Origin of the sequence: Corynebacterium sp. (genome assembly GCF_030530965.1) — a bacterium.
Lineage (GTDB): Bacteria > Actinomycetota > Actinomycetes > Mycobacteriales > Mycobacteriaceae > Corynebacterium.
The window spans coordinates 1-50,368 of sequence record NZ_JAUMTY010000010.1; the positions used below are offsets into that span (position 1 = coordinate 1).

The 50,368-nt window shown below is 55.2% G+C and carries 46 protein-coding genes; 41 read left to right on the forward strand and 5 right to left on the reverse strand.

All coding sequences use genetic code 11. The features are described from left to right. The 18 genes from thrS to Q3981_RS03390 all read left to right on the forward strand — a co-directional run. A partial coding sequence (thrS, locus tag Q3981_RS03305) for a threonine--tRNA ligase (RefSeq protein ID WP_303123880.1) occupies nt 1-1,775 on the forward strand: 1,775 nt, incomplete at its 5' end. Then, nucleotides 1,762-2,349 (forward strand): HIT domain-containing protein, encoded by a 588-nt coding sequence (locus Q3981_RS03310; protein WP_204088545.1) that lies wholly within the window; start codon nt 1,762-1,764, stop codon nt 2,347-2,349. The genes thrS and Q3981_RS03310, both read left to right, overlap by 14 nt. A 9-nt stretch (nt 2,350-2,358) precedes the next feature. Next, on the forward strand, nt 2,359-3,012 hold the full coding sequence (pgsA, locus tag Q3981_RS03315) for a phosphatidylinositol phosphate synthase (RefSeq protein WP_221926678.1): 654 nt from the start codon (nt 2,359-2,361) through the stop codon (nt 3,010-3,012). A 9-nt stretch (nt 3,013-3,021) separates the two neighbouring features. Further along, nucleotides 3,022-3,918, forward strand: coding sequence for a phosphatidylinositol mannoside acyltransferase (locus Q3981_RS03320; RefSeq protein WP_303123883.1), 897 nt, complete (start codon nt 3,022-3,024; stop codon nt 3,916-3,918). A 15-nt stretch (nt 3,919-3,933) separates the two neighbouring features. Next, nucleotides 3,934-5,079, forward strand: coding sequence for a glycosyltransferase family 4 protein (locus Q3981_RS03325; RefSeq protein ID WP_303123885.1), 1,146 nt, complete (start codon nt 3,934-3,936; stop codon nt 5,077-5,079). After that, the gene (locus tag Q3981_RS03330) at nt 5,076-5,576 is read left to right on the forward strand and encodes a hypothetical protein (protein WP_052722261.1); all 501 of its coding nucleotides are present in this window, start codon (nt 5,076-5,078) and stop codon (nt 5,574-5,576) included. The genes Q3981_RS03325 and Q3981_RS03330 overlap by 4 nt, the downstream gene beginning before the upstream one ends. 121 nt (nt 5,577-5,697) lie before the next feature. Further along, nucleotides 5,698-6,657, forward strand: coding sequence for a pyridoxal 5'-phosphate synthase lyase subunit PdxS (gene pdxS / locus Q3981_RS03335; RefSeq protein ID WP_303123888.1), 960 nt, complete (start codon nt 5,698-5,700; stop codon nt 6,655-6,657). Nucleotides 6,658-6,662: 5 nt separating this feature from the next. Further along, the gene (gene pdxT / locus Q3981_RS03340; protein WP_303123890.1) at nt 6,663-7,298 is read left to right on the forward strand and encodes a pyridoxal 5'-phosphate synthase glutaminase subunit PdxT; all 636 of its coding nucleotides are present in this window, start codon (nt 6,663-6,665) and stop codon (nt 7,296-7,298) included. A gap of 125 nt (nt 7,299-7,423) precedes the next feature. Further along, entirely contained in the window at nt 7,424-8,176 is a 753-nt protein-coding gene (locus tag Q3981_RS03345) for a YebC/PmpR family DNA-binding transcriptional regulator (RefSeq protein WP_221923764.1), read from the forward strand. A 121-nt stretch (nt 8,177-8,297) separates the two neighbouring features. After that, nucleotides 8,298-8,816, forward strand: a complete 519-nt coding sequence (gene ruvC / locus Q3981_RS03350; protein ID WP_296136626.1) for a crossover junction endodeoxyribonuclease RuvC — start codon at nt 8,298-8,300, stop codon at nt 8,814-8,816. 59 nt (nt 8,817-8,875) lie between these two features. After that, entirely contained in the window at nt 8,876-9,499 is a 624-nt protein-coding gene (ruvA, locus tag Q3981_RS03355; RefSeq protein ID WP_303123892.1) for a Holliday junction branch migration protein RuvA, read from the forward strand. Between the two features lie 3 nt (nt 9,500-9,502). Continuing rightward, the gene (ruvB, locus tag Q3981_RS03360; RefSeq protein ID WP_303123895.1) at nt 9,503-10,627 is read left to right on the forward strand and encodes a Holliday junction branch migration DNA helicase RuvB; all 1,125 of its coding nucleotides are present in this window, start codon (nt 9,503-9,505) and stop codon (nt 10,625-10,627) included. A gap of 118 nt (nt 10,628-10,745) precedes the next feature. Next, complete coding sequence (yajC, locus tag Q3981_RS03365) at nt 10,746-11,162, forward strand: preprotein translocase subunit YajC (protein WP_303123897.1); 417 nt, start codon at nt 10,746-10,748, stop codon at nt 11,160-11,162. A gap of 217 nt (nt 11,163-11,379) precedes the next feature. After that, nucleotides 11,380-13,344, forward strand: a complete 1,965-nt coding sequence (gene secD, locus Q3981_RS03370) for a protein translocase subunit SecD (RefSeq protein ID WP_303123970.1) — start codon at nt 11,380-11,382, stop codon at nt 13,342-13,344. Next, on the forward strand, nt 13,344-14,582 hold the full coding sequence (gene secF, locus Q3981_RS03375; protein ID WP_303123899.1) for a protein translocase subunit SecF: 1,239 nt from the start codon (nt 13,344-13,346) through the stop codon (nt 14,580-14,582). Before secD ends, secF begins: the two co-directional genes overlap by 1 nt. A gap of 245 nt (nt 14,583-14,827) precedes the next feature. Then, nucleotides 14,828-16,765, forward strand: coding sequence for an ABC transporter substrate-binding protein (locus tag Q3981_RS03380; RefSeq protein WP_303123901.1), 1,938 nt, complete (start codon nt 14,828-14,830; stop codon nt 16,763-16,765). Beyond that, entirely contained in the window at nt 16,766-17,317 is a 552-nt protein-coding gene (locus tag Q3981_RS03385) for an adenine phosphoribosyltransferase (RefSeq protein WP_012731664.1), read from the forward strand. It begins immediately after the preceding gene. Next, complete coding sequence (locus Q3981_RS03390) at nt 17,310-19,580, forward strand: bifunctional (p)ppGpp synthetase/guanosine-3',5'-bis(diphosphate) 3'-pyrophosphohydrolase (RefSeq protein WP_303123905.1); 2,271 nt, start codon at nt 17,310-17,312, stop codon at nt 19,578-19,580. The genes Q3981_RS03385 and Q3981_RS03390 overlap by 8 nt, the downstream gene beginning before the upstream one ends. 5 nt (nt 19,581-19,585) lie before the next feature. Here the strand turns inward: Q3981_RS03390 and Q3981_RS03395 are convergent, their stop codons facing one another. Then, on the reverse strand, nt 19,586-20,395 hold the full coding sequence (locus Q3981_RS03395) for an Fpg/Nei family DNA glycosylase (protein ID WP_303123910.1): 810 nt from the start codon (nt 20,393-20,395) through the stop codon (nt 19,586-19,588). Nucleotides 20,396-20,616: 221 nt separating this feature from the next. On the opposite strand from Q3981_RS03395, the gene Q3981_RS03400 reads away from it, so the two are divergent. Beyond that, nucleotides 20,617-21,753: an S-(hydroxymethyl)mycothiol dehydrogenase gene (locus Q3981_RS03400; RefSeq protein ID WP_303123912.1), complete on the forward strand. Its 1,137-nt coding sequence runs from the start codon at nt 20,617-20,619 to the stop codon at nt 21,751-21,753. Between the two features lie 2 nt (nt 21,754-21,755). Then, on the forward strand, nt 21,756-22,421 hold the full coding sequence (locus Q3981_RS03405) for an MBL fold metallo-hydrolase (protein ID WP_303123914.1): 666 nt from the start codon (nt 21,756-21,758) through the stop codon (nt 22,419-22,421). A 149-nt stretch (nt 22,422-22,570) separates the two neighbouring features. Here the strand turns inward: Q3981_RS03405 and Q3981_RS03410 are convergent, their stop codons facing one another. Beyond that, complete coding sequence (locus Q3981_RS03410; RefSeq protein WP_221926667.1) at nt 22,571-23,428, reverse strand: peptidylprolyl isomerase; 858 nt, start codon at nt 23,426-23,428, stop codon at nt 22,571-22,573. 134 nt (nt 23,429-23,562) lie between these two features. On the opposite strand from Q3981_RS03410, the gene Q3981_RS03415 reads away from it, so the two are divergent. Next, nucleotides 23,563-24,276: an MBL fold metallo-hydrolase gene (locus Q3981_RS03415; protein WP_303123919.1), complete on the forward strand. Its 714-nt coding sequence runs from the start codon at nt 23,563-23,565 to the stop codon at nt 24,274-24,276. 90 nt (nt 24,277-24,366) lie between these two features. Beyond that, nucleotides 24,367-25,647, forward strand: coding sequence for a histidine--tRNA ligase (gene hisS / locus Q3981_RS03420; RefSeq protein ID WP_303123921.1), 1,281 nt, complete (start codon nt 24,367-24,369; stop codon nt 25,645-25,647). Here hisS and Q3981_RS03425 read toward each other — a convergent pair. Beyond that, a complete protein-coding gene (locus tag Q3981_RS03425) occupies nt 25,636-27,096 on the reverse strand; it encodes an FAD-binding oxidoreductase (RefSeq protein ID WP_303123923.1) in 1,461 nt (486 codons plus the stop codon). The two genes, hisS and Q3981_RS03425, sit on opposite strands and share 12 nt — an antisense overlap. A gap of 67 nt (nt 27,097-27,163) precedes the next feature. Beyond that, nucleotides 27,164-28,009 (reverse strand): neutral zinc metallopeptidase, encoded by an 846-nt coding sequence (locus Q3981_RS03430; protein ID WP_012731655.1) that lies wholly within the window; start codon nt 28,007-28,009, stop codon nt 27,164-27,166. Between the two features lie 162 nt (nt 28,010-28,171). On the opposite strand from Q3981_RS03430, the gene aspS reads away from it, so the two are divergent. The 19 genes from aspS to nusB all read left to right on the forward strand — a co-directional run bounded on the left by aspS (nt 28,172) and on the right by nusB (nt 49,087). Continuing rightward, nucleotides 28,172-29,965: an aspartate--tRNA ligase gene (gene aspS, locus Q3981_RS03435; RefSeq protein ID WP_303123926.1), complete on the forward strand. Its 1,794-nt coding sequence runs from the start codon at nt 28,172-28,174 to the stop codon at nt 29,963-29,965. A gap of 86 nt (nt 29,966-30,051) precedes the next feature. Continuing rightward, nucleotides 30,052-31,329 (forward strand): phosphotransferase family protein, encoded by a 1,278-nt coding sequence (locus Q3981_RS03440; protein ID WP_303123928.1) that lies wholly within the window; start codon nt 30,052-30,054, stop codon nt 31,327-31,329. Nucleotides 31,330-31,348: 19 nt separating this feature from the next. Next, the gene (locus Q3981_RS03445) at nt 31,349-32,728 is read left to right on the forward strand and encodes a replication-associated recombination protein A (RefSeq protein ID WP_303123930.1); all 1,380 of its coding nucleotides are present in this window, start codon (nt 31,349-31,351) and stop codon (nt 32,726-32,728) included. Nucleotides 32,729-32,878: 150 nt separating this feature from the next. Further along, the gene (locus Q3981_RS03450) at nt 32,879-33,520 is read left to right on the forward strand and encodes an ABC transporter permease (protein ID WP_012731651.1); all 642 of its coding nucleotides are present in this window, start codon (nt 32,879-32,881) and stop codon (nt 33,518-33,520) included. 2 nt (nt 33,521-33,522) lie between these two features. Further along, complete coding sequence (locus Q3981_RS03455) at nt 33,523-34,785, forward strand: ABC transporter ATP-binding protein (RefSeq protein ID WP_303123933.1); 1,263 nt, start codon at nt 33,523-33,525, stop codon at nt 34,783-34,785. Next, on the forward strand, nt 34,778-35,629 hold the full coding sequence (locus Q3981_RS03460) for an ABC transporter permease (protein ID WP_303123935.1): 852 nt from the start codon (nt 34,778-34,780) through the stop codon (nt 35,627-35,629). Before Q3981_RS03455 ends, Q3981_RS03460 begins: the two co-directional genes overlap by 8 nt. Beyond that, complete coding sequence (locus tag Q3981_RS03465; protein WP_303123937.1) at nt 35,626-36,705, forward strand: glycine betaine ABC transporter substrate-binding protein; 1,080 nt, start codon at nt 35,626-35,628, stop codon at nt 36,703-36,705. Before Q3981_RS03460 ends, Q3981_RS03465 begins: the two co-directional genes overlap by 4 nt. 312 nt (nt 36,706-37,017) lie before the next feature. Continuing rightward, nucleotides 37,018-39,678, forward strand: coding sequence for an alanine--tRNA ligase (alaS, locus tag Q3981_RS03470; RefSeq protein ID WP_303123939.1), 2,661 nt, complete (start codon nt 37,018-37,020; stop codon nt 39,676-39,678). Then, nucleotides 39,656-40,180 (forward strand): Holliday junction resolvase RuvX, encoded by a 525-nt coding sequence (gene ruvX / locus Q3981_RS03475; protein ID WP_303123941.1) that lies wholly within the window; start codon nt 39,656-39,658, stop codon nt 40,178-40,180. The genes alaS and ruvX overlap by 23 nt, the downstream gene beginning before the upstream one ends. Before the next feature lie 159 nt (nt 40,181-40,339). Next, nucleotides 40,340-41,506: an endolytic transglycosylase MltG gene (gene mltG, locus Q3981_RS03480; protein ID WP_204088520.1), complete on the forward strand. Its 1,167-nt coding sequence runs from the start codon at nt 40,340-40,342 to the stop codon at nt 41,504-41,506. Then, a complete protein-coding gene (locus Q3981_RS03485) occupies nt 41,496-42,476 on the forward strand; it encodes a shikimate dehydrogenase (RefSeq protein ID WP_303123944.1) in 981 nt (326 codons plus the stop codon). The genes mltG and Q3981_RS03485 overlap by 11 nt, the downstream gene beginning before the upstream one ends. 119 nt (nt 42,477-42,595) lie before the next feature. Continuing rightward, complete coding sequence (locus Q3981_RS03490; RefSeq protein ID WP_303123946.1) at nt 42,596-43,102, forward strand: prepilin peptidase; 507 nt, start codon at nt 42,596-42,598, stop codon at nt 43,100-43,102. A gap of 138 nt (nt 43,103-43,240) precedes the next feature. Next, nucleotides 43,241-44,461 (forward strand): chorismate synthase, encoded by a 1,221-nt coding sequence (gene aroC, locus Q3981_RS03495; protein ID WP_303123975.1) that lies wholly within the window; start codon nt 43,241-43,243, stop codon nt 44,459-44,461. After that, entirely contained in the window at nt 44,462-45,037 is a 576-nt protein-coding gene (locus Q3981_RS03500; RefSeq protein WP_303123948.1) for a shikimate kinase, read from the forward strand. Beyond that, entirely contained in the window at nt 45,034-46,224 is a 1,191-nt protein-coding gene (gene aroB, locus Q3981_RS03505) for a 3-dehydroquinate synthase (RefSeq protein WP_303123951.1), read from the forward strand. The genes Q3981_RS03500 and aroB overlap by 4 nt, the downstream gene beginning before the upstream one ends. Nucleotides 46,225-46,247: 23 nt before the next feature. Then, nucleotides 46,248-46,685: a type II 3-dehydroquinate dehydratase gene (gene aroQ / locus Q3981_RS03510; RefSeq protein ID WP_303123977.1), complete on the forward strand. Its 438-nt coding sequence runs from the start codon at nt 46,248-46,250 to the stop codon at nt 46,683-46,685. A gap of 39 nt (nt 46,686-46,724) precedes the next feature. Next, the gene (locus Q3981_RS03515; protein WP_303123953.1) at nt 46,725-47,786 is read left to right on the forward strand and encodes a Xaa-Pro peptidase family protein; all 1,062 of its coding nucleotides are present in this window, start codon (nt 46,725-46,727) and stop codon (nt 47,784-47,786) included. Between the two features lie 147 nt (nt 47,787-47,933). Continuing rightward, nucleotides 47,934-48,497 (forward strand): elongation factor P, encoded by a 564-nt coding sequence (gene efp / locus Q3981_RS03520; protein WP_012731637.1) that lies wholly within the window; start codon nt 47,934-47,936, stop codon nt 48,495-48,497. Nucleotides 48,498-48,553: 56 nt separating this feature from the next. Next, nucleotides 48,554-49,087, forward strand: coding sequence for a transcription antitermination factor NusB (nusB, locus tag Q3981_RS03525; RefSeq protein ID WP_303123979.1), 534 nt, complete (start codon nt 48,554-48,556; stop codon nt 49,085-49,087). Nucleotides 49,088-49,820: 733 nt separating this feature from the next. Here the strand turns inward: nusB and Q3981_RS03530 are convergent. Beyond that, nucleotides 49,821-50,368, reverse strand: a 548-nt coding sequence (locus Q3981_RS03530) for a phosphatase PAP2 family protein (protein ID WP_303123956.1), incomplete at its 5' end; no start/stop codon positions are given.

Sequence of the window (50,368 nt, forward strand, 5' to 3'; positions counted from 1 at the left end):
GAATCGGCCCCGCTATAGCGGACGGTTTCTACTACGACTTTGGCACCGACCACGCCTTTACTCCCGACGATCTCAAACGCATCGAAAAGCGTATGAAGAAGATCATTAAGTCGGGACAGCGATTCGAGCGTGTTGTATGGGAGTCTCTTGATGACGCCCGCGAAGCGTTGAAAGATGAACCATACAAGTTGGAGCTCATCGACGATAAGTCGAAAGGCACCGTTCTTGATGAGGACGCAGATCTTGATACCGCTGGCGAGTTAACCGCGTATAACAACGTCAATCCTCGTACCGGCGAGGTCGAATGGTTCGACCTATGCCGTGGTCCTCACGTGCCGACGACGAAATACATCGCCGCTTTCGCCCTTCAGCGGAGTTCTGCTGCCTACTGGCGTGGCGATCAAAACAACGACGGTATGCAAAGGATCTATGGGACGGCTTTCGAGTCGAAAGAAGCGCTGCAAGAGTATCAGCAGCGGATGGAAGAAGCGGAACGTCGCGACCACCGTCGTCTCGGCGCTGAACTGAATCTTTTCAGCTTCCCGGATGAAATCGGCTCAGGTTTCCCTGTCTTTCATCCTGACGGCGGTATCGTCCGCAATGAAATGGAGCAGCACTCGCGGCGGCGCCACATTGAAGCTGGATATTCCTTCGTCTACACTCCGCATCTGACCAAGGGAGATTTGTTCCAAAAGTCCGGCCACCTTGATTTTTACAAGGATGGCATGTTCCCTCCCATGAAGTTGGATGAGGAACGGGATGCCGAGGGGAACATCACGAGGCCGGCTCAGGATTACTATGCCAAGCCGATGAACTGCCCGATGCACAACCTGATCTTCGCATCTAAGGGCCGGTCGTATCGCGAGTTGCCTCTGCGCTTGTTCGAATTCGGCACAGTCTATCGGTATGAAAAATCAGGCGTTATTCACGGTCTCACCCGTGCCCGTGGATTCACGCAGGACGATGCCCATATCTACTGCACCGCGGATCAGCTTGAAAATGAACTCAGCACGGTTCTTGATTTCATCATCTCGCTGCTGAAGGATTACGGGCTCGATGATTTCTATCTTGAGCTGTCGACGAAAGACCCGAACAAGTTCGTCGGTTCTGATGAGATCTGGGAGCGTTCAACGGAGATTCTCCGGCGTGTAGCAGATAAATCCGGCCTCGACCTCGTTCCGGATCCAGGCGGAGCTGCTTTCTATGGTCCGAAGATTTCGGTTCAGGCTCGTGACGCGATCGGGCGTACGTGGCAGATGTCGACCGTTCAGTTGGACTTTAACCTGCCTGAGCGCTTCGAATTGGAGTACACGGCGCCCGACGGTTCTAAGCAGCGCCCCATTATGATCCACCGCGCCCTCTTCGGTTCGATTGAGCGCTTCTTCGGGGTGCTCCTGGAGCACTACGCGGGAGCCTTCCCAGCATGGCTGGCTCCACATCAGGTCGTCGGAATTCCGGTCGCCGATGAATTTTCGCCGTACTTGGGCGAGGTCGTGGATAAGCTGCGTGCTCGGGGTGTCCGCGCCGAGGTCGATACCTCGGATGATCGGATGCAGAAGAAGATTCGCAACCATACGACTCATAAAGCCCCGTTCATGCTTCTCGCTGGTGGTCGCGATGCGGAAGCAGGTGCAGTGAGTTTCCGGTTCCTCGATGGTTCCCAAGTGAACGGCGTTCCCGTCGAGAAGGCTGTTGATGTGATCTCAACCTGGATTGAAGAGCATAACAACGAGCAGCCGACAAAGGAGTTGATTGAGGCTCGTGTCCGCGGATAACGATACTTTTGTTGACTCAGGTGCTGGTGACGCTGACCGATTGACCCGGCTGTGGGCACCCTACCGGATGTCGTATATTGCCGACGATAATCGGAACAGCAGTGACCCGTTCGAAGACATTCCGCAAGGCTCGGACGAAGAAGGGCTGATCATCGCGCGCGGTGAGACCGTGTACTGCTTGCTCAACCTGTTCCCCTATAACTCGGGGCACATGATGGTCGTCCCTTATCGTCGGGTGAAGAACCTTGAGGACCTGAACCCCGAGGAGACGGCCGAACTGATGGCTTTCACGAAAAAAGCTATCCGTTCGTTAAAAGCTGTGTCGCATCCCCATGCCGTTAATGTGGGAATGAATCTGGGTAAAGCATCGGGTGGCTCTATCGAGGAGCATCTTCATGTTCACATAGTTCCGCGATGGGCTGGCGATGCTAACTTCATGACCGTCATTGGTGGCGTGAAGGTCCTGCCACAGCTTCTCCGTGAGACACGGTCGTTGCTTGCGGAAGCCTGGGCATCATTGGACACTTCCGATGATCAACCGTCTGCTGAGCAGTCGGCTTCCGAGTCGGAATAAGGGAGAATAATGCTTGGCGTTCATGGCCGAAAACCGGCTGCAGTTGTCATCGAACCGATTGCCCGATCACTGGTTAAGGCGGGAATTTCCCCCAACACAGTGACCGTCGTCGGCACTCTCGGTGCGTGCGTAGCAGCGTTAATCCTGATCCCTACCGGTCATCTCTTTGCCGCCGCAATAATTATCGGGCTTTTAACAGCTGTAGATATGGTCGACGGCACCATGGCTCGTATACGTGGCGGGGGAACGACGTTCGGAGCGACCCTAGATGCCAGCTGCGACCGCATTACCGACGGGGCCGTTTTCGCCGCTATCGTCTGGTGGATCGTCTCCGCTCAGCAGGGAGAACGTCACCAACTGATTGCTGCGTTGATTGTGTTGGTCACCAGCCAGGTCATTTCTTATGTCAAAGCTCGGGCAGAGGCGGGCGGTCTCGACATCGTTGGGGGATTGGTGGAGCGCCCTGAACGGCTGATCATCGGTTTGGTCGGCTTAGGCCTTGAGGGCTTGGGGGTGCCGCATGTGTTAAGTATTGCGCTCTGGATTCTTGCAATAGGCTCGATTTTTACGGTGATCCAACGCATGGTCATGGCCAGCAAATCTCCGCACGCGAATGATAAAATCGCCGCACCCCATGGGGCTAAAGAATTTCCCACGAAGTAAGGACGACACGTGACACGACCCTTCGGCTTATCCAAAGAGGATCTTATCGCTGAGTCGTACGTGTGGGCCTGGAAAGGAATCACCCGAATTCCCGCCCCCGTCGCGCGGAAATTATTCACGCTCGGTGCCGATATCGCTTCTCACAGGGGGAAACAACCGGCGAGGTTACGGTCGAACCTTGCCAAGGTGACCGGTCTCACGGATGACCGAGAGCTTGATGTCGTGGTGCGGAACGCGATGAGATCATATGCCCGATATTGGATGGAAGCTTTCCGCTTACCGTCCATCATTCACTCATCGTCCCTGGACTCATTGGTGAACACAATTGAGTCGGGTATCCAGGGGGTGGACTTGTTTGATAAGTCATATCGCCAGGGGCGGGGAGTGATTCTTGCTCTCCCGCACAGTGGGAATTGGGATATGGCTGGGCTGTGGCTTGCCCAGCGCTACGGTACGTTTTCTACAGTGGCAGAACGGCTCAAGCCGGAGAAACTGTTCGATGCATTCGTGGACTATCGCGAGGAACTCGGTTTTACCGTGTTCCCGCTCACCGGTGGTTCACAAAAGCCGATGGACGGGCTCCGTGAAACTTTAGAGTCAGGCGGAGTCGTGGCCTTGTTGGGCGAACGTGATCTTTCGCACCACGGTGTCAGCGTTGACTTTTTCGGTTCTAGAACAACCATGCCGGTGGGGGCGGTACGGCTCGCTCAAGAAACGGGGGCAGCCTTACACGGCGTTCACTGCTGGTTTACCCCGAATGGCTGGGGCCATAGCGTCGGTGAGCCACTGAATACCGATAAGCCAATACCTGAGGTCGTTCAAGACCTAGCAAACGTTTTTGAGAAAAATATTTCGGAGCATCCTGAAGATTGGCATATGCTCCAACGCATCTGGAATGAAGACTGAGAGTGTGGAGGCCGAGTGCGAATCGGGATGGTGTGTCCGTATTCCATGGACGACCCTGGCGGTGTTCAAGCTCACGCAATTGAGCTGTCAGAACAGTTAATCCGGCGCGGTCACACCGTAAGCCTGCTGGCCCCAGCGTCCCTGAAGACGCATGTCCCGGACTTCGTTGTTCGGGCCGGGCGCTCAATTCCTATCCCGTATAACGGATCGGTTGCCCGCCTGAGTTTCACAGCGTCGGCATTTCATGCTGTCCGTCGGTGGTTGAATAATCACGAATTCGACCTCGTCCACATACATGAGCCGAACGCCCCAAGCGTGTCCATGATCGCGCTGAAAATGGCGAAGATTCCCGTCGTGGCGACGTATCACGCATCAGCTGATCGGTCCCGCGTTTTGGAAACGTTTATTCCGGTTCTCACGCCGATGCTCGAGCGCGTTCGTGCAGGGATCGCGGTCTCGGAGATGGCTCGTCGGTGGCAAGTGGAACAGCTGGGGGGAGATCCCATTCTCATCCCAAATGGCGTCGATACGAAGTTTTTCTCATCGGCGGACCCGCAGTCAGGAGCCGACGATGCGATCTCTCGCCTCGACCCAGACCGCCCGCGAATTATCTTCTTGGGCCGCTTTGATGAACCACGTAAAGGCCTCGATGTGCTGATTGAAGCGATGCCACGGATATCACGGGCGATTCCAGGTATCGAAGTCGTTGTCGTAGGGACCGGTGATGCCAAGGCTCTGTCGCGGCGCGTAGCCCATGTCCGGGACTCGATCACCATTCTTGGCCGGTTGTCTAATAGCGACAAGGCTCGAGCCTTTAAAGCATCGGACGTCTATGTGGCACCTCATCTCGGCGGGGAGAGCTTCGGGATCGTCCTCGTCGAAGCGATGGCTGCCGGCGCGGCGGTCGTCGCCAGTGATATTCCGGCATTTCGTGCTGTGTGCGATGACGGCGACGCTGGTTGGCTATTTCCTCCCGGGGATACGGATGCTTTGGTGGCGGCTGTCACCGAGTTGTTTTCGGACAAAGGCAAGCGGCAAGAACTCGCGCATAAGGGCTTTGAGCGGTCCCAACGGTTTGACTGGAGTCATGTTACGACAGAAGTCGAGAGGGTATATGAAACCGTGCTGGGTCCTCAGGGGGAAAGGAACTTTTCGTCGTGATACCGGTATGGGTCGCCATCGTCATCGTCGGTCTGATGGCCGTTCTGTTAGCAGGTATGTGGGCATCGTTCATAGCCACCCGCTTGCATCGATTGAATATTCGGACGGATGAAGCAGCGTTAAGCCTGGATGCTGCCTTGGGTCGTCGGGCTGCGGTGGTGTCAGCATTGTGGCCAGAACTTGCGGACGAGGCCGAAGCAACGGAACGTATCGCTTTCGACACTTCGTGCACGACGGATCGAGCACTGGCGGAGAACAGATTTGCTATGCGCATTCACGATCTTGATGACGAATCAGTGACGGTCAATGGTGCGAGAACACTAGCCGACGCTCACACACGAGTGGAACTCGCAATGCGCTTTTATAATGATGCCGTCTCGGATACCCGGACATTGCGGCTACGCCCGCTCGTGAGGTTTTTCCATCTCGGCGGTCACGCGTCGCCACCAGAGTATTTTGAGGTGGCTGGTATTGAATCCGACATTCCGGCGTCGTAAATCACTATGTAGCCTCAAGAATTGGTCGGTGAGTTTTCTGGCTCCAGAGGCGAGTAAGTACACTGTAGGCTTCAGCGTATTCTAGACAGGCCAGTCCAGTTTTAAGGAGAAGAACGACAATATGAGCAATAATGCAAATCAAAACGGACGGCATGCTACGGACAATCCACGCGGGGCCGCCCATTCCTCGTCGAATGACACAACCCACGGGACTGCACGAGTAAAGCGTGGCCTGGCGGAGATGCTAAAAGGCGGCGTCATCATGGACGTCGTCACCCCTGAGCAGGCCAAGATCGCTGAGGACGCCGGCGCAACAGCCGTGATGGCGCTGGAGCGTGTCCCAGCTGATATTCGTGCTGAGGGTGGAGTGTCTCGCATGTCGGACCCCGACATGATCGAAGGCATTATTAACGCTGTGTCCATCCCGGTTATGGCGAAAGCCCGCATCGGTCACTTCGTTGAGGCGCAGGTTCTGCAGTCGCTGGGCGTCGACTTTATCGACGAATCCGAGGTGCTGACGCCAGCAGATTATTCCAACCACATCGATAAATTCGACTTCACGGTGCCATTTGTCTGTGGAGCGACCAACCTCGGCGAAGCACTTCGACGGATCAACGAGGGCGCTGCCATGATTCGTTCCAAGGGCGAAGCGGGAACTGGCGACGTGTCCAACGCCGTGACCCACATGCGGACCATCCGTGCTTCTATTAATAAATTGAAGTCGATGGCGCCTGATGAGCTGTATGTCGCTGCTAAAGAGCTCCAAGCTCCGTACGAGTTGGTGCGTGAGGTAGCCGAGCGTGGATCTCTCCCGGTTGTGCTGTTCACGGCCGGCGGTATTGCCACTCCAGCCGATGCAGCGATGATGATGCAATTAGGTGCTGAGGGTGTGTTCGTCGGTTCAGGCATCTTTAAGTCTGGTGACCCGGAGCATCGTGCGCGCGCCATCGTTCAGGCGACGCAGAACTACGACGACCCTGAGACGATCGCCAATGTTTCGCGTGGCTTGGGTGAAGCGATGGTGGGCATCAACGTCGACGAGATCCCGAAGCCGCACCGTTTAGCAGAGCGTGGTTGGTAAAACGAGTGGATAGTAGCAACGAAAAGAGAACCCCACTTATCGGGATTCTCGCTGTACAGGGTGGCGTTATCGAACACCAGCGCACTCTAGAGCGCCTCGGAGTTCGGTCGCGTCTTGTACGCCGTCCTGCTCATCTCGACGGGGTTGATGGGTTAATTCTCCCTGGGGGAGAGTCGACGACGATGTCGAAGCTCCTCGAGCTGGGCGGATTGCTCGAACCCCTGACGGCAAAGATTCACAACGGGACGCCGACGTTCGGCACGTGCGCCGGTATGATTTTGCTGGCCAGTGAGGTTAAGGGGACACGTCCGGACGCTCACTGCCTATCCGCGCTCGACATCACGGTTCGACGGAACGCATTTGGCCGTCAGGTCGACTCCTTTGAGACGGATCTCGATTTCAAGGGGATTAGTCAACCTGTTCACGCCGTTTTTATTCGTGCACCGTGGGTCGAATCAGTCGGCGACGATACCGAGGTTCTTGCTCGTGTACCTGCCGACGACGGCAAGGGCGCTATTGTTGCAGTTCGCTCCGGTCACGGTAGGGGAAACGTACTTGCCACGTCGTTCCATCCCGAGGTGACCGACGACGACCGTGTCCACGACTATTTTGTGTCGATGGTCGAGGAATCGATGGCGTAACCCAACAAAAGACTTATTGGTGGCAGTGCCATGGCTGGGAATGTCGGGACCGAGTATTAGACTGGTTGCGATTATCCCCTTCGTGGGGCTTGCATGTGTGTTAACAACTGAGGGAGTACAACAATATGAGTGGGCACTCTAAATGGGCAACAACGAAGCACAAGAAAGCTGCGAACGATGCCAAGCGTGGTAAAGAATTTGCCAAGCTGATTAAGAACATTGAGGTAGCTGCTCGCACCGGCGGCGGTGACCCCTCAGCGAATCCGACGCTGGATGACATGATTAAAAAGGCCAAAAAGGCGTCGGTTCCCAATGACAATATCGAGCGAGCCCGCAAGCGCGGTTCAGGTGAGGAAGCCGGTGGCGCAGACTGGGAGACCGTCACCTATGAAGGTTATGGCAACGGCGGGGTAGCGATTCTTATCGAGTGCTTGACCGATAACCGTAACCGTGCCGCGACGGATGTGCGTACCGCGATGAACAAGAACGGCGGAAACATGGCGGATGCAGGGTCCGTTGCCTATATGTTCAACCGCAAGGGTGTCGTTCAGTTGCCGAAGGAAGGCAATACTGAGGATGACATCCTGATGGCCGTCCTGGATGCCGGCGCTGAAGAGGTTAATGACCTCGGCCAGAACTTCGAGGTCGTGTCCGCAGCCGGGGATCTTTCTGCCGTTCGCGACGCGTTGAAGGAAGCCGGGCTGGAGTACGATTCTGCAGAGCCGGACTACCGAGCAGACGTTAAGGTTCAGCTTGACGCGTCTGGAGCTCGGAAGATCTTCCATCTGATCGATGCACTGGAAGAGTCGGACGACGTCCAGAACGTCTACACCAATATGGATCTTTCCGACGAGGTTCTGGCTGAACTCGATAACTAAGTGAAAGCCCTCAGCGTGTGCCGAATAGGCTGTTGGCGATGGTGCAGATAGGAGTGGCGATCCAGTGCCCGTGAATACCACGTCTAAGGGTGGATCGCGCTCCTTAGAGGGGACCCGCGTCATGGGGGTTGACCCCGGTTTAACCCGGTGCGGAATATCTACGGTTCAGGCCGGGCGGGGGCGCTCCGTCCTACCTGTTGCGGTGGGGGTTATTCGAACAGACGCATCCGACGATCTTTCCACCCGTCTTCTCGACATTTCCGTGAAGATTGATGAGTGGATGGATGAGTATCATCCGGATATGCTGGCAATCGAACGTGTATTTGAACGTGGTGTAGTCTCCACTGTCATGCACACCGCCCATGCGGTGGGTGTGATTATTGTTTGTGCAGCGCGGAGAGATATTCCGGTTTATATGTACACGCCCAGTGAAGTGAAAAAAGCTGTGTCGGGGAACGGACGTGCAGATAAAAAGCAAGTCACCGCGATGGTTACGCGGGTCTTGGGCTTGGCTGAACCACCACGTCCCGCCGATGCGGCCGATGCTCTGGCGCTCGCTATTTGTCATTGCTGGCGCGCTCCCATGTTGGGGCTATCCGGTGGGCAGAATCCGGGCTGGAGCGCTTCACGACATAAGTGACGTCATAGTTGCGGCCGATGTCGTGGTGTGACGATCGTGAGTAGAGAAAAGGGGTCCCTGTGATCGATTCATTGCATGGCGAGGTTCTTCATGTCGGTCTTAATTATGTCGTGATTGAATGCTCAGGCGTCGGCTACCGGGCAACTGCTGCGCCCTCATTGCTGGGGACGCTACGAAAAGGGGAGGACGCTCGAATCCTTGTCACGATGAATGTTCGCGACGATGGGATCGACCTTTACGCTTTTGAATCCGACGAGGCCCGTCAGATGTTTGCGATGCTCCGTAAGGTTTCGGGGGTAGGGCCCACATCTGCAATGGCGATTTGTTCCATTTTTAAGCCCGACGAATTTGCTCGAATAATTACCAACGAGGATGACGCTGAACTAAGAAATGTCAAGGGCATAGGTAAAAGAACAGCGGAGCGGATCATCGTCGACTTAAAGTCGAAGGTGGCTGTATTCGATGCAGGAGATTCGGCTAGCGAACCTCAATCGGGAGTGGGTGGCAATTCGGAGGTCGACGCCGACAGTGGCGTTGTGGGTACGGTTACTCAAGCTCTTGTCGAATTAGGTTTTCCGGAAAAACAGGCAGAAAAGACTGCCACGTCCGCTGCGGCTGAGGGAGGATCTGTGTCGGAGATTCTGAAGCGCGCCTTGCGATCGATGTCATCCGAGAGGAACTAAAAGATGGGCAACATCGAAAAAACTGAGTTCCAACTACCCGATGACAAAGGTGGCTCCCAGAATCGGGGCGGGCCGGCGCCCACGATGGGAAAAGATGACGAATTTGCGTCCGGAATTCGTCCTGTTGATCCGACCGAGCAAAGCGACGATGCAGATGCCGAATTGTCACTGCGTCCGCGCAGCTTGGATGAGTTCATTGGGCAGTCCAAGGTCCGCGAACAATTAGAGTTGGTCCTCTCTGGGGCCAAGGCTCGTCGAGTTGTTCCTGATCACATTCTCTTGGCAGGTCCGCCCGGGTTGGGCAAGACGACTATGGCGATGATTATTGCCCAGGAAATGGGTACGTCACTGCGGATGACGTCGGGTCCTGCACTGGAAAAAACGGGTGATCTCGCCGCCATGCTGTCGAATTTGATGGAGGGGGATGTCCTCTTTATCGACGAAATTCACCGCATGGCGCGCCCGGCAGAAGAAATGCTGTACATGGCGATGGAGGATTTTCGCATTGACGTCATCGTCGGAAAAGGCCCGGGTGCAACGAGCATCCCCTTGGATTTACCCCCCTTCACTTTGGTGGGGGCGACCACCCGAGCAGGAATGTTGACGGGGCCGCTGCGTGACCGTTTCGGATTCACCGCGCAGATGGAGTTTTACTCGGCGGCTGACCTCACGAAAGTTGTCACGCGTGCGGCACGTCTACTCGATATTGATATTAAGGCTGACGCTGCGAAGGAAATTGCGTCGCGGAGTCGAGGTACGCCCCGTATTGCTAACCGTTTGTTGCGACGGGTGAGGGACTACGCCGACGTCCACTCTGGTGGCGTGATCACAGTAGAAGCAGCCAAGGCCGCGCTCTTGGTGTTCGACGTCGACGAGAAGGGCCTCGACCGGCTCGACCGTGCTGTTCTCGATGCGCTCGTCCGGGGACATGGGGGCGGACCTGTTGGCGTCTCGACGTTGGCGCTCGCCGTAGGCGAAGAGCCCACCACCGTCGAGGAGGTGTGCGAACCGTACTTGATTAGGGCTGGGATGATTGCTCGCACACCACGCGGCCGCGTCGCCACAGCCGAAGCGTGGAAACATCAGGGGCTGGAGCCGCCAGAGGGGACAATTGGTGCCTTCTTCTAAGAGACCTCTGGATCAATACAGCGTTATCCAGGAGCAAAGCTTTCCGAGACGCTTGCCAGATAGTCCGCCAAGTTAAAAGAATTGACTCAATGTCCCTGCTCTATGCCAAGATGGTGCCATGAACGGTCTATGGATAATTATCCTCATCCTTTTCCTGGCGTTGCCCATCATGCAGATTGTTCGGCAGAACAAGAGCATGAAGCGCATCCAGGAGTTTCGCTCCCAACTGCAGCCTGGCATGGCTGTTGAGACAGCCGGAGGCTTGCACGGTCGCGTCGTTGCGGTACGAGGCGACCTCCTCGACTTGCAAATTGCACCTGGGGTTGTTGTTGAGTGGGCCGTCAAAGGCATTTTGGGACCAGTTGCACAACAGGAATCGCCAAGCACTACTGAGCCAACCGCTAGTGAGTCCCAGGCCCAGTCAACTGTGTCGACGCAGGAGACGTCGACAGATCACGGTTCAACCGTCGAGCCGAGCACTAGTGATGAGGCTGCTGTTGACTCCCATCGGCACTCGCCGGCCAACGATAAGTAAAATCGTAATCGATAGTGCTCGGTCGTGACTGACAATCGCGCAGAGTAGATGCGCGAGTACAGTACATCGGCAGCAGACATGACATAACCTTCGGCTTCATGCTGGTTCGAACGCTCGACGCAAAACGCCGACCCTTGGGGTAAGACGATGCAGCGTGAAGCCAAGGGGTAGACTTTCTGAAGTTTGAATAGGCCGACATGAGCCTAATGTGACCTTCATACGACGGGAGACTCTTTTGGCAGCCCGGAAGAACAGAGCTCGCTCCACAAAATCCCGATGGCCGTATCGCGCCATCGGTATCTTCGTCATTTTCCTCGTAGCGGTGTACCTTCTGGTGTTCCTCACGGGAAATAAAAAGCCTGAACCTAAGTTAGGCATTGACCTTCAGGGCGGAACCCGAGTGACGTTGGTGCCTCAAGGTTCTCAGCCGTCCAATGATCAGCTTGAGCAGGCCCGGAAAATTCTCGAAAACCGCGTCAATGGCATGGGCGTCTCCGGGGCAACAGTGCAGACCGACGGGAACACACTCGTCATTACTGTCCCTGGCGATGATTCCGCTCAAGCGCGGAACCTGGGACAGACATCCCAATTGTTGTTCCGTCCAGTGCTTAACCAACAAGCTGCTGCCCAGGAAGTTGATCGGGGCAAGCTGGCGCAGACCGTCGTCGATATGGCTAATCGATGGGTAAAAGCGGATGTGATTTCGCCGGATAATGCCCAGAAGGCCCTCGACGAGCTGAAGAAGCAGTTGGAGCAATACAACAGCAGTGGTCAAGCCCAGGGCCAAGAGGCTTTTGCCATTCCCGAGTCGATGAAGATCACAGCGAAGCCAGAGGCTAAACCAGCCAACTCCATCGAAGAAAACAAGCAGCGTGAACAAACATCCGCCATGCTGCTCAAGGATCGGCAATCAGAAGACCCGACCACTTTGCAAGCGGCGGGATCCCTGTTGGAATGTAAGGGATCGGATCCGTTGGCAGGTCAGGATGATCCGGCCAAACCGCTCGTGACGTGTGATCAAGATAAGAGCGTTCACCTGCTCGATGCGGCACCAGTATTAGTGGGGCAGGAGGGGAAGAAAGATCCCCAGCGGCTCACTGGTGAGGAGATCGATACCAATTCTCCGATTACTGGTGGATACGACTCCAACAGCGGGCAAATGGCCATCACGTTCAAGTTCAAGACATCCAATAAAGATAAGGGTGGCGATACGTGGGCCGAAGTAACGCAAAAGTATCAGGGCCAGCAGGTCGCTATCACTCTCGACTCCGAAGTGATTTCTGCTCCGACGATTCAGTCACCGACGCCCGCCGGCTCGACGACCCAGATTACTGGTAAGTTCTCTGAGGCCGAGGCCAAAGACTTAGCAAACAACCTTAAGTATGGTGCGCTGCCCATCAGCTTCGCTGGTGAGAACGGTGAAAAGGGTGGTACCGCCACCACCATTCCCGCCACGCTTGGTTTTGCTTCGCTGAAAGCAGGACTCATCGCCGGAGGCATCGGCTTAATCTTGGTCGCCCTGTATGCGCTGGCCTACTACCGCGGACTCGGCGTTATCACGATTTTCTCGCTGTTGCTCTCGGCGCTACTCATCTACGGCAGCCTCGTCCTACTCGGAAGGTGGGTTGGCTACAGCCTTGACCTCGCAGGCATCGCCGGCTTGATCATCGGTATTGGTACTACTGCAGACTCCTTCGTGGTCTACTTCGAACGTATTAAAGATGAGATACGCGATGGCCGAACATTCAGATCTGCAGTACCAAAGGCCTGGGAGCGCGCTCGTCGCACTATCTTGTCCGGTAACTTGGTCTCCCTGATCGCAGCTGTCGTGTTGTACATTTTGGCTGTTGGTGACGTTAAAGGCTTCGCCTTCACCCTTGGTTTAACGACGGTCTTCGACCTGTTCGTGGTGTTCCTGGTTTCGGCACCGCTGATTATTCTGGCGTCGCGCAAGCCGTTCTTCTCTAAGCCGTCTGTGAACGGGCTCGGAGCGGTTATGCGCGTTGCGGAGCGTCGTCGCGCTGCCGGTATCAAGCTTCCGTACGACGTTGAGCGCGCTGAAAACGCCAAAGAGGATCAACCTGTACGGCGGCACATCAAGCTCGCAGATAGTCTCTCAGAAACTGATGAGTCATCGTCGGGTGGCTCATCGCGTGTCGATACCTCGAAGGAGGAGAAGTAATGAGTAAACGGCCTTTCTTCGAACGTATCTACACCGGTGAAGGCGGAATTGAGTTCGTCTCCCAGCGCCGTCGCTGGTACGGCATTTACGCCATCATCTTGGTGATCTGCCTCGTATCCATTATTTTCCGTGGATTTACCTTGGGCATCGACTTTGAGGGTGGCACGAAGATAACGATGCCCGCCGGTGACGTGTCCAAGACCGAAGTCGCCGACACCTTCCACGAGGCCACTGGGGTCGAGGCCCAGCAAGTCCAGATCATTGGCTCTGGTAATGCTCGCAATGTTGAGATCGAGTCAAAGCATCTTAACGACGACGAGATCTCCGAGGCTCGGGAAGCTTTATTCTCGAAGTACCACCCGAAAGACGCCTCGGGTAAAGAAACTCCCGACTCTATCGGTGATTCGACCGTGAGTAACTCGTGGGGGTCGACGATTACTCACCGCATGGTTCTAGCGCTGATCGTCTTCCTCGCGCTGATCTTCCTGTACATCACGGTTCGCTTTGAGCGCGATATGGCCATCGCGGCTATATCAGCACTTGCCGTTGACGCGATTGTGGTCTCAGGGCTGTATTCGATCATCGGCTTCGAGGTTTCACCAGCATCGGTTATCGGTTTGCTGACAGTCCTGTCCTACTCGCTGTACGACACCGTGGTCGTGTTCGACAAGGTTCACGAGAACACCGCAGGATTAACAAAGACGACCACGTCGACCTACGCCGAGCAGGCTAACCTCGCCGTGAACCAGACGATGATGCGATCCATTTCGACATCATTGTTCTCGATCCTCCCGATCGGCGCATTGATGGTCGTTGCGGTCTGGTTGCTCGGCGTGGGCACGCTCAAAGACCTCTCGCTCGTGCAGCTACTTGGTGTCATCGAAGGAACGTTCTCCTCCATCTTCTTGGCGACGCCAATCTTGGTTTCGCTCAAATCGCGTCAGAAGAAGTATTCCGAGCACACCAAACGTGTCGAAGAATCTCGGAAGGCTGAGTCATCGAACCAGGAGGATCAACGGGTTGCCGTAACCAGTGATGGATCAGAGATCACTGCTAGTGAAGACGCTGATTCTGAGCCATCGGCACGCTCCTCACGGAGAAGAGGCTCATCACGTATCGTTCACCACTCCGATCGAGATCCGGAGGCGGGCAGATTCCACAGTCGTGAAGGAGGCGGCGCGTCATGGCGTCCCGACGACAACCGCCGTCGCAACAACTCACCGTTTGATGGAAACTAGAAGCTGAGTCGGTACCCAACGCGCGTTCTTCGGATAGAAGATTTACGCATCGTGTTTCCTGGCTTAGTGTTCCGTATGGCACCTTCTTAACCGGTCGTGTAGTTAGAATTCCCGCCGTACAGCGCCCTTGCTCATTAATCCGAAGCAAGGGCGCTAAACTTTTCTTAACAGCACATCCTGTGTTCTTACGAATACGGCATCAGTGCGCTTTGTACGTCCATTTTCTGACACGATCGGCTCCATCCGTGTTACAGCGATTCAAGAAGTCACGTCCCCAGTTCCCGTCGGCAATGCCTTCACTACCGCGTTCCCCACGTGCCCACCTCCGCAAGATTGTGACGGCCATTTCGGGAGCCTTATTAGTCACAGGTTTAGCCGCTTGCGATACCAATGACGATGCAGGCGATGACCACGCAAACGCAGGGTTTGCCTACGTAAGTGGCAGCACCCTCACCACTGTTAACGGTGCTAGTTCACAAGGACAGGCCTCCGATGCAGCGCGATTATCCGTCCGCTTATATCCCGGCGCTTTCATCGATGGGCCCAACGGTCAGGCCTTCGTCAATAACGATCTTTTCACGTCAATCCAGGCACCTGATGAGAACCGAAGCGCTGAATACGTCATCAACCCGCGAGCCCAATATTCGGACGGCAAACCGGTTACCTGTGATGACTTTTATCTGACATGGTTTGCCCAGCATAAAAAAGAATATTTTGATTCCGATAATCCTCTAATGGAGCAGGTTGAATCAGTTACGTGCCGGCATAATGAGAAAAAGTTTCGGGTGAATTTTGCCCGCGGATACGGGTCCCGATACCAGAACCTTTTTCCGGCCGGGTCCGTTATGCCTTCCCACATCATTGCGTCTCACGCCGGGGTTGACGATTTAACTGGTGCGCTCGAATCTGCGGACTACCAGGTGGTCAAAAAAGTGGGCGATCTGTGGAAGAAGAGCTTTCTCCTGAAGGAAGATAATCTTAAGAATATTGTGTCTACTGGACCGTATTCCGTTAAGTCGATCACGGATAAGGATCCGACTACACATACGCGGTCAGTAACGCTTCAGAAGAATCCTCACTGGTGGGGTGATCCGGCGGAAATCGATGGCATCGTGGTCTATCCGCGCTCAGCATCGCTGAGCGACCTTGCTCACCACAAGTCACTCAGAGTCGTTGATAATGATCAAGCTCTTCCCTCCGAGTTCCGTTTATCGCAGGGGAAAGGTTCCGCAGAACCATCTGAGCCATCACCATCGACGGCAGAATCGTCCGAGACATCTCCATCCACGGCATCGCCAGCATCTGAGACGTCCTCGTCAGCCGTCTCGGCGTCTTCAGCAGGGCCAACCTCGTCATCACCGATGCCAACCTCCTCCGCATCTAACGCTCCCAGTGAATCGATGCCGTCGTCGGAAGCAAATAAACCAGCGACGAATGATAATGAGGGATTCCCCGCATTCTCAGTTCCGCACGACGGCGGCTCCTCGGCCTCTGCATCACGTTTGACGGTGGATTCGGAGAAATACGGTGTGATGACGATGCTCTCACGTCGGATTGACTCGCTCATCCCTGCCGACCACGGGGTCATGGCCAGTAAACGCATGCGCCAAGCGGTATCGCAGTGCATTGATCGGGCCGCTGTTGCCGAAGCATCGTCAGCCCACTCATCGATGAAGGTTCCAGCCTATGGACTTCGATTGACGCCGGCGACGAGCTCATCTTTCGATGCGGTCAGCGATGTCGCGCTAAAGCATGGAAATCACGACACCGCTGCCGCCCGAAAAGCAGCGAAGGGATCCACAGTTCGTTTGTCGTACGACCGCACGAATGATCGGTACGCCGCCATGGCAAACGCCATTCGCGAGTCCTGCCAGGAGAGCGGAATTACCGTCGATGATGTCTCGACAGACCATGCGGATAGCACCGCTCTGACGGACAGAGCCGACATTTTCCTCCAGGCAGTTGACCCCACAACATACTTTTCGACCTCGACATTCGTCGGTGGAACCATTGATGAGCGTCGGCAAGCGGAAGAAGAATTATGGGATAGCATGCCGACGATCCCATTGTCTGCTGAACCCCGCGCCGTGGTCGTACACAACGCAGTGAGTAATCTAGTGCCTAGCACCTCGAATGTTGGGGTCGGCTGGAACATGGATCGATGGAAGAAAGATCAGAATTAGATGACCGACAGTGAGTATTCATCCGCAGCCGATGCAGTGGCAAACTTAGTTCGCCGCGTGCCCGGTTTTCCGTCTGAAGGTGTGGTTTTTGAAGACCTCACTCCGGTGCTGGCAGATGCGGGCGCCTTCCGATTAATCGTCGACGAATTAGCCGAGGCTGCTCGGAGTTATCACGCAGACATCATCGGCGGGCTGGACGCTCGTGGATTCCTTTTGGGTTCTGCTGTGGCGTATCAACTGGGGCTCGGGATCCTGGCAGTGCGCAAGGAAGGCAAGCTCCCGCCACCGGTTTTTCATCGAGGCTATGACTTGGAATATGGCCACGCTGCACTGGAAATTCCGCGAGAGGGCCTGAATATTCAGGGAAAGAATATTGTTCTTATCGACGACGTTCTTGCCACAGGCGGTACATTGTGTGCCTCCCGGGCTCTATTGGAGGAAGCCGGGGCGAATGTCGCTGGATTGGCTGTCATTCTCGAAGTTGAAGCTTTGGAAGGCCGGAAGCGTCTGGCCGACCTTCCTCTAACGGTGGTGGGGGAGCGTAGTGAGTGATCGGTCGCCCTCTCGGGTTGGTTCGGTGAGTGCACGTCTGGCTCGAAGCCTGACGGGGCAGAATCGTGCAAAATATAATCCGGTGTTGGAACCGATGCTGACTATTCATCGCAAGGTTCACCCGAAAGCGGATGTTGTTCTCATCAACCGTGCTTATGAGACCGCGGCGCAGTTACATGACGGTGTTTTTCGTAAGTCTGGCGAACCGTACATCACTCACCCGCTTGCCGTAGCGACGATTTGCGCTGAGATCGGCATGGACACCACCACGATTGTCGCAGCGCTGCTGCACGATACGGTGGAAGACACTGATTACACGCTCGAACAACTTGAGCACGACTTTGGCCCTGAAGTGGCTCACCTGGTGGATGGGGTCACCAAGCTGGACAAGGTGGCCTTGGGATCAGCCGCGGAAGCCGAGACGATCAGGAAAATGATTGTCGCGATGGCCGACGATCCCGGCGTGCTGGTCATTAAAGTCGCTGATCGCCTGCACAATATGCGCACAATGCGTTTCCTCCCGCCGGAAAAGCAGGCAAGGAAAGCTCGGCAGACCTTGGAGGTCATTGCTCCGCTGGCTCACCGGCTGGGAATGGCGACGGTGAAGTGGGAGTTAGAAGACCTCTCCTTCGCCATTTTGTACCCCAAGAAGTACCAAGAAATCGTTCGGTTGGTGGCAGATCGGGCGCCGAAGCGCGACGAATATATCGCCCGAGTGTCGAAAGAGCTACAAGCCCGGCTTAAGGACTACCACATCAGTACAGAGGTCGTGGGGCGACCGAAACACTACTGGTCGATTTACCAAAAGATGATCGTTCGTGGCCGAGACTTTGATGAAATCTTCGACCTCGTCGGACTCCGCGTTCTCGTCGACTCCGTGCAGGAATGCTACGCGGCTCTGGGTGCTGTACATACGCTGTACCAACCGATGCCCGGAAGGTTTAAAGACTATATTTCTACGCCTCGCTATGGGGTGTATGAATCGCTCCACACGACGGTGATCGGGCCGGATAATAAACCTCTCGAGATCCAAATCCGGACCCACGAAATGCACTACAACGCTGAGTTCGGCATTGCGGCGCATTGGCGATACAAGGAGACCAAGGGGCACAACAAAGGTTCTGCAAAAGAACTGGACCAGATGGCATGGATGCGTCAGCTTCTCGACTGGCAACGGGAATCTGCCGATCCCAACGAATTCATGGAGAATCTGCGGTTTGATCTCTCCTCAAACCAAATTTTCGTGTTTACCCCGAAAGGGGACGCGATTACTCTGCCATCGGGTTCGACGCCTATCGACTTCGCCTACGCTGTCCACACCGAAGTTGGGCACCGATGTATTGGCGCGAAGGTCAACGGCAAGCTTCTCGCGCTCGAGTCGGAGCTCCACACCGGCGATCGTGTCGAAGTTTTCACGTCGAAAGATCCGGACGCCGGCCCATCCAAGGACTGGGAATCATTCGTCGTGTCGCCGCGTGCGAAGTCGAAGATTCGTCAGTGGTTCGCGAAAGAACGTCGAGAAGTTGCCTTGGAGGCAGGCCGGGATGCCCTCGCCGCGGAAATCCAGCGGGGCGGGCTGCCCATGCACCGGCTCTTTACTCCCGAATCGATGCAAACTATCGCTGGTCAGCTGAGTTTCAACTCCGTCGACCAGCTATACACCGCGATTGGCAATAACAACATTACGGCTGGTCGCGTCGTTAACCTGCTGATGGAGCAGTTTGGGGGACAGGAGGAGGCGGAAGATGCGCTTGCGGCCCGCACTCCTTTGTCCCAGCTCAGGTCAAAAAAGAATTCTCGTGCCGATTCGGCGGGGGTTCTTGTTGAAGGCGACGCCGACTACATGGCGAAGCTGGCCAAGTGCTGTACTCCCGTCCCCGGCGATGACATTTTCGGATTTGTGACCCGGGGTGGTGGGGTTAGCGTTCACCGCACAGACTGCACTAACGCTCCGAAGCTGAAAGAAGAGCCTGAACGCCTGATTGCCGTGTCGTGGGCGGCAGAGCGTAGTGGAGCTGTCTTCACGGTGACGCTGCAAATCGAAGGGCTTGATCGCCAAGGGTTGCTATCCGATGTCACCCGGGCCGTGTCAGAACAGAAGGTCGCTATCTTGGCGACGAATTCTCACACTGCTGAAGACCGCGTTGCGGTGGTCCGTTTCACGTTCGAGGTCTCTGACGTCAAACAGCTTGGCTACTTGATGACCCAGCTGCGGAACATTGAAGGTGTCTTCGACGTTTTCCGAGTCACGTCGGGCGGATAGTGGCGTCACGCCTGGCACGTGGGACACCAGAAGAGGTTTCTGCCGTCGACCTTGCGCTCGACAATAGTGGTTCCACAAACGTAGCAGGGGAGCCCGGCACGTCGGTAAACATAAACCTCGCCACCATGAGCATCGACGCGTGGTTCCCGCCCCATGGCCTCAGGCGTGTGTTCTGGCCGAACGGTGTCGATTCTCCCCACGCGGAACCCCATCGTCATCGTTTCGACGAGGTCATTCCATATCGCATGGAGGTCGTCGTCGGTAAGATCTTTACCTTGCAGCTCAGGGTTAAGCCCTAACCTGAATAGTGTTTCGGCGCGGTAAATATTTCCGACGCCTGCGAAGATGTGCTGATCCATCAGCAAGGTACTAATCGGTTTCGACGACCGTTTGATTCGTTGATAGCTGCGGCTGGGATCGGCATGTGGGTCGAGTGGGTCAGCCCCGAGTTTCCCGATAGCGGTGTCTTTTTCTTCATCGGTGATGAGCCGGCACCACTGTGGACCGCGTAAATCAGCTGCCCATGTGTCGGATGCTATTCGTAAACGAACCTGGCCTCGTGGTTCCGCGAGGTCTGAAATACGAAGGCTTCCAATGAGACCTAAGTGAATATAAACGATATGTGCTGCTTGGTTAGCCTCGAAGTCAATGAACAAGTGTTTTCCGTGCGCTTCGGCGTGCTTGAGCACGGTGTGGTTGAGCTGCTCAGCCTCTGTTGCGAATCGCCCCTGTGGCGAGCTAACAACAGTTTCTTGTCCGGCGAATTCGCGGTTCAGTGATGAAGCGAGCCGATGAATGACGTGGCCTTCGGGCATTCCTTAACTTCTTTCAGAGGGGTAACTGCACACGTTGTAATTGGGCACTATAGTGCGTTATTGAAAATAATTTATATTTAGTAATGTGTCTTTACTGGTAACAGCAATCGCAACCTCGATCGCATAAGCCCTGATTGGTCTCCTTTTTCTATGACACAGCGGAGTGTACAAGACTTCATTACACTCGATGACGGTCCATTAATGAGAAAGGGCGATATTTAATGACTGCAGCATCACAAACAGTGAAGGGCGTTATCTCCCGGGCAAAAAAGGAGCCCGTTGAGCTAACAGACATCGTTATTCCGGAACCAGGCGATAACGACGTTATTGTATCCGTTAAAACCTGCGGGGTTTGCCACACGGACTTGGCGTACCGCGATGGCGGCATCAACGACGACTATCCATTTTTACTCGGGCATGAGGCGACCGCCGTCGTCGAGCAGATTGGTTCACGAGTCACTCATGTGGCCGAGGGGGACACGGTCGTTTTGAACTGGCGTGCAGTGTGTGGCGAGTGTCGCGCGTGTAAACGCGGGGAGCCACACTTGTGCTTCAACACGTTCAATGCGTCGAAGCCCATGACACTGACCGACGGAACTGAGCTGACACCAGCGCTGGGAATCGGCGCTTTTGCCGAAAAGACCCTGGTCCATGAGAAGCAGTGCACGAAGGTTGATCCCGACGTTGACCCTGCCGCCGCAGGCCTGTTGGGATGCGGCGTCATGGCAGGACTCGGGGCAGCCGTTAATACGGGGCAGGTCAAGCGTGGTGAATCCGTCGCAGTGATCGGCGCTGGCGGTGTTGGCATGGCCGCTGTTGCTGGTGCAGCCTTAGCCGGCGCGACGAAGGTCATCGTTATCGACGTCTCCGATGACAAATTAGAAAAAGCCAAGGAGTTCGGTGCGACGCACACGATCAACCCCAAGTCGTTAGCGTCTGATGGCGACGACGAGGATGCCTCTCCCGAGGAGCAACCAGTTGTCAAGGCGGTCAAGGACCTTACGGATGGCTTCGGTGTCGATGTAGCCATCGACGCTGTCGGCGTTCCGCAGACCTTTACTCAGGCGTTCTACATGCGTGATCTCGCTGGCCGCGTCGTTCTCGTTGGTGTTCCAACCCCGACCATGAAACTCGAGCTACCTTTCCTGGACGTCTTCTCCCACGGCGGAGCCATCAAGCCATCCTGGTACGGAGATTGCCTACCAGAACGCGATTTCCCCATGTACGTATCTCTCTTCCAACAAGGGAAATTCCCCTTGGATAAGTTTGTCAGCGAGCGCGTCGGCATCGATGAGGTCGAGGACGCTTTCGAGACCATGAAGAAGGGCAATGTTTTGCGCTCTGTGGTGGTGGTATAACGATGGATTCCTGGAAACTGACAACTGAAGGCCAGAGCGAATCGGGCCTAAAAATTAGCCGGGTCGTCACGCACGGTGTATTCGCACTCGACGGCGGCGAGTGGGAAGTCGATAACAACATTTGGGTCATCGGCGACGATTCTGAATGCATCATTATCGACGCTGCCCACACGGCCGATCCGATCATCGACGCCGCCGCAGGTCGCACGGTGAAAGGCATTGTGTGCACCCACGCGCACAACGATCACATCACGGTCGCGCCAGAGTTGGCAGAAAAACTGGACACGCGGATCTTCGTCCATCCCGGTGACCAGATGTTGTGGGAGCAAACGCATCCCGGAGTCGCTCACGAGGACCTCGACGATGGGGAACAGTTCAGCATCGCCGACACAGCGATGTCGGTCATTAACACTCCGGGCCATTCACCGGGGTCGTGCTGCCTGTACCTTCCCGAGGCGCATGTCCTTCTTTCCGGCGACACCTTATTCGCCGGTGGGCCCGGCGCGACGGGACGATCGTTTTCATCATTCCCGACGATTATCGATTCGTTGAGGACACGTATCTTGACGCTGCCTGAGCGGACGGAAGTGTACACGGGGCACGGTGATGCCACGTCGATCGGTGAAGAAGCACCTCATCTCGAGGAGTGGATTGAACGAGGGTACTAGTGGGGGATGTGCTGCCGCGTGACACATTGATCAGATGCCGTCACGCGGCATTTTCGTATCGCAGCACTGGTGGTATGAATATATGAAAAATGCCGACATCGAAGGTGATGCCGGCATTCTGAAGCCTGATCGCGGTGGAGCTCTAAGCGCTAGCTCACTGCAGCACTGGTGATCTTGACTTCCTCATTGGGTGCGGTATTGCCGCTTTCATCCTGAGGCTTAGCGCCCTTGTCAGCAATACCATCGATGGTTTTCAGACCGTCGTCAGAAATCGAACCGAACACGTTGTACTTGGGGGGAAGTGGCGAGTCCTTATAAACGAGGAAGAACTGAGATCCGTTGGTGTCCTCACCGGAGTTCGCCATCGCGAGAGTTCCGCGCTTGTAGTTAAAGGTCCCCTCTTTGTCGCTGTCGGACACAGAGTTTGAGGGGTATTCATCCTTGAACGTGAAACCGGGGCCGCCCTTGCCCGTGCCTGAGGGGTCACCGCACTGAAGGACAAAAATGCCTTCTGTGGTGAGACGATGGCACACTGTGTCGTTGTAGAAACCTTGTTTAGCGAGAGACTCAATCGCATTGACCGTACACGGGGACTTGGAACGATCCATGGTGACCGGAATATCGCCCTGGTTCGTGTGCAAAGTGACGTTCACCGTTCCCTTTGCCGGCACATTGTCACTCTTAGGGAGATCGGCCTGTTTTGAATCAGGCTGGTCCGCCTTGGTGTAGTCACAGGTTACCGAATCGCCATAGTCCGCTTTTACGGCTGGAAGATCCTGATTTTTTTGCTGCTCAGTCGTGGTCGTATCAGCCGATGCCGCCGTGTTGTCGTGGTCGTCACCGCCAGACGTTGCTGCCCAATAAATCCCGCCAGCTACTGCAACGAGAATGACGACAGTAGCGACGACGACTCCGAGGGGCCGTGCTTTCTCCACACGGTTACGCTTTTTCAGCTCTTTCTCTAGCGCTGAGAAGGCTTCCTCGCGCCTTTCTTTGTTGGTGCTCACAAACAATCACTTTCTATCAGTCTTGTGAATGACGGTTGGGGCTGCAGAACCATAGTTGCACGTGATAATAATTGCACGTGATAGGCGGCGACTAGTTTCCCGCTCCGACATCCTACTATGCCTACCATGGTCTTATGACTAACGACGTGACTATCACTATGACCACAGTCGGAGCCTTAAGCACGAATTGCTACATATGCACGCGTGGCAACGAAGCCATTGTTATTGATCCAGGACACGGAGCCCATGTACCCGTTTTATCGTATATGGAGGACCACGGCCTCACCGTGACTGGAGTGTATTTGACGCACGGGCATCTGGATCACAGCCGAGATGCGGGAATTATCGCCAACCGTTTTTCAGTTCCAGTTTGGCTCCACGAGGCCGATGTATTCATGCTCGAAGACAGTGATGGCGCCTTCCGGGACATTGATCGCATTCTTGACCACGACCACATGGAACAGCCTGAACGTGTAGAGCATTACGACATTTCGTGGATGGATGGCACCGTCACCGACCCGCACAGTGGCACCTATCCCGAAGTCTCTATTGGCGGGCAGACTACCCTCGAGACAGCCGTCGGCACGTTCACAGTCGTTGGGGCACCTGGGCATTCCCCTGGATCGACCATGCTTTTCCTGGGGGAGACGTGTTTCGGAGGCGACGTCCTCTTCCGCGGTGGCATTGGCCGGACGGATTTGCCCGGCTCCAACCCGCATTCCATGAAATCGACGCTGGCCGACGTCGTTAAGAAACTTCCACAAGAGACCGTGATTCTCCCTGGACATGGACCAAGCACCTCCATCGAGGAGGAGCTTCAGCAGAATCCATTTCTCCGCGGCCTGTAGCAAGCGTCACTTCGTTGAGGGGCGGTTACAGCACGCGGGGTCGCCGTCGGTCGGCCAGCTGATCGCCCCCATTCGCTATAGTGTGAATCCGTGAGTACATCCTCGAAGCCACGTAAATTCACTGCTCCCAAAGGCGTTCCTGATTATGTTCCGCCGAATTCTCACGAGTTCAACGCTGTTCGCTCGACTTTCCATCATTGCGCGACGGTAGCTGGATATGAGCCGGTTGAGCTTCCGATCTTCGAGGACACTTCACTTTTTGCCCGGGGAGTTGGGGAGTCCAGCGACGTCGTCACAAAAGAGATGTACACCTTCGAAGACCGAGGCGGACGTTCGATGACGCTCCGGCCCGAAGGCACAGCTGGAGTGATGCGGGCAGTCATTGAGCACGGACTTGATCGTGGTCAGCTCCCCGCAAAGCTGGTGTATGCAGGCCCGTGCTTCCGCTATGAGCGGCCACAAGCCGGCCGGTATCGTCAGTTCCAGCAAGTCGGTGTTGAGGCGATTGGTGTTGATGATCCCGCCCTCGATGCCGAGGTCATTGCGCTTGCGTATCGGTGCTTTACATCGTTGGGGCTGACGGGATTCCGGCTGGAGTTGACGTCATTGGGGGATTCCACTTGCCGGCCTGCATACCGGGAGAAACTCCAGGCCTTCCTGACGTCGCTACCTCTGGATGAAGAGACACAGCACCGTGCGCAGATTAATCCGCTCCGGGTTTTGGATGACAAGCGTCCAGAAGTCAAGGAAATGACGGCCGACGCCCCGCTCATGCTTGACTATCTTTCCGACGAGACTCGCGCGCATTTCGAGACGGTCACCGGAATTTTGGATGACCTGTCGGTTCCGTACACGATCAATCCGCGCATGGTGCGTGGCCTGGACTATTACACGAAGACATGCTTCGAATTTGTCCACGATGACCTCGGTGCCCAGTCTGGTATCGGCGGGGGAGGCCGGTACGACGGTCTGATGGCTGAACTCGGTGGCCGTGACCTCTCTGGTGTGGGCTTCGGACTCGGCGTGGAGCGCGCACTTCTCGCGTTGGAAACCGAGAAGAAGACGGTGACCGACGGGAGCCGAGTAGACGTGTACGGGGTGGCCATGGGGGAGGAGGCGCACCGACGCATGCCCGTCATCATTAATGACCTCCGTCAATCCGGAGTGCGCGCGGACATGTCGTATGGCCATCGTGGGCTCAAAGGCTCGATGAAAGCCGCCGACCGCGCAGGTGCGCGTTTCGCCCTGGTTATTGGGGAAGACGAGCTGGCCAAATCCATCGTGCAGGTCAAGGACCTACACGAAGGGGAACAAACTGCCATCCCCCTTGATCAGGTCGTCCAGGAAGTTCGTGGCCGGTTATCGGCGTAGATAGTGGTACATACCCCCAGGGTTCATGATCGAATCCGGGTCAACTGCCTGCTTGATAGCAAGGTGTAAGTTTTGTGCTCCCTCATCTAATTCATGGGGGAGCCACTTGCTTTTAAGATCCCCGACGCCATGTTCACCCGTAATCGTGCCTCCGAGGGATAACCCGAGGTGGATAATCTGCTCAAACGCATCTTGGGCACGAGCGCAGGATTCCTGGTCATCGGCGTCGAAGAATAAGGCCGGGTGCGTATTTCCGTCGCCAGCATGTGCAATGGCCGCGATGACGACCCCGGTGTTTTTCCGAATCTCGGCCAAACCATCGAAGAAATCCGCCATGGAGGAGCGAGGAATACATATATCCTCAATCAGTTGTCCGCCGCCGTGATTACGCTGGTACAGCTCGTTGGCCGGATGAACCATTCGTCGAGCAGCAACAAGAGCATCGTTGTCTGCGGGGTTATCCGAAAACGCAATGTCGATGGCATTGTGTTTGTCCGCAATCGTTGTGAATTCTTCGGTGTCTTCCTTCGCCGTCGTCGAATCAGACTGCATGATCAGCATGGCACCGACATTTTCGTCGAGACCGAAATCCCCGAGCTCGTTGAGCATAGAAATGGTGAGACCGTCGAGCATCTCAAACATGGACGGTCGGTACCCAGCCCCCATGTAGGCGGCAACCGTTTCTGCAGCGTCTCGTTCCGAGGGGAATGTGGCCACTGCAGTCAAGGGGGTAGGCGGTAGGGGGATCAGTCGAAGGGTGGCCTCGACGATGACCCCTAGGGTTCCTTCTGAACCGACGAAAAGCTGAGCGAGCTCCAGGCCGGCAACGCCTTTCGCAGTTTTGTGGCCGACTCGAGTCAAAGTTCCATCTGGAAGGACAACTTTGAGTTCACGCACAAAATCTCGTGTGACTCCGTATTTGACGCAGCACATTCCACCGGCGTTGGTCGCAATATTTCCGCCGATGGTGGACATTCCCACCGATCCCGGATCGGGTGGATACAGTAGCCCATGCGGCCGGAGCGCATCTTTAAGGTCCTGGTTAACAATGCCGGGCTCTACCGTGACCGTCTGGTTGAGTTCACTAATTTCGAGGATGCGATCCATCGACTTCACTGAGAGCAGAATGCAGTTTTCTTTAGCATTAGCTCCACCAGTTAAGCCGGTTCGGGCTCCTTGAGGCACGACGGGGATGCCGTGTTCGTATGCGAATCGGACGACAGCTTGGACGTCGGCGATGCTCCTGGCTCTCACAAGGGCCAAGGCGCGGCCACTCGTCGGTTGGGGAGCCTCGTCGTGGGAATGCGCAGCGATAACATCGTCGTCAAAGGTAATCGTGCCGTCAAAATCGTCGACGAGGATGGCGAGCTCGCGAGCCAACCTATCGCGATCTGATTCTGGTGAATCTGAGTCAGCCGACGAGTGCGGGGTCGGGACACGGACGGGCATAGTGAACTCCTAAGGATTACTAAATCTGTATTCGACGGTGGTCGACGGTATAAAAGCAGCCACCGTGTTATTCGTTAAACGATTGTTTACACGCGCTCATCGTGCCGTTCTTATACCCCTTGAGGAAAGAACTTTTACGCTCTTCCGATGATCCGTGTGTCCATTGATCCGGGTTGACGGACTGGCCTGATTGTTTCTGGATGGCGTCGTCGCCAATGGCTTGGGCCGTAGTCACTGCTTGCTGGACTTGGTCATCGCTGAGTGGTTCAAGGATCGCGTCATCGCCTTGAGCAGCATGGTTCGCCCATATTCCGGCGTAGCAATCTGCCTGAAGCTCCATCTTGACAGCGTTGGAGTCTTCCCCGGGGTTGTTGTAGTCGCTCAATCCCAGCGTGCCCTGAAGGTTTTGGATATGGTGCCCAAATTCATGGGCAACGACGTACTCCTGTGCGAAGGGGCCATTGGAGCCGCCCATGTCTTTCAGCTGTTGGAAGAATGACGTATCGAAATAGGCTGTGGAGTCTGACGGGCAGTAGAACGGGCCGGTTGAGGAGCTAGCCTGCCCGCACCCCGTCGAGGTTGACCCAGAAAAAAGGGTTAAGCCCGGCTTGGTGTAGTCGATATTTGCCTGTTCGGGCAAAATCCTGCTCCACACTCTATCCAGGGAAATGCCTGTGTATTCGACGCGGCAGTGATCATATTTGTTCGCGTCAGCACCAGATTTACATTCCTCGCGGTTCGCTTGGTCGTGTCCACCCCCGCCACTGCTATTAATGAGATCAGCCGGATTTCCACCAAGTAGGAGGTATAAGCCGACTATAACGATGGAGCCTATGCCACCACCTGCAGCGATCCGTCCACCACCGTGGGAAGCGCGCGAGCCCGAGGCCTGAAAATCATTCTTAAACGTCACATCTCATATTCTGCCAAATGCTGCGCAGAAGTAGAGAGCCGGACGCCAAATAGGATTGGGTATCGGGTAGAGTGAGGGGCCGAGTGTGCCAACAACCGTTTATAGGTGGTATCGCTTCACTCCAGTGATAGATCTCTCACGATATTTTGGAAGGACTGCCCTGTGCATCGCACACACCTTGCCGGTGAACTTCGTTCTCACCATGTAGGCCAGACCGTGACATTGAGTGGCTGGGTCGCTCGCCGTCGTGATCACGGTGGCGTGATTTTCATTGACTTACGCGATCGATCGGGTCTGGCGCAGGTTGTTTTTCGCGATTCTGATGTTGCTGCACAGGCGCACCACCTTCGCAGCGAGTACTGCATCCGGGTGACGGGTGTAGTCGACGCTCGTCCCGAGGGATCCGAGAATCCTAACCTGGATTCGGGCGCCATCGAGTTGAACGTCAATGAGCTGACCATTCTGAACTCGTCGGAGGCTTTGCCTTTCCAGATTGACGATCAGTCATCGTCCGGGGAAGTCGGTGAGGAAACTCGCCTCAAATACCGCTACCTGGATCTTCGACGGAAGACTCAGCATGATGCCTTGGTTCTCCGTTCAAATGTCAACCAGGCTGCGCGGTCAGTGCTCCTGAAGCACGACTTCCACGAAATCGAAACCCCCACGTTGACGCGGTCGACGCCGGAGGGTGCTCGTGACTTCCTCGTTCCTGCTCGTTTACGTCCGGGCTCGTTCTATGCTCTCCCGCAGTCTCCTCAGCTCTTTAAGCAGTTGCTGATGGTTGGCGGCATGGAACGGTATTTCCAGATCGCTCGCTGCTACCGCGACGAAGATTTCCGCGCTGATCGGCAGCCCGAGTTCACGCAGCTCGACGTCGAGATGAGCTTCGTCGACCAGGACGACGTCATTAGCGTCGCCGAGGAAATCCTCACCGCCATTTGGAAAGAGATCGGATACGACATTCCGACGCCGATCCCGCGCATGACCTACGCCGACGCCATGAAGTACTACGGGTCGGATAAGCCTGACCTCCGGTTCGACATCAAGATTGTGGAGTGCACGGAGTTCTTTGCGAACACCACATTCCGTGTCTTCCAGAACCCCTACGTTGGTGCAATTGTCATGGAGGGCGGAGCCTCCCAGCCGCGACGTCAGCTGGACGCCTGGCAGGACTGGGCAAAGCAGCGTGGCGCTAAGGGCTTGGCTTATATTCTCGTTGGCGACGACGGCCAGCTCTCCGGGCCCGTCGCAAAGAACATTACCGACGCTGAACGCGAAGGCATCGCTGACCATGTCGGAGCCAAGCCTGGCGACTGCATTTTCTTTGCGGCCGGCGATGCTAAATCATCTCGCGCGTTGTTGGGCGCAGCCCGCGGTGAAGTGGCCCGGAAGCTGGGCCTTATCAAGGAAGGCGATTGGGCATTTACTTGGGTTGTTGATGCTCCGCTCTTTGAGCCGGCTGCCGACGCGACGGCAGAAGGTGACGTGGCCTTAGGACACTCCGCATGGACCGCCGTCCACCACGCCTTCACGTCCCCGAAGCCAGAGTGCATGGACTCCTTTGATAAAGATCCTGGGTCTGCACTGTCCTACGCGTACGACATCGTGTGTAACGGAAACGAGATCGGTGGCGGCTCAATCCGTATTCACCGCTCGGACGTGCAGCAGCGTGTGTTCAATGTCATGGGTATTTCGGACGAAGAAGCACAGGAGAAGTTCGGATTCCTCCTTGAGGCAATGAAGTTCGGTGCACCGCCGCACGGTGGTATCGCCTTCGGATGGGATCGCATCGTCTCCCTCTTGGGTGGCTTTGAGTCCATTCGCGATGTCATTGCATTCCCGAAGTCCGGTGGTGGCGTCGATCCTCTCACTGATGCACCAGCGCCCATCACTCCTGAGCAGCGCAAAGAATCAGGCATCGACGCTAAACCGAAGAAGAAAGAAACGAAGAACTGATTTTCCATGCGAACAGCGTTTCGGCGGGTTTACTGTACGTGATGGAACGGGAATGTCCCGGCGTAGACAAGGAGTAGTGGCACACAGTGCTATCCACTGATGCGGTCATGAGCGCAGCCTCTGACTTATTGGGTAACAGGCTCGGCGGCCAACCCCACCTGTCCGATCCAGAGGATCTAGGAGGGTCAGGGTCTGCGTTAGTCTTGCGTGCGCGCGTCGCCACTAACCCGTTCTTGCATGAACGAACAGTGATTATTAAGCAACTGCCGCCAGAGTCGCTGAGCGGCCCTGATCCAGCACTCGTTCGTGAGATCGTCGCCTATCAATTCACCAATTCGCTGGCGAACGAATCTCGTCCAGGTCCGGTCATGTTGGCCTACGACCTGGACAAGCGATTGATGGTCACCACAGACGCTGGATCCGTCGACAATCTAATCGACGTATGGAACACCAGCTCTGACGACGATAAAGCGAAGTTAGTGAGGCGGCTCGGCACATCGTTGGGACGCATGCATCGTGCAACCGCTGGAGCCGAAGATGATTTCGCCACTCTCCTTCGTCGCATGATGTCTCGAGCAAAAGCCGGTCGTGAATTAGTCGTCGCACGTGGACGCGTCCTTACTGACGCCATTGACTACGGGTTAAGCATGGTGGGGAAGCTCGGCGTTGATGTTCCGGCAGAGGTGTCAGACTTTGCTGCCGATTCATCACGACGGTTGGCGTCGGGGCAGCACAGGGCCTTTACTCCCTTCGACCTCTCACCCGACAACATTCTGTGTGGGAACCACAGGATCACGTATCTCGACTTTGAGTGGGCCGGATTCCGCGATGTCACCTTCGACGTTGCGTGTGTGATCGCCGGCTTCCCTCAATACGCCGAGGGCACTGCTCTTAACGGAGAACTTAGCCGCAAGTTTGTTGATGCGTGGCGTCACGAAGTGAGCGGAATGTGGCCCAATGTCCTCAACGATGAACGCTTGAGGGCGCGAATAGTCACCGCCCTGGTGGGGTGGTCGCTTCTGTCACTAGCCATCTTGGAAGCTGGAGGGCTCACGGCGCTGATCGATAAGGTGCGGCTCACCAGTGACAGCGGCGAAGACAACACATCTGCCGGTGGAACCGTCGGTACGAAGGACTCTGAGGGCTCGGATCTGGACCGGTCCATTGACTTTAGGGGACAGCATATCCTCCACGGTCGTGCGCGAACGCGAGATCAACTGGTCATTCGCCGCGACATTATTCAGACGTTCGAGGCTCTCGGAGCTTTAGCCGAGCGCGGCCAGGATCCCAGATTCCCCGCAGTCTCAGCGTTTAGCCGAGAGGTCTGCACGGCAGTGAGAAATTTGGAGCGCTCCGGCTCGTAACTTATGAGGAACCCCATATATGACGGATGATGACACGAACTCGGGTCAGTCCGGATTGTTCGGCAACCCGCTCGACACCTCTTCTTCAACGGATTCGTCGGCGGATTATTTTCATCCCGGGTCGTCGGCGCCTCTAGCAGTGCGTATGCGGCCACGTAACTTGGATGAGGTCGTCGGCCAAGAGCACGTTCTCGGGGAGGGTTCGCCATTACGCCGTCTCGTTGAGGGGGCGGGAGATTCGTCGGTGATCCTTTTTGGCCCTCCGGGGACCGGTAAAACGACGATCGCGTCCCTTGTTTCCTCGACGACGGGACGTCGCTTCCGGGTGCTCTCCGCCCTGAGTTCTGGGGTCAAAGAGATTCGGAGCGTCCTCAAGGAGGCACGTCAAGCCCTTATCGACGGTGTTCAGACCGTCCTTTTTATCGACGAGGTCCATAGGTTCTCGAAAACCCAGCAGGATGCGCTTCTCGCGGCCGTCGAAAACCGAACAGTGCTGCTTGTTGCTGCGACAACTGAGAACCCCAACTTCGCCGTCGTCGGGCCACTGCTCTCACGGTCATTGCTAGTTCAGTTGGAGCCTTTGGATGACGAGGCTATACGTACGGTCATTAACCGCTCTGTCTCATCACAGCGGGGGCTCGCTGGAAGAATTCGTATCGACGACGACGCTGTGAACTCGATTGTCGCGATGGCAGGGGGCGACGCTCGACGGGCGCTGACCTATCTGGAGGCGTCAGCACAGTCACTGGACGATGGCGAAACCATCACGCCGGAAATCGTCGCCAATAATGTTGATCGCGCGCTGGTGAAATACGATCGTGACGGTGACCAACACTATGACGTGATTAGTGCCTTCATTAAATCAATTCGTGGATCTGACGTTGATGCTGCTTTGCACTATCTGGCGCGGATGGTGGAAGCGGGGGAGGACCCACGGTTTATAGCGCGCCGGCTCGTCATTCTTGCGAGTGAAGATATCGGGATGGCGGATCCCAGTGCCCTCCAGACTGCCGTCGCGGCGATGCACGCGGTATCAATGATCGGCATGCCTGAAGCGCGTATCACGCTTGCCCAAGCGACCATCCACCTTGCTACCGCTGCGAAATCAAATGCGGTGATTGTGGCCATTGACTCAGCGATCAAGGATGTGAGGAAGGGGAAGGCTGGAGCTATCCCCCGACACTTACGTGATGGCCATTATGAAGGTGCGAAGCGTATTGGTAGCGCTGTTGGATACGTGTACCCGCATGATGATCCCCGTGGCGTGGTCACACAGCAATATCCGCCGGATGAGGTGGTAGACCAGCACTATTACGTGCCTACTGCACATGGCGAAGAGCGAGCCCTTCAATCGCGTCTCGAGGCCATCGAAAAAATTGTGAGAGGAAAGAATTCGTAACTGTTGAATTTTTCGACGCCTGAAAAATTCATTTACTGTTCTTTTTCCATACTCTGCAGAATGCTTTGCTGGGGCCTATAGTGGTCACTACGTACTTCTAACGATTGATGGCCATTGCGAAGGCATGGTCATCGAGGAGTTGACCACAGCATGGCGGAATTTATTTCTGCGCGGTGGCAAGACATTCTTTTCCGGTGCTACCAACATGGAAGTCTCGTTATCCAGTCGCTGATTATCGCTTCCATTATCGCTTTAATTTTGGCAGTTATTGTCACGTCTTTCCGCACACTAGCGCCTATTGCCAATGCTATTTCTGCTATCGGGCTCACAATTCCATCATTCGCTCTTTTGGGAATGCTAATTCCAATAGTTGGAATTGGGACTCTACCGTCTATCGTCGTCGTGTGTTTTTATGCCACGTTACCGATTCTTCGAAATGCGGTGGTCGGTTTAGATGGAGTTAGTCCGACTTTAGTTGAAGCTGCCCGCGGGCAAGGTATGAGCTCATTTGGAATTTTAACCAAAGTAAAGTTACCTATCGCCTGGCCAGTTATCATGACCGGCATTCGTGTATCGGCTCAAATGTCCATGGGGGTGGCCGCTATTGCTGCCTATGCACTAGGGCCTGGTCTTGGTGGCTATATCTACACCGGATTGAGCCAAATTGGCGGCGCGAACGCTGTGAACTACGCGGTAGTCGGAACAGTCGGCGTTGTTATCGTCGCACTCATTGTTGATTTTGCGCTTATTGGATTCGGCCGGCTCACCATCCCGCAAGGCTTGAGAAGGTAAAAATGTCATCATTAAATACCCATCATCACCGGACCCAGGACTCGGGACACGCGAGACAAGGATCAAACCCTGTCGGCGAAACTTCAGGCCGATCAGGCGTCGATATTGTGCTCGACGGCGTACAGAAAAAATTTCCGGGCCAAGAGACGCCGGCTGTCACGCATTTAGATCTCACGATTAATGCCGGTAACACCGTCATGTTCGTCGGGCCGTCGGGTTGTGGGAAAACCACTTCTCTCAAAATGATTAACCGGCTTATTGAACCGACGTCGGGGCATATTTTTATCGACGGTGATGATGTGACCAAGAAAAATGCCACGGAGCTTCGACGGAAGATTGGTTACGTTATTCAGGGCGGAAGTCTTCTCCCACACCTCACAGTGGGGGATAATGTCGGGCTTGTTCCTGGACTTTTGAAGTGGAAAAAGAGCGATATCAGCGCTCGAACGGACGAGCTTTTAGACATGGTTGGCCTCGACCCATCGGTGTATCGGGACCGTTACCCGCGTGAACTCTCTGGTGGTCAGCAACAACGTGTGGGCGTTGCTCGTGGTCTCGCCGCTGATCCTCCGGTTATTCTGATGGACGAGCCTTTTGGGGCCGTGGATCCCATCACGCGAAACCACCTCCAAGATGAACTTCTTTCTATCCAAGAAGATCTACACAAAACCATCATTTGCGTGTCTCACGACATTGATGAAGCAATCAAACTAGGCGACAAAATCGTCATCTTTAACGTTGGTGGGGTTGTTGAGCAATATGACACGCCCCAAAATATTTTGGCATCCCCGGCTAATGATTTTGTTGCTGATTTCGTGGGATCAGGATCTCGTTTGAAGCAGTTAGCGCTTCTTAGGGTATCGGATATGCAACTTGACCAGCCGCCAATATGCCACATAGGTGATCGAGTCGATGAGGTTACCGAACGGGTAACGCGCGCTGGAGAGGATTCTGTCGTCATTCTCGACGAGCGAGAAAGGCCTAAAGATTGGGTTTATCTCGATGGTATTTCACGGTTTGACTACGTTCCGACGCCGACGGTGAAACTTCAAACCGTCGTGGACCTCCGATCTACGCTCAACAATGCCTTAGATTCCATGCTGTCCTCAAGCCATGGGGGTGCGATGGTGACAGATCGCGATCGATACGTCGGCACTATTAACTACGACAAAGTTAATCAGTATGTCCACCAGCAAACACGACCGGATCACGAAGCAAAACCCATCCTCTGGAACGCGGGCACGGAACGTGATGTCGATGTCTAAAGTGACGGACCAACAAGACTTGTCCACGGCACGGAGCCGTCAACCAGAGCAATCGCACAATACCCATCGCGCGCCACGTCGTGGGCTCTCCAGCAAGATGCGCAATTTGCAGATGACTAAGGAGGATAAGCTCCTTGTCTTTGGGACACCCATCCTTATCCTCGTGGTGTTCGGGGCCTGGTTCATATGGCGGACGACCACAACGCTGACGGATGTGGAAATGCGTCAATTGGCGTGGTCAGTGATTGGCCGTCGAACTCTGGAGCATCTCCGCATTGTCGTGATCTCAGCGATTATCGTGCTCGCCGTGGGCCTGCCTCTGGGGATCGTGCTCACACGACAACGCATGAAGTTTTTAGTCCCCATCGTCACCGGAATCGGTAATGCGGGACAATCGGCACCTGTTATCGGTGTGATCGTGCTCCTGGCGATGTGGTTGGGCTTCGGCACTCCGGTCGCTATCTTGTCTCTATCTGTGTATGCATTTCTCCCCGTATTGGCGAATACCATCGCCGGACTCCAGGGCGTGGACAAAGAACTTATTGAAAGCGCTCGGGGTATGGGAATGACGCCGTGGCAAATACTGTGGCGCATCGAAATTCCTCTGGCGTCCTCTGTCATTCTTAATGGTGTTCGCACTGCATTGGTCTTATTAGTAGGCGTCGGGGCCTTCGCCACCTTTATTGATGCTGGTGGGCTCGGTGCTCTGATTCAATCCGGAATCGTCTTATTCCGTTACCGCGTCTTGGTTTCTGGAGCAATACTCGTCGCACTGTTGGCATTGTTTGTGGATTGGATCGGCCGAATAGTCGAGATAGCAGTAACCCCGAAGGGAATATCATGAGATTCGGCCCAAAGTACCGCTTAAATAACGTCGGTATTCATCCATCCAGTACAAGAACCCCGAACGGCGGAGTAAAACTCGTAAAAGGTGAGCGCGTTACTCACTCGGTGCAGAGGGCCGCGTACACGATCGTTGCTTCCGTGTTATCGGTGTTCTTAATCGGTTCGCTAACTGCGTGCGGATTGGGCACGTCGGGAGGTTTTACTCACAATGGTGAGTTAGCGGGTCCCGTCGAGGGGAAGTCTGTTGATGGAGCCCATGTTGCCGTGGGATCCAAAAACTTCACTGAGCAAATTGTATTGGGGAAAATTGCGGTCACACTTCTTAAATCTGCGGGTGCGCATGTTGATGATCTGACCAATATTCCCGGATCAAATAGTGCTCGATCTGCAATGCTTCGCGGGAATATTGACATGCAGTGGGAATACACGGGCACAGGATGGATCTCGTATCTCGGTCATGATGATCCTATTGAGGATAGTCACCAGCAGTATATCGCCGTTCGTGATGCTGATAGAAAGAACGGCTTAACTTGGTTACCGCCAGCTCCTATGAACAATACGTATGGGTTAGCAATACGGCAGGGGAAAGCTAAGCAGCTCAATATCACGAAGATTTCTCAGCTGAAGGATCTTCCGCTGAATGAGCGAACGTTCTGCCTCGAGGCGGAATTTGCCAATCGTAATGATGGTTTCCAGCCGATGCTCGCGAAGTACGGAATTCCGCCAGTGCCTTCGTCCAACATTTCGTTAATGGATACGGGTGCTATTTATTCCGCAACTGATCGGGGAGGATGCAATTTTGGTGAAGTCTTCACAACGGATGGTCGTATTAAAGCGCTGAACTTGCGAACTCTGGAAGACGACCAGCATTTCTTCCCCAAGTACAACGTCGCTCCCGTGTTCCGGACTGACCTCATCAAGAAGTATCCGCAGTTAGAACCTCTCTTTGAACCGGTGGCACAAAAACTGACCAATGACGTTCTTCAAGATCTCAACGCGAAAGTCGACGTCGATGGCGATGAACCCTCCGAGGTAGCGTGGGATTGGCTCCGCGAGGAGGGCTTCGTGAAGTAGACCAAGCGCAGCTTTCCAAACATCCGGCGGGCATTCCGGCTCAGAGATCCGTCGGTTAACGCACTTGGTCTATTCCGTTCTGTATAGTCCGAAGCCCGTTGTCCTTAGTACTGCGGCACGCTGTACTCTGTTGGCTAGACGGTACAGTGTTTACCGACCATTTTGTTAACGTCAGCTCCGCACCTGTCGGACTACAGTCATCCGAGGATGTTAACCATCAGGCGCTCATGCGCTGCGTGGCTTCGCCCTCTGGGGGACGTACGCCGGCCGATAGACTGTGGGGCTTCACCATGTATAAAGCGAGGTTCGTTCGTGTACACACACGAGATCAGGGAACGGTTCACGGAACACTTTGTTAAAGCTGGGCACACGTCCGTCCCCAGCGCGTCGCTGATCCTGGACGATCCGAACCTGCTCTTTGTTAACGCGGGAATGGTTCCCTTCAAGCCGTACTTCTTGGGTCAACAAACCCCTCCGTTTAATACGGCTACCTCCATCCAGAAATGTGTGCGCACACTGGATATCGACGAAGTCGGTATCACGACGCGTCACAACACGTTTTTCCAGATGGCGGGCAATTTCTCCTTCGGCAATTACTTCAAGGAAGGCGCAATTACCCACGCCTGGGAGCTGCTCACCAGTTCAATTGACGACGGGGGATTCGGCCTTGATCCTGATCGGTTGTGGGTCACTATCTATCAGGATGACGACGAAGCCGGCGACATTTGGCACGACAAGATAGGTATTCCGCGTGAGCGCATCCAGCGCCTGGGTATGGCGGATAACTATTGGTCGATGGGAATCCCCGGACCATGCGGCCCCAGCTCCGAAATTTATTACGACCGCGGACCGGAATACGGTAAAGAAGGCGGCCCTGTTGTCGATGACACTCGCTACATCGAAATCTGGAACCTCGTGTTCATGGAAAAAGAGCGCGGCGAGGGGACCGGCAAAGAGAATTTCGAAATTCTTGGGCCGCTCCCGAAGAAGAACATTGATACCGGTTTAGGTATCGAGCGAGTCGCCTGCATCCTGCAGGGCGTTGATAACGTCTACGAGACTGACCTTCTCCGCCCAGTTATCGACGTTGCCGAAGAACTGACGGGAGCTCGCTACGGCGCACGTCACGCTGATGATGTCCGATTCCGAGTTATCGCCGATCACTGCCGTACCGCATTGATGCTCATTCTCGACGGAGTTGCCCCCAGTAACGAGGGACGCGGCTACATTTTGCGACGCCTCCTGCGGCGAATCGTTCGGTCCGCTCGTCTTTTGGGCGCGACGCACGAAACCATGGAGCGGTTTATGGAAACCGTCCGTCGCACCATGACCCCGTCGTACCCTGAGATCGAAGACAACTGGGAGCGCATCCGGTCAACCGCTGTAGCCGAGGAACGCGCATTCTTGGCGACGCTGGAATCCGGCGAAAAGCTCTTCACGACCATCGCCCAGGACCTCAAAGCCCGCGGTGAAACTGTTTTCCCCGGTTCCGACGCCTTTATCCTGCACGATACGCACGGTTTCCCCGTCGATCTGACTGCAGAAATGGCTAATGAACAAGGCCTGACCTTGGATCGTGACGCCTTCGACCGTCACATGCAGGACCAGAAAGCCCGGGCTAAGGCCGACAACCGTGCGAAGAAACACGGACACGCCAACCTGTCGGTGTATCGCCCCTTCGTCGATAATCATGCGACGGTCTTCACGGGCTACGACACCCTGGAAGATGAGGGGACCATCCTGGGGATGGTGTCCAATGGTCAGCTCGTTGAAAAAGCAACTGAGGGTGACCACGTCGACGTCATTCTTGACCGCACCCCCTTCTATGCGGAGTCCGGCGGGCAAATGGCCGATCATGGAGAACTATCGACGGCCGGTGCCCGCTTGAAGGTCAACGATGTGCAGAAGATCGGCAAGAAACTGTGGGTGCACAAGACCGAAGTAACCGGTGGCGAGATCGCCGTCGGAATGAAAGTCGAGGGCAAAGTTGACCCCCAGTGGCGGCACGCCGCACGTCAGGCCCACTCGGGTACGCACCTGATTCACGCTGCTCTGCGGCAGGTGTTGGGGCCAACAGCGGTCCAGGCAGGGTCTATGAACAAGCCTGGCTACCTTCGGTTCGATTTCAATTTCAATCGTCCTCTTACCGATGGCCAGTTGAAAGATATTCAGGACATCGCCAATTCCGCGGTGGACGCCGACTACACCGTCAACACCATCGAGACCTCCCTCGACGAGGCAAAGAAGATGGGGGCTCTGGCGCTCTTCGGTCAAAGCTACGGTGACTGGGTTCGCGTCGTCGAAATTGGTGGCCCGTTCTCTATGGAACTCTGCGGTGGCACGCACGTTGACCACGCATCACAGGTTGGACCTATCGCTGTTCTAGGTGAATCGTCGGTGGGATCCGGTGCGCGCCGCATTGAGGCCTATACAGGTATGGATTCATTCCGTTACCTGGCTCAGCAACAGTCGACGCTGACCACAGTGGCGACGTCGCTCAAGGCACCAGCCGACGACGTTCCTGAGCGCGTTGACCAGTTAGCTGCTCGCCTTCACGACGCTGAACGTGCTGTTGCACGTGCCCACCAGCAGGCTCTGCAATCTAAGGCGGACGAGTTCGTGGCTCATGCCCAGCGTCTCAACAACGTGACGGTGGTAGCGGAGAGTGTGCCAGACGTGGAGGCCAAGGATTTGCGTCCGATGGCGCTAGACGTCCGAAACCGGTTAGGCAATGAGCCTGCAGTCGTCATTTTGATCAGTTCTACTGGCGATAAGGTGCCCTTCGTCGTCTCGGCGAATGAACAGGCAACCGGTAACGGGATCAACGCGAACTCGCTCGTGAAAACCATCGGCCAATCAGTCAATGGTCGCGGCGGCGGAAAACCCGATATGGCCCAGGGCTCGGGTAGTGACGCCACCGGCATCTCGCACGCACTGGATGCCGTCCTCGATGACCTTAAGAAGCAGGGATAATTTATTGGTGAAACACATTGTCCCTGACCGTCCAGGAGAGGATGATCCTGGCCCCGGTCGTCGCTTGGGTTTGGACGTCGGCACGGTCCGTATCGGCGTTGCTGTGAGTGATCCCGATGGCATTCTTGCCACGCCGGTCTCTACCGTCGCGCGAACGACGAAAAGACGCGGGCCCGATGGCGAAGACATTGATTCCATCGTTCAGCTCGCGCATGACTACTCGGTGGTTGAAGTCATCGTAGGGTTGCCAAGGATGTTGGACGGATCCGCCGGCTCATCGGTTAAACACGCTCAGGATGTGGGTTTCCGCATCCGTCGTCGACTGGAACGCGACGGATTTGATGTCCCCATTCGATATGTCGACGAACGCATGACTACCGTGATGGCCCAATCCAACCTCCACGACGCTGGTATCAGTGTTAAAGAGGGGCGATCAGTTATTGATCAGGCTGCGGCGGTCGAGATCCTTCAGACCTGGTTAGATCAGCGTCCGAGACGTTAGCGGAATGGTGGTGACCGCCCACCAAAAGTAGCAATTCTTCGACAGTCAGAGAGCATTTGTGGTAGTTGAATACGTCCACACTCTCTGATTTAGTGGAATGGCTACAGTTATCTATTTGTCCTGTATCTATTTCCCCTGTCCCCGGAGCTAGGAGAATTTGTGCCATCGAGCCGAACACGTCGTCGCCGTCATCTTGCTGGGCATAAACAAAACGCCATAGCCGTGACGGTGGCATTAGCTGTGTTGTTGGCCGGCGTGATTACTTACGTCGTGTACCACAACGTAGCGGGGGACAAGGACGATTTTTCGGGAAATGGAAACTCGACGTCGGCCCTGGTCAGAGTGGACGAAGGGGACACGATTTCTTCGCTGTCCTCGACGTTGGTGGACAAGAAGATCGTGTCGTCGCGTCGTTCGTTGATGAATGCGGCGAAGAGTAAGGGCAATGCTGTTAACTTGCAGCAAGGCTATTATGTCCTGCATCAAAAGATGTCCTCGCAAGCTGCTATCGACGCGCTGATGTCCGACGAAGCTCGACGAGGGGTCGTCGACATTCCGACCGGGGCTACTTTGCACGATGTTCATGTTGTCGGCGGACAGACGCGGGCAGGCATTTTTTCTTTAGTCGCTAAACAAGCGTGCGTTTCTAAAGATAGTGACTGTGTTTCTACTAGTGATCTTGAAAAAGCCGCGGCGAATAGCAGTTTAGAGGAATTGGGCGTTCCATCATGGGCCTCCAAAGCAGTGTCTGCGCGTGGAAACGATTCCAAACGGTTGGAGGGGCTTATCAACCCCGGTGTCCACATTTTTGACCCCACCGCATCGCCCACGGATATTCTCAAAACACTGGTCACCGAAGGTGCCAAGGCATACGAAGGCACCGGATTATCGTCAGCAGCGCAAACCGTGGGGCTGTCGGAATATCAACTACTGACGGCTGCGTCACTCGTCGAACGTGAAGCGCCCCAGCAGGATTTTGCGAAGGTTGCGCGAGTTATTAAGAATCGCCTCGATAAACCGATGAAACTCGAGTTCGATTCGACGGTGAACTACGGGTTGGACGAGCAAGAGGTCGCGACGACGAACGAGGACCGTGAGAAAAAGACTCCGTGGAACACGTACGCAATGGAAGGATTGCCTGCGACACCCATCGCATCGCCATCGCTATCTGCGGTGCACGCGATGGAAAAACCTGCCGACGGTGACTGGCTGTACTTCGTAACGATCGACAAGAACGGCACGACCGTGTTCAGCCACGATTTCTCCGATCATGAGGCAGCGATTAAAAAAGCCCAAGAAAGTGGAGTGCTTGACAGTGCCCGTTAGTTCCGAAGAGGGTCGAGGTAGCGACAGACGAGAAGGATTCGATCGGCATTATGCCGCAGTACTGGGAGATCCTATCCAGCATTCTCTTTCGCCCGTGCTCCACGACAACGGCTTTCGGGCAGCTGGCCTCGAGAATTGGTCGTATGAACGTATCCGTTGCCCCAAGGGCGAACTTGAAAAAACGATCAACTCTTTAGGCCCTGAGTATGAGGGCTTCTCAGTCACCATGCCGGGCAAATTCGAAGCCTTGGATTTTGCGGACGAAGTCACTGAACGCGCGAAGCTCATTGGATCTGCCAATACGCTGGTGAAAAAGCCCTTAGCAGGCTCTGACGAGCCGTCAAGAGCTAGTGTTTCTGGATCGACTCAGTGGCGTGCAGACAATACCGATGGTGAGGGCGTAGTAGGAGCCGTTCGGGAGCTTCTCACAGCCAAGACCTCGTCTTTCTCCGGGAACGACTCCCATTCAGCGATGGTGAAGAATGCTGTCATCGTGGGTAACGGTGGCACCGCCCGGCCTGCTTTATGGGCTCTTGCTCAGTTGGGGTGCCGCAACGTCACTGTGGTGGCTCGATCATCGCGCGCGGAACAGCTCCGTCCGCTAGCGGAAGAACTAAGTATCGACTTTTCATGGACACTGTTCGAGCGCTCAGAGAAGGCGTGTGCGAACGCCGACGTCCTGGTGTCAACAGTTCCATCAGTGGCAGCCGAACCCTACGCAGAGCTATTAGCGGGGGCTTCGGCGGTATGCGACGTGATCTACAGTCCATGGCCGACGCCACTGATATCGCACTGCCTCACGGTAGGAACGCCGTGCGTCGGCGGAACGACGATGCTTTTTTACCAATCGCTCAGCCAATTTGAGCAGTTCACCGGGCATCAAGCTCCTCAAGCGGCGATGCGACAGGCCTTGGAAGAAGCCTCCGGGGTACCCGTCGGGGTGCTCGATACTCTAGAAAGTGCGACCTAAAGCTATTCCGGTGAGATAGTACCGGAAGTTATCCACAGGCTTGTTTTATCCACAGCTTCGGTGTTCGTGAGCGCGAATAGAATCACTCTGCCCTTCCTGATCGTGATGAAATCGCGACCATGCAACAGAGTGAGCATCTGCTCTTACCAGGCCTGGCTCTCTCGCCCCATGACATTTGTGTCACCGCATTCATTGTGGCGAGCATTCTCTGGGCGCTCGAGATCGTATGGCTTGATTGCCAATTTCGCCTCATCCCATGGCGTCTGACCCTAATCGGTTCTGCGATGGTCATCGCTGGGGAATCGTTGCTTTTTCACGACTGGACGGACGTGCTGTGCTGTTCCGCCATCTGGTCAGGTCTTTACGCCTCTGTCGCTCTCGTGGGGGCATTCCTTGGTTCTCGACGGCCGGGAATTGGTGGCGCAGACATTTTAGTTGCTGCGGCATGCGGAGCATGGCTCACGCATGGGGGAGCGGTGCTGGTTATTGTGGCCATAGGCTGCGCCAACATCATTTCGGTCGTATGCAGTCTGTACGCCGTGTACCGCCATGGGCCACCAGAAATAGCCCACATTCCAGCGATGATGGGTGGGGTAGTCGTCGCCACTGTGACGGGGATGATGTAAAACGGTCACATCCAATACGGGCAGACGGGATCAGTCCCGCGAGGAACGATGCACCCGTTATCGTCCCTCTGACAACCCAAGCTTGTAGATTTAGAATTCTGATAGCTTTACATGGCTACTACGTGGAAGAATGACTGTATGTTGCGTTGGAGCACCGCCGGAGAATCGCATGGTGAAGCGATTGTCTCCACAATGGAAAACATGGTTGCTGGCGTCCCACTCTCAACACAGGACGTGGCTTATCATCTAGCACGACGTCGTCTGGGGTACGGCCGTGGTGCACGGATGAAATTTGAACAAGATGAAGTCACACTTCTCACTGGTGTCCGTCACGGCCGCACATTGGGTAGTCCCATCACCATCGTGATTGGCAATACGGAATGGCCCAAGTGGACCACCGTCATGGCGCAAGATCCGATTGATCGTGACGATCCAGATGTCCAGGCAGCTATGAACTCCGGCCGGGGAGCGCAACTCACTCGGCCACGTCCTGGTCACGCAGACTTCGCTGGCATGGTGAAGTACGGGGCCCATGACGCGAGGAACATTTTGGAGCGGGCCTCTGCACGGGAAACTGCTGCCCGGGTAGCCATCGCCACCGTTGCTCGTTCTTTCCTCCGTGAAGTATTCGGCGTTGAAGTCTTTAGCCACGTCGTCAGTATTGGCGCGTCGGAGGTCGACGACACAGCCCAGCCGCACTTTAGCGATCTCACGCGCATCGACGAATCGCCTGTACGTGCTTTTAGTCCGCGGGCCGAAGAATCCATGATTAATGAAATCAAGGCGGCCAAAAAAGCCGGGGATACTTTGGGCGGCGTCGTTGAGGTTATTGTCGACGGCCTTCCTATCGGATTGGGATCGCATGTATCGGCGGAGACTCGTTTGGATGCCCGTCTAGCTGGCGCATTGATGAGTATCCAGGCGATTAAGGGAGTCGAGATAGGCGATGGATTCGCCGAAGCTCGTCGGCGTGGATCGGAAGCTCACGATGAAATGGTTCGCGACGACGGACACGTCATAAGGATGACGAACCGTGCCGGTGGCCTCGAGGGCGGAATGACCAATGGCGAAACGCTCCGAGTGCGCGCCGCGATGAAACCAATATCCACAGTTCCGCGAGCACTATCCACCATTGATATGGAGACTGGTGACGCGGCATCTGCCATTCATCAGCGTTCCGACGTGTGTGCTGTTCCTGCCGCCGGTGTCGTCGCGGAAGCGATGGTAGCCCTTGTGTTGGCACAGGCCGCTTTGGATAAATTCGGTGGTGACAGCCTTGCGGAAACCAAGCACAATGTTCAAAGCTATCTTCATCAGGTGAGTCAACGCTTGAGCTTTGACTCTGGGGTAGGAGAGTGAATGAAACCACGGGTTGTATTGATTGGTCTGCCTGGTGCCGGGAAGTCCACTATCGGACGTCGGCTTAGCCGTGCTCTCGGCCTCGACCTCGTTGACTCTGATGAACTCATTGAACAACGGTGGGGCGGAATGACATGTGGCCGAATTTATGACCATTTGGGTGAAGAGCAATTCAGGTTAGTCGAGGAGGACGTCATTGCCGACGCCTTGACTACCGGAGGCATTGTTGCGCTCGGTGGTGGGGCAATTGTTTCGCCGGTGACTCGTCGACGCCTCGTCGGCCATGAAGTGGTGTTCTTGGATGTGTCCGCGGAAGAAGGTTATCGACGCACCCGTGGTTCCCTCACCCGGCCGGTGCTGCAGTCAGAGGATCCAGAGCAGCGCTATCACGATTTGGATGAGCAACGTCGCCCCCTGTACGAGGAGGTCGCGACTCTTCGCATTCGGAGTGACCGCCGTGGCCCCCAGAAAGTCGTCGCCAGCATTCTGAATTATCTTGAAACCAGTGAGTCCAGGGGGTCGATGATCCCCGACACCGCTGACGAATCCGCTGTTGCAGTAGAGGAATTTCTATGAGTACACCTAGTCGTGAGTCGACAAACACGGCGAGCGGTACAGGGCCGTGGACAATCCCGGTGAACGGCAATAAACCGTATGACGTCGTGATAGGCCACGACCTCGTAGGCTCAATCGGAGCTGCAGCTGATTCCTACTCAAAAGTCGGAATTATCCACCAGCCCACTGTTGCCGTCGCAGCCCATCGCATAGCCGATACATTGGCGGCGCGCGATATATCCTCCTTCCTCGTAGAAATTGACGACGCTGAACAAGGGAAAACCTTCGACGTCGTCACTCGGTGTTGGGACGAGTGCGCCAAACATGGCGTGGGCCGACGCGACGCGATTATCAGCGTCGGCGGCGGCGCGGCAACTGATGTCGGCGGATTCGTGGCGGCGACATGGATGCGAGGCATCGATGTCATCCAAGTGCCGACCACGGTATTGGGGATGGTCGACGCGGCCGTCGGCGGGAAAACAGGTATTAATACACCGGCTGGGAAAAACTTGGTGGGTGCTTTCCATGAGCCATCGGCTGTATTCGTTGATCTCGACTTCATTAACGATCTTCCTTCTGAGGCGATCGTTGCTGGTAGCGCAGAAATCGTGAAAACCGGGTTTATCGCGGATCCGGAGATCACCAAGCTCTATGAGCGTGATCCCGATCGGTGTCTCGATGTGACCGGCGATTTACCCGAGTTAATTCGCAGAAGCATCGCTGTTAAGGCGTCGGTGGTCTCGCAAGATCTTAAAGAATCAAGCTTGCGCGAAATTCTCAATTACGGGCACACTTTTGGCCACGCCATTGAAAAGGTCGAGCACTACACATGGCCTCATGGTCATGCGGTCGCTGTGGGAATGTGTTTTGAGGCAGAACTTGCCTGCGTCACAGGGCACCTCAGTGAGGCGGTCGTACAGCAGCATCGAACGATTCTTCAATCATTGGGTTTGCCTACGCACTATGATGCTGCTGCGCTCGATGATCTCATCGATGCGATGAAGATGGATAAGAAGAACAGGGACGGGAAGATCCGATTCGTGATCCTTTCTTCCAACGATTCTGATTTTCACGATGCTGGCACGGGTAGTGGGTTGTCGGCTGGGGATAATTCCAGCCAGGTCCCACGCCCTATTCGGCTAGCTGGGCCTAGTTATGAGGACCTTCAGACTGCCTTTGTGCGCATGAATAACAGAGGGGAATCCTAGTGAGTACTGATAACAAGCCAGCTTTGCGAGTATTAGTTGCCAATGGTCCCAACCTGGATCGTCTGGGCAAACGGGAGCCGGGAATTTACGGATCCACGACGCTCGAGGACGTCCAAAATATGCTCCGTGAACGCGCTGAAGTCCTCGGCATTAGCGTGAGCTTTTATCAATCGAACCATGAGGGCGACATGATCGATCGTATTCATCATGCCGCCGATGAGGGCGAAGCTGTCATTATTAATCCGGGAGGATGGACGCACACATCGGTGGCCCTCCGCGATGCGTTGGCCGAAATCGCTGACGGTGCGGGCTTTATAGAAGTCCACATTTCAAATGTGCATTCTCGTGAGGATTTCCGACGGCATTCCTATCTGAGCCCGATTGCCCGCGGGGTTATTGTGGGTTTGGGAGTTGAGGGCTACGCCTACGCCCTAGATTTCCTTGCGCGCGGTGACAAGTAAAACTTTGCTAATACTTCACTACTCAGGAGGAATTGATTGATGGATCGGGAAAAACTTTATGCTCAGCGTCGAGATGCAGCGCGAGAGTTGCTTAATAAGGCCGATGTACCTGCTCTTTTAGTTACTAATTTAAAAAATGTTCGTTATCTCACGGGGTTTAGTGGATCAAACGCAGCACTCCTGCTGACCACTGATGGCAAGGAACTCCTCGGTACCGATGGTCGATACACCACCCAGGTTGCCGACGAAGCCCCCGGCATTGAAGTTCTCATCGAACGTGACACAGTTCCTGCTGTTCGGAAAGCATTCGATGGGAAAATAGGCGTTGAAACCAGTCTTAGCCTAGGTGAAGCGCAGCGTTTAGGCGAATACACGGTCACTCAAGACCTCATTGAGGATCTGAGAATGACCAAAGACGAATCCGAAATTGCCGCTCTTGACGCTGCAGCTGCCGTGGCCGATAAGGCCTGGTTGTCGCTCCTTGAGGATGAAGTCATCCGCGAGGGCGTTCCCGAAAACATCGTGGCTGCCGAACTTGAGTACCGCATGAGGAAATTCGGCGCGGACGGAATCTCCTTCGAGACGATTGTGGCGTCGGGAGTTAATGGTGCAAAACCGCACCACAGCGCAAGTACCGACCCGATCCCGAAGGGCCTCATCACCATTGACTTTGGTGTGTATCTCAACGGTTACGCTTCCGATCAAACTCGATTGGTGTCGGTCGGGGAACCCCCGGAGAACCAGCGCGAGATTGCGGACACTGTCTATCGTGCTTTCCTTGCTGGTTGTGAGGCGTTGCGGCCAGGCGCAGGTCTCTTCGCTATCGATAAGGTGTGCCGAGACATTATCGACGACGCAGGCTATGGCGAATACTTCGTTCACTCGACTGGCCATGGAGTGGGGCTCGACGTCCATGAAAGGCCATACTCTGCGTCACGTACCGATAAATCAAAGACCATCGAGGTTGGCCAAACTCTGACCATCGAACCAGGAATTTACGTACCCGGTCTCTCGGGAGCGCGAATCGAAAACACGTTGGTGGTCACAGAGGACGGTTCGCGCCCACTCAATACCAGCAGTCCGGCGCTCACGGTCGTCTAGTAGGGTAGACCCTGTACGAGGTCTTCGTCACGGTAGTGGAATCGGCTAAGCCACCGCGGATTGTCGATATCCACTCACGAAGTGCCAAGGTTATGTGAAATCGATATCTCAGGATCATGGTGTGTCCTGAAGGATGAGGAGTTTTCAGTGGCAACTACTGCCGATTTCAAAAATGGGCTAGTTCTGAAACTTGACAACAAACTTCAGCAGATTGTGGAGTTTCAGCACGTCAAGCCGGGTAAAGGGCCAGCGTTCGTCCGTACCAAGCTCAAGGACGTTGTATCCGGGAAAGTCGTCGATAAGACTTTCAATGCTGGTGTCAAAGTTGAGACCGCGACGGTAGACCGCCGTGATATGACCTACCTCTACAACGATGGCACGGATTACGTGGTCATGGACGATAAGAACTACGAGCAGATTCCTCTTTCGCCGGAGCTGATGGGTGACGGTGCTCGGTTCTTGTTGGAAAACATGCCTGTCCAGGTCTCTTTCTATGAGGATCAACCGCTGTTCGTTGAGTTGCCGGTCTCCGTTGAACTGAAGGTCAAGCACACCGATCCCGGTTTGCAGGGTGACCGTTCGACAGGTGGCACGAAGCCAGCAACCCTTGAGACTGGAGCAGAGGTCCAGGTTCCTCTCTTCATTGAGACCGGCAATGTCCTGAAAATCGATACGCGTGATGGCTCCTACCTTTCACGCGTGAATAACTAAGGAACGTGGACGTGGCAGACGACAACGTTGGAGCGTCCTCATCTGCGGACACGCCCATACAGAATGAGACGGGTGACCATCCCCAGCAGGGTGGCCAGCCTTCCGCCGAGAAGCGAACAAAGTTCACTCGTAGTGGATTCAAGCGGCATGGGTCAAGGTATAAAGCCCGACGTCGCGCCGTCGATATTTTGTTCGAGGCGGAATTTAGAGATCAAGATCCTGTGTATGTCGTCGAGCAGCGACGAGAATTGTCTCGGGATCCGGAGTCCGGTGTCTTACCCGTGTCCGATTACACGGCGACGATCGTGTCGGGCGTCGCAGAGAACCTGGATGGCATAGATTCCGCGATTGCCTCTCATTTGTCCTCGACGTGGCGTCTGGACCGTATCCCTGCTGTTGACCGAGCTGTCATGAGGGTGTCGACGTGGGAGTTGCTTCACAATGAGGAAGTGCCTCCGAAGGTCGCGGTTTCTGAAGGGATCGAGCTAGCTTCTGAGTATTCAACGGATGTTGCCCCGGCGTATGTCAACGCGGTTTTGGATGATATCGCTGGAGAAGTGCAGCGTTCGCAGTCGAATGACGAATCATGACATTCGGCGCGCGGTAGGGAAGTCTCTGCGCCTCGAATGGTCATAGTCGAATAGCTCCGTCGGTACTCACCGGCGGAGTTTTTCTATGCCTTTTTCTTATGGTGCGGTGGTCCGCTACCACGATGCGTCGGGCGTAATTGAGTCACGACGACAAGTGAGCGGCATGGTCTATCCCGGCCCTCCTGCCGCCTCAATTAACCCCGAAATGGGGTAATTTTCGCGCCATAATTTCAGTTAAGGGACCTGAGGGACATTTCTACGATTAGCAATGCAACAAACGAGTTACAGATTGATAACAGCTAAGAGCTGGAGTTTTAGTATGGCTGGAATAGGAATAACTTATCGTTGTGCAATCGGTGCCAGATTAATCTGATAACAGACAGAAAGGTCTATTGAAAGACATTGTAAAACTGGATGTAGAAAACGACTGCCGTTCGTATAACCTAGTCATGCCGACGGAGCCACAGCCAGTCAGCGTTTACCCACTATTCCGGGCCATGCTCATCAAGGGGGCCAAAGGAGCGGTAGACGTGGTGTCACCAATGTGGATCCCGACCCCACAGCGCATCACGCCGCAGGAGGGGCTCTATCTGGGTCGATAGAGAAATGCGGATCGTGACAGACGCTTCGGGTCGGAGGGGGCGGATGACACCCCGGCTGTGGCTCCGTTTGCACTCACACGAGGGCAAACTAAAAAAGCCCCCTAAGGGGGGCTTCGATAGAGCTTCGAGCACTAGCTCAGAGATTCGGCTAGTTCGCGGTTCGGATTCGATGCGCGGCGATTCCATGGGAGCCGGCTACTCAGATTATTCCGAGTCCACCACTTTTCGAGGGTGACGCCGACGAGCGGAACAACGATCGCGATGCCCCAACCCAGCAGGATGTCAAACACATAGTGCTCAGCGAAAAAGACCAGAGTAAAGCCCATCGCGAAGGCGTAGATAAGGCACACAACACCGAGTTTTTTACGTCGTCGCGCGAACATGTACGTCGCTAAGTACATGGTGAGCGCAGCATGTAGGGATGGGATAGCCGCAACAAGATTCGATTCCTTTTGACCGCGTTCGATCAGCGCACCAATCCCTGAAGATTCGTCTGAGGTCGACGACTGTGAGTCACCCTCCGACGTGTCAGCCGCGACCGTCTTGGTCTCACCCTCGCTCGGGGTCTCCTCAGCATGAGCTACGGCCGCCGAGAAGCTGAGGTGATTAAGCTTCTCCCACCCGCGAGCACTCAGGCGCTCAACCCACGGGTGAGTGTCATCGTGCTTTGCGTGAACAG

Excerpts from the sequence above, each read along its gene's own strand:
- aroB (WP_303123951.1), top strand. The coding sequence starts at position 45,034 with ATGAGTACACCTAGTCGTGAGTCGACAAACACGGCGAGCGGTACAGGG.
- Q3981_RS03490 (WP_303123946.1), top strand. The coding sequence starts at position 42,596 with ATGCAACAGAGTGAGCATCTGCTCTTACCAGGCCTGGCTCTCTCGCCC.
- Q3981_RS03345 (WP_221923764.1), top strand. The coding sequence starts at position 7,424 with ATGAGTGGGCACTCTAAATGGGCAACAACGAAGCACAAGAAAGCTGCG.
- ruvC (WP_296136626.1), top strand. The coding sequence starts at position 8,298 with ATGGGGGTTGACCCCGGTTTAACCCGGTGCGGAATATCTACGGTTCAG.
- Q3981_RS03395 (WP_303123910.1), bottom strand. The coding sequence starts at position 20,395 with ATGCCCGAAGGCCACGTCATTCATCGGCTCGCTTCATCACTGAACCGC.
- Q3981_RS03460 (WP_303123935.1), top strand. The coding sequence starts at position 34,778 with ATGTCTAAAGTGACGGACCAACAAGACTTGTCCACGGCACGGAGCCGT.
- yajC (WP_303123897.1), top strand. The coding sequence starts at position 10,746 with ATGAACGGTCTATGGATAATTATCCTCATCCTTTTCCTGGCGTTGCCC.
- Q3981_RS03405 (WP_303123914.1), top strand. The coding sequence starts at position 21,756 with ATGGATTCCTGGAAACTGACAACTGAAGGCCAGAGCGAATCGGGCCTA.
- Q3981_RS03515 (WP_303123953.1), top strand. The coding sequence starts at position 46,725 with ATGGATCGGGAAAAACTTTATGCTCAGCGTCGAGATGCAGCGCGAGAG.
- Q3981_RS03445 (WP_303123930.1), top strand. The coding sequence starts at position 31,349 with ATGACGGATGATGACACGAACTCGGGTCAGTCCGGATTGTTCGGCAAC.
- secF (WP_303123899.1), top strand. The coding sequence starts at position 13,344 with ATGAGTAAACGGCCTTTCTTCGAACGTATCTACACCGGTGAAGGCGGA.
- Q3981_RS03465 (WP_303123937.1), top strand. The coding sequence starts at position 35,626 with ATGAGATTCGGCCCAAAGTACCGCTTAAATAACGTCGGTATTCATCCA.
- Q3981_RS03385 (WP_012731664.1), top strand. The coding sequence starts at position 16,766 with ATGACCGACAGTGAGTATTCATCCGCAGCCGATGCAGTGGCAAACTTA.
- pdxS (WP_303123888.1), top strand. The coding sequence starts at position 5,698 with ATGAGCAATAATGCAAATCAAAACGGACGGCATGCTACGGACAATCCA.
- Q3981_RS03450 (WP_012731651.1), top strand. The coding sequence starts at position 32,879 with ATGGCGGAATTTATTTCTGCGCGGTGGCAAGACATTCTTTTCCGGTGC.
- Q3981_RS03425 (WP_303123923.1), bottom strand. The coding sequence starts at position 27,096 with ATGCCCGTCCGTGTCCCGACCCCGCACTCGTCGGCTGACTCAGATTCA.
- ruvB (WP_303123895.1), top strand. The coding sequence starts at position 9,503 with ATGGGCAACATCGAAAAAACTGAGTTCCAACTACCCGATGACAAAGGT.
- Q3981_RS03455 (WP_303123933.1), top strand. The coding sequence starts at position 33,523 with ATGTCATCATTAAATACCCATCATCACCGGACCCAGGACTCGGGACAC.
- ruvX (WP_303123941.1), top strand. The coding sequence starts at position 39,656 with ATGACCTTAAGAAGCAGGGATAATTTATTGGTGAAACACATTGTCCCT.
- aroC (WP_303123975.1), top strand. The coding sequence starts at position 43,241 with ATGTTGCGTTGGAGCACCGCCGGAGAATCGCATGGTGAAGCGATTGTC.
- Q3981_RS03400 (WP_303123912.1), top strand. The coding sequence starts at position 20,617 with ATGACTGCAGCATCACAAACAGTGAAGGGCGTTATCTCCCGGGCAAAA.
- Q3981_RS03415 (WP_303123919.1), top strand. The coding sequence starts at position 23,563 with ATGACTAACGACGTGACTATCACTATGACCACAGTCGGAGCCTTAAGC.
- Q3981_RS03500 (WP_303123948.1), top strand. The coding sequence starts at position 44,462 with ATGAAACCACGGGTTGTATTGATTGGTCTGCCTGGTGCCGGGAAGTCC.
- pgsA (WP_221926678.1), top strand. The coding sequence starts at position 2,359 with ATGCTTGGCGTTCATGGCCGAAAACCGGCTGCAGTTGTCATCGAACCG.